The organism is Marivita sp., assembly GCF_051251565.1.
Lineage (GTDB): Bacteria > Pseudomonadota > Alphaproteobacteria > Rhodobacterales > Rhodobacteraceae > Marivita.
In genome coordinates this window covers 169,653-225,170 of the sequence record NZ_JBPOFB010000006.1, presented here as the reverse complement: position 1 = coordinate 225,170, position 55,518 = coordinate 169,653, and the positions used below count along the sequence as shown (strand labels likewise).

Below are 55,518 nucleotides of genomic sequence, written 5' to 3'. Positions count from 1 at the left end.
CAAAGACGTCAAAAAACGAAATATCCTTACCAAGAGGCGCCCCATGTCCTTTCGCATCCAGCCCACTCCGCCCGCACGTCCCAACAGGTGCCAGCTGTTCGGCCCCGGCTCGCGTCCGGCGATCTTTGAAAAAATGGCAAAGTCGGATGCAGACGTCATCAACCTCGATCTGGAGGACAGCGTCGCACCATCCGACAAGGACAGTGCACGCGAGAATATCCTTCAGGCCATTGGCGACATCGACTGGGGCAACAAAACGCTCAGCGTGCGGATCAACGGGCTCGACACACCGTATTGGTACCAGGATGTGGTCGATCTTCTGGAACGCGCGCCAGAGCGGCTCGACCAGATCATGATCCCCAAAGTCGGATGCGCCGGAGATCTCTATGCCGTCGATGCGCTGGTCAGTGCGATCGAAGCGGCCAAGGGCCGGACCAAGCGCATCGCGTTTGAGGTGATCATCGAGTCCGCCGCAGGTATCGCCCATGTCGAAGAGATTGCCGCCGCCTCATCCCGCCTTGAAGCAATGAGCCTCGGCGCCGCCGATTTCGCCGCTTCCATGGGCATGCAGACCACCGGGATCGGCGGGACGCAGGAAAACTACTACATGCTGCAAGACGGCCAAAAACACTGGTCTGATCCGTGGCATTGGGCACAGGCCGCCATTGTCGCCGCCTGCCGCACCCATGGCGTGCTGCCCGTAGATGGCCCGTTCGGCGATTTCTCGGATGACGAAGGCTACCGCGCGCAGGCATTGCGGTCGGCAACCCTTGGGATGGTGGGCAAATGGGCCATTCACCCCAAACAGGTGACACTGGCCAACGAAGTCTTCACCCCGTCCGAGGCCGCCGTGGCAGAAGCCCGCGAAATCCTGGCCGCAATGGACGAGGCCAAGGCCAAAGGCGAAGGGGCCACGGTTTACAAAGGACGCCTTGTGGACATCGCGTCGATCAAACAGGCCGAGGTGATCGTGCGTCAATTAGAGATGATCGCGGCGTCCAACTGACACCTGCGCCATCGGCGCCGACATGACAGAAGGTCCCCGGCAAGGGGCCTTCTTGGGTCAAAGGCCAGACCAGAACTGGATGGCCAGAATTTTATGGTGCGTCCCTAGAATCTTCGTACGAAGATTCTCTGCCCCAGGTTGATAAACCGTAAAGATCAGTCTGGCCAAACCTTGCGCCCATGTGCGCCGGTCTCATCCAACAGCCCCAGACGCTTGGCATCAAAATAATAACCGCGCGCATACCACATCACTGCCTCACTCTCATCTCCCCCTGACACCAGCCATGCCCCGCGCAAATAGCGCACTGCGTATTTCAGGTTGGTTTCCGCATCCAGAAGGTCTTCAGGCGCCCCCCGGAACCCCATCGACCGGGCGGTGGCAGGCAGGATTTGCATCAGGCCATAATAGGGCCCGTTCCGCGCGTCGGGCCGGTGCGTGCTTTCGCGGATCACAACACGCTGCACCAGTGCGACAGGCACATCGTTGCGCGTCGCAGCATCCACGATCTGCCGCCGCAATTCAGGTGTTTCATTTGGATACAGCGAAAGCATCTGCGCCGGGGGCTCAGGCGCGGGCGGCGATGTCACTCCGCACGCAACAGGCACCACCAAAAGCGACAACATAACGAGACAGGCACGGAGTTTTTTCATCCCGCCGATGTGCAACACCTCCCGATTCAAGGCAATTGCCCAAATTCGGGATCAGCGGCCCTTTGCCGAAGCAAAAGACCGCAGGTCCGACAGCCAACTTTCAGGCTGCATAATATTCGTCAAACACCGGGGATGGCTGGCTGTTGCGTTCGGTCACAAGCTTGGGCAGCGGCGTGTAATACGCCCATGCTTCGTTCAAAATGCGCAGCGCTTCTTCGGCGGTGGGGGTCTGCGACGCAGACGCGGGTGTGGATGTCATCGGGCCATTCCAATATTCAATGTCCCTCCCTGCTCAAATACCTAAGAAGATCAATGCGTCAGGACCAGAGTCAAATCCGCAGTCTCGGCATGCGGGATATGCATGTCTTACGCCCGGTCATCCTTGGGCGATCCCATCACCACATAAGACGTGATCGCATTGACCTGCGGCAGAACCCCAAGAACATCGGTGTGAAAATGCTTGTATGCCGCCAGATCCGCGGCTTCGACCCGCAACAGGTATTCCACCGCTCCGGTGATGTTGTGGCATTCCTTCACTTCGGGACTGCGCGAGATCGCCCGCTCAAACGCTTCTTGTGCAGCCTTGGTATGCTGGCTGAGCCCCACAGTGACATAGGCGACGAACCCCACCCCCGTCTTTTCCGGGCTCAGCACCGCACGATAGCCCGCAATCACCCCGGCGCGTTCGAGCGCGCTGACCCTGCGCAAACAGGCCGACGGAGACAGACCGACCCGGTCGGCCAAGGCAAGGTTGCTGATCCGCCCGTCACTCGACAGAACGCGCAATATCTGGTGGTCAATGTGATCAAGGTCGCTCATTTATTGCAAACTTTACCCGCACTCACACCAAATTCGCAACCTTCAAGCCTGACATTCGACACATATTGCACATCATGACACCTGATCTCTTCTTCGCCCTAGCGGGCTTTGCCCTCGTCACCGTGATCACCCCGGGACCGAACAACCTGATGCTGATGACCTCGGGGGCCAATTTTGGCATCCGCCGATCCCTCCCGCATATGCTTGGCGTCGGCCTTGGCTTTCCCATGATGATCGTCCCCGTGGGCCTGGGCGTGATGCAGATCTTCGACCTTTGGCCGCCGTCCTATACGATCCTCAAAGTGCTGTCGGTGCTCTACATGCTCTATCTCGCATGGCGCATCGCCAATGCCGCCCCGCCCGATGGCGCGCCCAAGTCCGGCAGCAAACCCCTGACCTTCCTCCAGGCGGCGGCATTTCAATGGGTCAACCCAAAGGCATGGTCCATGGCGCTAGGCGCAATCACGCTTTACGCCACCGGCCGCGATCTGGCCGCGGTGCTTTGGGTCGCGGGCACCTATGTCGCCATGGGATGTCTCTCAACCACAAGCTGGACGCTTCTGGGCCAACAGCTGCGCCGCCTCCTGAACCGCCCCAACCGCTTGCGCGCGTTCAACTGGGCCATGGCGGCGTTGCTGGTGGCGTCATTGATCCCGGTGATCTGGACCTGAGCCACATCTGATTGCAAATCCCTGCCCGGACGGCCATATAAACCGCCAGCCGCAGGCAACAGGGCGACCGCACGCAATGACAAACTATCTCGATTTTGAAAAACCGCTGGCCGAGATCGAAGGCAAAGCAGAAGAACTGCGCGCGATGGCGCGCAAGAATGACGAGATGGACATCGAAGACGAGGCCCGCGCACTTGACGCCAAGGCCAACGCCCTGCTCAAAGACCTGTATAAAAAGCTGACGCCCTGGCGCAAATGCCAGATCGCCCGTCACCCCGAACGCCCGCATTGCAAAGACTATATCGAGGCGCTGTTCACCGAATATACGCCACTTGCAGGTGACCGAAACTTTGCCGACGACAACGCCGTGATGGGCGGCCTTGCCCGGTTCGACGACCAGCCGGTGATGGTGATCGGCCACGAAAAAGGCCACGACACCGAAAGCCGCCTGCAACGTAATTTCGGCATGGCGCGCCCCGAAGGTTATCGCAAAGCCGTGCGCCTGATGGATATGGCCGACAGGTTCGGCCTGCCGGTGATCACGCTGGTGGACACCCCCGGTGCCTTTCCCGGCAAAGGCGCAGAAGAGCGCGGCCAGTCCGAAGCGATCGCGCGGTCGACCGAAAAATGCCTGCAAATCGGTGTGCCCGTGATCTCGGTCGTGATTGGCGAAGGCGGATCAGGCGGCGCCGTCGCCTTTGCCACTGCCAACCGGCTCGCAATGCTCGAACACTCGGTCTATTCGGTGATTTCGCCCGAAGGCTGCGCGTCGATCCTCTGGAAAGACGCCGAAAAGATGCGCGAAGCCGCCGAAGCCCTGCGCCTTACAGCACAAGACCTGCTTAATCTTGGCGTCGCTGATCAGGTGATCTCGGAACCGCTGGGCGGCGCACATCGCGGCCGCGAACAGACAATCCAATCCGTCGGCAACGCCCTGCGCAGCATGCTCAAAGACCTGTCCGACATGAAGCCGAAAAAACTTGTCGCAGACCGTCGCCGCAAATTCCTTGATATTGGCAGCAAAGGCCTCGCCGCCTGAATGCGCGCGCTGATCCAACGCGTGTCCGAAGCATCCGTCACCGTGGACGGAGAGGTGCTGAGCGAGATAAACGCAGGCCTGCTGATCCTGATCTGCGCCATGCAGGGCGACACCGAGGCGCAAGCCGACAAACTGGCGGCGAAGATTGCCAAGCTACGCATTTTCAAAGACGACGAGGGACGCATGAACCGCTCTCTGCGCGACATCGAGGGCAGCGCGTTGGTGGTGAGCCAGTTCACCCTCGCAGCAGACACATCGCGCGGCAATCGGCCCGGTTTCTCCACCGCAGCATCGCCCGAGGACGGCAATCGTCTCTACGAATACTTCGCTTCTCAGGTGACCGCGCAAGGTATCGCGGTCGCCAAAGGCCGCTTCGGCGCAGATATGAAAGTACGGCTGCTGAATGACGGGCCGGTCACGATCTGGATCGACACCGCGGACTGACCACAATAGGTTTCGCGTTTTTCACCCGCGCTTTTGCATATTTGAAAAAAGAAGAAGCAGCAGGTGGCGCATGCGCCTTAACTCTCAATTAACCTTGACCGAATAGTGATGCCCTTACGGTACAGGCAGGCATGCCGATGACCGTAAAAGGAGAAGCCCCAACCCGAGGTGGACCAAGAGCCTCGCTCGAACAGGGTGACTTGGGTGGGGTGGACCACGTCCCGTCTTCTTCTTTTTTCAAATATGCAAACACACCACACGCCATAATCCCGACGCCGTCTTGCGCGTCACGCCTCCAAAAGCTCGAGCCGCAGGCGAGACACCCTGACAGGGCGGGCGCGCCCGCCCTGTCCTTAGGGTTCGCGCAGCGCCTCTCGGGTTTTGTACAGCGGTTTGAGAAGATATTGCAGAACCGTCTTTTCGCCGGTGTGCAGCTCAACACTGGCCTGCATGCCGGGACGGATTTCGAGATGCCGCTGCCGGTCACTGAGCGAGGTTTTGTCGACCCGCACTGTCACCTTGTAATGCACCGGCGCCTCCGGGCGGCGTTCGTCCTTGAACGTGTCTGCCGAGATCACATCGACCCGCCCCTTGAGCGATCCGTAGATGGTAAAATCATAGGCCGACAGTTTGATCGTGGCTTCCTGACCAGGGCGAATGCGGGCAATGTTTTCCGGCGCGACCTTGGCTTCGACATATAGCTCTTCGCCCAGCGGGATGATCTGAAGGATCTCCTCGCCCGGCCGCACCACGCCGCCGATCGTGGTCACACCCAGCTTGTTGACCACACCATGCATCGGGCTGACCAGAACCGTCCGGTTCAACTGATCCTGCGAGGAGCGCAGGTTTTGCCGCAAGGTCGACAGCTCTTTCAAAGTCTCGGAATATTCCTGCGCGCGCAAAAGCTCGGTCTGGGTGATGATCTCGTCCATTTTGATCTGCGCATCCGCATGCGCCTTGCGCGCGCGGGTCACTTCGATCAGGGCGACAACCTTTTTGTCCAGAAGGTTCTCCATCAACTCCTTTTCCTGCGCCGCTTGGGCCAGCACCCTGCGGGCCCCGTCATGACGGGAATTGAAGTCAAGCTGACGCGCCGCCAGCAACGCCTGTTCCGACGCCGCCATCTCGGGGCTGCGCTGAGCCAGCTCAGTCGGGATGCTGAACTGCACAAGCCCGGCCATCTCGGCCTCAATCCGCAAACGGCGGATTTCCAGCGCGGTGATCTGATCTTCCAGATCATCCACCGAAGACCGGAACTGCGTGCCGTAAAGACGCGCAAGCACATCGCCTTGCATCACCTCATCACCCTCTTTGACCAGCAGCTCGGCCAGAATACCGCCTTCGAGGTTCTGAATGATCTGCGGGCGCGACGTCGAAATGAACTCTCCTTCCGAGCGCACAATCTCGTCGATCCACGCATAGGCGGCCCAGATGATGAACAGCCACACCGCCGCGCCGGACAGCCAGATGATCATCGACGGTCCGCGCAGGCGGCGGCCCAGTTGTGACGACAGATCGGTGGTGCTGACAGCCATGGGTTACGCTCCTTGCCCGGCGCGCAGGTGATCCAACACCTGATCGCGCGGTCCATCCACGACAAGCCGCCCCGACGCCAGAACGCTGGTGCGGTCGGCAAGGGCGAGGATCGGCACACGGTGCGTCGCAACAATCGCCGTGCGGTCGGACAACCAGCTTTCCAGCCGGGAGATCAGCGTCTTTTCAAGCGTCTGATCCAGTGCTGCTGTCGGTTCATCCAACAGGCAGATATCGGGATCCTGCAACCACAGCCGCGCCCATCCGATAGACTGGCGCTGCCCTACGGAAAGACCTTCACCCCCATCGCTGATCGGCAGGTCAAGCCCCATCGGGTGCCCCTTGATGAACGGCCCAAGCCCGGCAAAATCCAGCGCCTCGAACAGGCGGTCGTCATCGCGTTCAAGCATGTTGAGATTGAGGTTGTCGCGCAGCGTTCCGTGGAACAACCGAACGTCCTGTCCCAGATACCCCAGCGACCGGCGAATATCGCGCATGTCGATCTGGTTCATGTCGGTACCATCAATCAGGATCGCCCCGGCGGTGGGGGCGTAAAGACCCGACAACATCTTGAGCAAGGTAGATTTGCCCGACCCGTTGGTGCCCAGTATGGCCAGCGTTTGGCCGGGCTGGATCACGAGGGTCGGGATATCCACCACATTCGGGCTTTCGGCATCGTAGCGAAAACTGACTTCGCGCAGCTCGAACTTGCCACGCAGCTTTTCGCGGCGCAGGTATTTGCGGGTATCGGACCGGTCCTGCGGCAAATCGGCAATGCCATCCAGCGCATCAAGCGCCGCCTTGACGTTGCCCCAACGTGCCATAATGCCGGATAATTGTGTCAGCGGGGCAAGCGTCCGCGAGGTCAGGATACCCACCGCAATGATGGACCCGACAGTGAATTCGCCCGCAAATACCAGATAGGTGCCCGCAATCACCGCCCCGACATAGGTCGCTTGCTGTACGCCTTGGCTCCAGAAGGTCAGGGCAGCGGCAAGGCGGCGTTGTTCGGACGATTTCAGCGCCTGTACCGAGGTCAGTTCTTCCCACTGGCGCGCAAAACGGTCTTCGGCACGCTGTGTCTTGATCGTGTCCAGCTCGGTCACAGCTTCATTCAAAAGACGCGACTGCTTGGTCGAGGCCCCCTGCATTTCGCGGGTGATGCGGATCATCTTCTTTTGCAAAAAGAACCCCGGCAAAACCATCAACACCGCACCAGCCAGAAGCACCCAGACCACGTTGCCCGCGATGGACCACACCATCAGAAGGAACAGCGCGATGAACGGGATGTCCGCCAAAGCGCCCACTGTGCCCGCGGTGAAGAACTCGCGCACGGAACTGAATTCGCGCATCGACGCAAAAAGCTGGGACGGAGACCGCCCCGCCGCATCGGACCGCATGCCAAGCAAACGGTTCAGAAGGGTCTGTTGAACGCCGGTTTCGATCTGTCGACCGGCCCCGTCCAAAAGCGTGGATCGCGCAACCTTGAGGAATGCCTCGAGCATCAGCGCCATCGCGGCCCCGATCGCCAACACCCAAAGCGTGGCAGAAGACTGGTGCGGGATCACGCGGTCATAGACCTGCAATGAAAACAACGCGACGGACAGGGCCAGCACGTTGGCGACAAACGACCCCACCGCGACCTCGCCAAACTGGCGGGTGTAGTTGGAAAAGCTGCCCCAGAACCAATGCGCCTTGTCGCCTGTATCGGCATGCGTGCTGACAAGCGTCTGCACAGGTGCTTCGCCCCGGATCAGAACGCCGCTGTAGAACGGCGCAAATTCCGCAACGTCCACGCGTTCGACCTTGTCCTTGGCGGATTCGTCCCAGATCGTCAGGGTCATCCGGTCCTGCCCCAAGACCAACACCGCCTGCCCGTTGGACATCAATGCAATGGCCGGCCAATGGTCCGGCGTCGGGCGCGGCACATGAAGCCCCTGCACCAACAGACCGGCGGCTTTTGCCCCCGCAATCAGCGCGTCTTCGCCCACCGTGCCATCCGCGTCTTGGTGCAGACCGATGGCTTCGTTGACATCCGCCGCCACCGTGGTCAGCCCCAACCGGCCCGCATAGGTGCGGATCAGTTCGGTGCGGGCGCGCACCCGGTCGGTATAACGCGGGGCGCGTTTGGGTTCATTTGCAGGCTTAACCCCCTGCGGCACCATCCGAAGGACCGCGTCTTTCGCGCGCCCTGTCAGGAGGGTGATGTTACTCACACCACTCAAATCTTTGCTCCATCCGCAAGAACACCCAAACGCTTGGCTGCATCCAGCTCGGCGCGGGCGGCCCGGTATTTCAGGTCGAGTTGTTTTTCCAACGACCGCAAGAAAGTTTCATAAACGCTGACCACATCCATCACCTGACGCGTGCCCGCATCATACTGGCGCTGAAACAGGTCCAGATTGGCCTTGGCCTGCGCGGTCAGCCCTTCGGCCTCGGCGGCTTGCCGTTTGAGCGCGGCAAGATCGCGCTGGTCGGCCTCAATGGCGCGGGCCGAGATATCGCGCGCCTCGGTCACCCTGCGCTCTGCGGTCAGTTTGGTTGCCTCGATCGCCGCAAGCGACGCGCCCGTGCCAATGCCCAGCATGTGTTCGGTGCTGACGCTCAGGCCAAGCCCCTCCCCCCCGTTGCGCAGGCTGCCGCCCGCAGACAGGCCGGGCAGATGGGCCGCACGGGCAATCTTGGCCTGTGCAAGCTGTCGGTCGCGGTCCACCATCGCACGAAGCACGGATAGGGATGTGTCGGAAGGAGTCGACCCCATGCCGCGCAATCCGCGCTGATCCGACAAAGAAACCGCAGACATCGCGTTCAGCTCGGCCATGGCGCGCATGGTCTTTTCACGCGCGGCCGCATCACGGGAACGCAGATCAGCAAGCTTTTGTTGCAGGACATTCAGGTCCGAGAAATCCGACACGCCGCCTTTGACGCGCTCGTTCATAACCCATTCGAAATGGCCCATATCCTTAAGAGCCTGACCATAAAGATCGTTGGCGGATCGGCCTTCTTCGGCCTCAAGATACAGGACCAGCCCGTCATAGACCCGGTCATTGCTGCTTTCGGACAGGGCAACGGCGGCCATCTCGACATCGGCCTTGGCCAGGTCGCGTTCCGCTTGCTTGCGGCCATTGTCGAACAGGACTTGGTTGATCACCAGATCCGCCACCAGATCCCCAAGCGACGTAAGGCTGACGCGCGGCGAAATCGTCGGCCACCAGTTCTTTGAGGCCGCCTCGGCCCGCAATTGCGCCACTTGCAGCTCTGCCTCGGCAACGCGTGCATCCGCCGCCAGAACCCCGGCGGCGACCTGCGCATAGGGAGAGCCAGCCGTCAGAACGCTCTGACGCGCAGCAAGGTCTGCAATGATCGGAGACGCCTCTTGCGTCACAGCCGGTTTGGATTGGGCAACCTGCGTTTCATTTGCACCGACCACATCCGTCGATGAGTGCGGCTGAAGAAACCGCGAAACGGTCCCCTGCCCCATATCCTGCATACATCCCGACAGAGCCGTTATCGCAAGCACCGCCCCTGCCATGGCCCTTTTATTGTGCCTCATGTCGTATGAGCCCCCGCCTCTTTGGCTTTTGTTTTTTGGGGCTCGGGCCGTCACCGCAACGGCCCGAACAAAACTGTCCTCTTTATCAGATTGAAACGTTGTTGATGTCGTCGTCGATCAGGATCGTGGCATCACCCAACTCGTAGACGTTGAAATTCTCACCATCCTCGAACCGCGATCCGGTTCGGGTCGCTCCGGTGATGCGAACGGTTTCGTCCGAGTTGCCCAGAACCTTGACCGTGTTGTCTTCGCCTGTCAGCGCGATGATCTGCGCCTCGGTGATGGTCAGCGTCGCCTCTTCGGTGAACTCGAGGTCGATAACGTCGATCTCGCGCCCCCCTACATTACTTGTAAGGCTCACGTTGCTGCGGCTGACATCCGGGTCGCCCAACACGACATAGGTGCCGGTGCTGTTACCCGCGCTGTCTGTTGCGGTGACCACAAGATGCGAGCCGTCAGGCACCACGTTGCTGAAAGAGAAGTTGGTTTCGTTGCCGCCGTTCAAGTCCTGCTCGTTAAAGCCAACCGCCTGCACACCGCCCGCGCCGACGCGCACGATGGACACGTCATGATCGGAGGCTTCAAGGATAATCCCACGCGGTGCCTGCGATTGATCCCACAAGACCGCTGTCATGTCCGGTGCGTCCGGGGCCACGTTGTCCACCACCATGGTTTCGGTGATCGACTTGGTGTTGCCCGCCTGATCGGTTGCCGCAATCAGGATCGACACGCTTTCGCCATCGGCCATCGGGATGACGGCTGCGGGAACAGCCAGCGACCATGCGCCACTGGCGCTGACCTGGGCTGTCATCTGCTGGCCACCGATGGTGACATTCACGGTTGATCCGCGTTCGACCTGGCCCGTCAGGGTAAAGCCCTGCGAAGATTCCGCCTCGTTCACCACACCGTCGCTGCCGCCGGGCTGGCTTGTCGAGGTGAGCGGCACCACTTCTGTGTCAACCTGGAAGGTCTTGGTTGTGGTCGCCGTGTTACCGGCAAGGTCGGTCGAGCTGATCTGAGCCGTGGTTGTGTACGTGCCATCCGGGATATCCAGCGCCGAGAAGGTCGCGGTCCAGTTGCCAGAGCCATCGACGCTTGCCGTGCGGCTGACGCCTTCGACCACAACAGTCACACTGGCACCGGGTTCGGTTGTGCCGCTCAGCGTCACACCCCGGCCCTGTTCACTATCGTTGACGGTGTTGTCCGCCGTCACTGGATCCGCGCTCACTGCAAAGTTGCGCACAAAGGTGTCGACCATCACAGTGTCGGTCCGCGTCAGCGAGTTGCCTGCCGCATCGACCGTATAGGCTGTGATCTGCGCCTCGTATTCACCGGGGCGAATTTCACCCGCGTTATAGGTCGCGCGCCAGATGCCGACAGTGTCGGTCTGTACGGTTTTGGTCACGCCATCCAGCGTCACCTCAACCATCTGGTTCGGTGTCGATGTCCCTGTCAGGGTCACGCCATCCGACGCTTCGGCGTTGTTGATGATGTCATCGGTCTCAACCGGGGCAGAGCTGATGGTCAGCAGACCCGCATCAGTGTCGAACACCACGTTGCGCGTTTCCACAGCCGTGTTGCCGGCCGGATCGGTTGAGCTTGCCCGCAAGGTCGCGGTTTGCTCGCCCGACGGCAGCTCGGCCGCCATGAAAGTTACGGTCCAGTTGCCATTGGCGTCCACACTGGCCGCGCGCGACACGCCACCCAGCGACACAGACACAGTGGCGCCCGGCTCGGTTGTGCCGGTCACGGTCATGCCCTGCATCGCCTCTTCGGCGTTCACGATACCGTCGGACCCGCCCGCCTGGCTGGTGATGTCAAAGTTGCGGACCCATGTGTCCAGACGCACCTCACCGGAGGCGTTGCTCACGTTGCCCACCTCGTCGGTTGCGGTGGCATTGATGGTCATATTCCGTTCGCCCACCGGAATTTCGGTGGCGATAAAGGTGACCGACCAATTGCCCTGCGCATCCACGGTTGCAGTGCGGGTGTAGCCGTTCATTTCGACCACAACGTTTGATCCAGGATCGGTTGTCCCGGTCACTTCGACCCCATCCGTGCGCTCGTCCGCGTTGATGATACCGTCGGTTTCAATGGTCGTGGTGTTCACGGTCACGCCGGACACGGTGTCAATCTCGATTCCATCATTAACGGTGGTCGAGTTGTTGAAGCTGTCGGTCGCAATCACCTGAATGTCGGCGATGTATTCGCCACGCTCAAATGTCGAGCTGGACAGCGTGACGCTCCAGTTGCCCTGCGCATCCACGTCCGCCACATGGCTCACGCCGCCTGCAATCAGAACAACAGTCGCGCCAGCCTCGGTTGTGCCGGTGACCGTTGCGCCACCGTCAAATTCGATCTCGGTGATGATTTCGCCACTGGCGGTTGTCCCGCTGGTGATGGCCAAGGGCGGAGGCGTTGTGTCGATGATGACATCGGGACCGACCAACGTGGTCTCGCCGTCTTCACCTGTCACGGTCACGTCTGCGATATATGTTCCGTCTGATGGGAAGTCTGGACCGGTAAAGATCACCTCCCATTTGCCGTCTGAACCAGTCGTCGTTGTCTGAGTCTTGTCGCCGACAACCACAACAACGGTGTCGCCTTCGTTGGCGGTCCCGCTGACAAGAACAGACCTGTCTTCGTCGGTCAGACCATCGCCGCCGATCACGAATTCACCGTCATTCACGGTTGGCGCATTTGATCCGCCGGTTTCACCCTCGTTGTCGACAAGGCTGCCGCCACCACCGCCGCCACCGCCATCGCCGTCACCGCCGATAACAGCAGCGCCCGCAGCAACCGCCGCCCCCGCGCCAAGCCATGGCATCATGCCACCGCCCGCCAAAAGCCCGGCAGCCAACATCGACACACCGCCTTCACTGTCGGCGGCAACAAGATCACCTGCTACAACGTCTGCGCGGTCAAAAAAGATCAGGGAATCGTCCGGGCTCCATTTGCCCCATGCAGCCACATCCGCATATTGCGCGAACAGCGCGCCACCATCGCCCTGGGCGAAGGCGACTTCGCTCAACACGCCGTCAGCGCTCAGGAACAGTCGGCTCACGCCACCATCGCCAAAGTAATCTTCAAGGATGATCACCCGCCCATCGGCAAGCGTGATCTGCAAATCATTCCCGGCACGGTCATAGCCCCGCAGGTCCGATGCTTGAAGGTTGAGAGAAATTTCGCGGCCACCTGCGGCGTCGATCAGATAGCCCTGATCTTCCGCACCAACTACACCACGCTCGATCGCACCCGTACGTGTACGGACAACGAAATTAATCGCATTCATAACAACACCGCTCTACCTCAAAGCCGCCCGTTTTCGGGTTCGGCATTTTTTGCTCTGTAACTTTTGATATATCAAAAACACATTCGATAAAAGTATGGAGTTAGACGAAAATTCGTTTTTTACGGGTGCGAGTCAGAGTGTTGCGCGAAAAATACGGTCGCTGCGTGACTAAAATATGTCCACGACCGAGTGCGAAGTGGCAGATTTTTGTGCAGCCAAGCCCATACGAACCGCCCAAGCACCGTCCCGGATTGACACGTCTGGAACACCGCCGCTCCGCACCATGTCAAGAAAGCGCGCGTGTTGGTAAAATGTCGATCCGTTGTGGTCGCCGGCTTCAAGCAGCGTTGGATCAACCGGGATATCCACCGCCATAGGCCCCTTGGGGTGGCGCGGGCTGACAATGACCTGCGGCACGGGCGGCGCGCCAAGATGGGCAGGCCAGAACCGCCCCGGCCCTGGCACGAATACCTCGATCTTGCCATCCGGGCCTACAGCGCTGATCTCTTCCTGATAGCGCGCGCCTTCGGCATACATGCACAGCTCCAGCAACGCCCGCGCGCCATTGGCGAAATCGACAATCACATAGGCGCTGTCCCAGATGTCGGGCACTTCGCCATCATAGGCTTCGTCCAGATGGTTCACCTCTTGCCCGGCGCTGGCAGTCACCCGCACAGGATCAGACCCAAGGATGAGGCGCATGAGGTCAAAGAAATGGCAGCATTTCTCGACCAGCGTGCCGCCGGTGTTGCGATTGAACCGGTTCCAATCCCCAACCTTGTGGAGGAACGGAAAGCGATGTTCGCGGATGGTCAGCATCTTGACCCCGCCAGTGGCGCGCTGCACCTCGTCGGCAAAGGTCTGGATCGGCGGCATATACCGGTATTCCATCGCCACCCAGATCGGCGCGGGATAGCTGGCCGCAATCGCATCGATCCGCGCGATGTCGGCGGGATCAGTATATAACGGCTTTTCCATCAGCAGCGGCAACGGGTTCAGAGCGGCGATCTGTTCAAGCGCATCAACATGGCAGTGGTTCGGGCTAGCCACCAGAAGGCAGTCCAGATCATCCCGCGCGAGCAGATCCGTGATCGACGATTCAAGCGCAGCCTCCGGCACAAGCGCCTTTGCGGCTGCGGCCATAATTGCATCCGGCTCGTAGATCGCCGCAACCCGCGCGCCGTCAAGCAAAGCGATATTGCGCAGGTGTTCTTGCCCCATCATGCCGCATCCTATGATGCCGTAAGTGATGATCTTCATTGTGACCCTTTAGGTAATACGCGACATGGCGCAGTGTTACGTGATCCGCGCGACATAGCGCGGTCTTAAGTGATGCGCGCGACGTAGCGCGCGACGTCTGTGTTGATCCAATTCCACGAGGCCTCGGCAGGCAAGCCCTCTGGTCCGTAGCTGACCCGCGTGGCGCGCATGCAGGGCTGTCCCACCGCCTTCCCGAACGCAGCAGGTGCCCAGCCCGGCACCTTGTCCACATCCAGCCGATCCTCGGCCTTGGTGATCCAAAGCCCAAGTGTCTCCCGGTAATAGAGATACAGCGACTCGCGCAGCGCCACGGCGTCGATGACATCCGTATATGACCCGTCGAGCCATATCTCTTCCAACACCGCAGGCACGCCGTTCAGACGCCGCAAGCGGCGAATCCGGTGCCCCTCGGGTGATGCGCCGGACCGCGGCAACCCCTCGGGTTTGACCAAGCGGTCCACCGACAACAGCTCGGCCGTGGGCAATCCGCCGCCTTCGATCAGTTCGACCCGGAAGAAGGCATAGACCGATTGCGTGTCCTCCTGCGCGCAGATGTAGTTGCCCGACCCCTGCACCCGCTCCAGCAGGCCCAAAGCGGTCAATTCATCCAACGATTTGCGCAATGTGCCCACCGAAATACCAAGCCCCGCCGCCATGTCCCGTTCGGGCGGCAGGCGTTCGCCATCGACCAAACGGCCAGCCTGTATATCCCGGATCAGCAATTCGCTGATCTGGACATATTTCGGCAAGGCATGGGTGTCGCGCATTTCGTGCACCAAGAATTGATACACTATTGATCTACATTTTTGACGGTGCTACGCAAGAGGAAATGATACTCCCGGAGACACCTTATGACCATCGTGCCGATCACCTCCCCCGACCTTGATGCGGCCGAGGTTTCATGGTTCGCGGCGCTGTGTTCAGACGATTACGAATTCCTGGGTGTCCCGGACGGCAAATTGCGGTCCAGCTGGGCGCATTGCTCGGGCATCGTCAAAGAGGCCGAGGCGCAGGGGTTCCGTAACATCCTGTGTCCCTCCTCGTATCAGGTGGGTCAGGACACGCTGTCTTTTGTCGCCGGGTGCGCGCCGATCACCGACAGGATCAACATGCTGGCCGCCGTGCGCTGCGGTGAGATGCAACCGATCATGCTCGCCCGGACCATCGCCACGCTGGATCACATGCTCGAAGGGCGGCTGACGGTGAACATCATCAGCAGCGACTTTCCCGGCGAAAAAGAAGACAGCGCCCTGCGCTACCGCCGGTCGCGCGAAGTGGTTGAAATCCTCAAACAAGCCTGGACGCAGGACAGCATCACTTACAAAGGCGAGGTCTACAATTTTGACGGGCTGACCACCGATCCGGTCATCCCCTACCAAACCGGCGGTCCCTTGCTCTATTTCGGCGGCTATTCCCCGGATGCGCTCGAACTGTGTGGGCAGCATTGCGATGTCTACCTGATGTGGCCCGAACCCAAAGACGCGCTGGCGCAGCGGATGAAAGACGTGAACGCCGTGGCCGAACGCTACAACCGCACGCTGGATTACGGTTTGCGCGTGCATGTCATCGTCCGCGATACCGAGGCCGAGGCCCGCGAATACGCACAGCACATTGTCAGCCAACTTGACGACGAGCAGGGCAAAACCATCCGCGACCGCGCGCTGGACGCCGGATCGCTGGGCGTGTCGCATCAGGCCAAGAACCGCGAATTGGCGGATATGGAGGGCTTTGTCGAACCGCATCTCTGGACAGGTGTGGGCCGTGCCCGGTCGGGCTGTGGCGCGGCATTGGTGGGATCAACAGATCAGGTGTTGTCCGAGCTCGAAGCCTATCAGAAAATGGGCATCCGCGCCTTCATCCTGTCGGGCTATCCACATATGGAGGAATGCCGCCATTTCGGCAGCCGCGTGTTGCCGCAGATGAAAACCTGTTCCCTGCCTGAAGCGTACGGGCGGGTCCCAAAGGGGACACCGCGCACCCCGCTTGGTGCCGGGGTCCGACGCTGATGCACCACCAGTCACCAGAATTTAATGGCACACGTGCAGAATCTTCTACGAAGATTCTGTCAAAAAGCATCAAAGCAACCGAAATCCGGGTCAAATAAGGATCAACATGGATCGCATCACACTTACCGACACCCTCGACCTCAGCCGCCTCGTCTATGGCATGTGGCGCTTGGGTGACGATGCCGACACCAGCGTGGACCACATTCGCAACAAGATCAGCGCGTGCCTTGATCAGGGCATCACGACGATGGATCAGGCGGATATCTATGGCGGCTACGAGGCCGAAGAGATCATGGGTCATGCGCTGACGCCCGAGTTGCGCAACCAGATCGAGATCGTGACCAAATGCGATATCGTGGCCCCCGTGGGTCGCTATGCCGATGCGAAGGTGAAATACTACGACACCAGCCGCGCGCACATCATGGCGTCAGTCGACCATTCGCTGCGGCTGATGAAGATCGACCATATCGATCTGCTGCTGATCCATCGCCCCGATCCGTTGATGGACCACCACGAAACCGGTGCGGCGCTGGACGACATTGTGGCAAGCGGCAAGGTCCGTGCGGTTGGTGTGTCAAACTTTCGGCCCTATGATTGGGAGCTGCTGCAATCCGGGATGACAACAAAACTGGTCACCAACCAGATCGAAATCAGCCTGTTGCACCACGCGCCGTTCACCAATGGCGATATCGCGTTCCACCAGAAAAACGGCCAGCCGCTGATGGCGTGGTCGCCGCTTGGCGGTGGGGCGTTGTTCGACACCAAACTTTCGAGCTTGCACAGCGCGCTGCAAACCATTGCAACGGCACATAATACTGATACGGCCGCTGTTGCCGTGGCATGGCTCTTGGCGCATCCCGCGCGCATCCTACCTGTCCTCGGCACCAACAATCTGGACCGCATCGCCCGCATCGGGGATGCTGCCAATATCCAGATCGACCGGGAGACATGGTTTGACCTTTACACACACGCCCTTGGACATGAAGTGGCCTGAGACACGCGATGAACGCCTTGACCCACAGCTTTGAACCCACGCAGGACAACAGCCGCGATTTCCGAGCAGCGCTTGGCCGCTTTGGCACGGGCGTCACCGTCATCACATGCGCCACCGGCGATGGCCCGCTGGGCATCACCGCCAACAGCTTTGCCAGCGTGTCGCTTGACCCGCCGCTTGTGCTTTGGTCGCCTGCGAAATCATCCTCGCGCTATCCATTCTTCATGGCAGCGGATCACTTTGCCATCCATGTGGTGGGCGCGGAACAGGCCGATCTGTGCACGGCGTTTGCGCGCAATGGCAACCCGTTTGACCAATGCGACTGGGAACTGGGTGACCACGGTGTGCCGCTGCTCAACAATTGCCTGAGCCGCTTTGAATGCACCAAGACTGCGGAACATGACGGCGGCGACCATTCGATCGTGGTGGCGCGGGTTCGTCAGGTCACCACGCGGGACGGAGACCCGCTTTTGTTTTACAGCGGACGTTACGGAGGCTTTACTGAACCGACATAAACCGCCGCGATACCACAACAAGCGGGGCCACCGGCGAGGAGGCCGGTGAGACGGAACAAGGGAGGAGGCCAGTCATGGCCATTTTGCTGGGGTTGCTGGCCCCTTTACAGATGTTCAATGACATTGCCCTGCGGATCGGTCGCGGGTTCGCTGTTGTGTGCATCGGACTGATGGTGTGCGCCATCCTCCTGCAAGTTTTTTGTCGGTACGTTCTGGGCAACGCCCTGCCTTGGCCCGAAGAGGCCGCAATTTTCCTCATGCTCTGGATGACCGCCGCGATTGCGCCCTCGGCCTATCGGCGCGGCGGGTTTGTGGCGCTTGAGATCCTGTCCTCGGCACTGCCGAAACGTGGGGCCGCGTTGCTCGCGCTGGTCCTGCTGCTGATCTCGGGCATGGTCCTGTATATCGGCGCGCAGATGGGTTTGGGCGAAATGACTAGCCTTGCGGGCAAGTTCAAAAGCGCATCGCTGAAATACCCCACGGCGGATGGTTGGGAAAAGATGTCCAACGCGTGGCAGATCGCGTCGCTCGTGACCGGGCTTTGGTTGCTTTTCATCGTCAATATCGAACTGATCCTGCGCAATCTCATCACCCTGGCCGGTGGCGAGACCCGCTTGCGCCCCCCTCTCGATGCAGAACTGAAGGCGGAATAACACAATGCTGGTCTGGTTCCTTCCCCTGTTCCTGCTGTTCCTGATGATCGGATTGCCGGTGTTCTTCGGGATGCTGGCGGCACCCGGCATCCTTTTGTGGCTCAACGGGCAAGAGCGCGATCTGATCCTGCTTTACCGCAACGTCTATAACGGCATGGCAAGCTTTCCGCTGATGGCGATCCCGTTCTTTATGCTTGCGGGCGAATTGATGAATCGCGGCGGCATCACCATGCGGCTGGTGGAATTCAGCCAAGCGATGATGGGCCATTTCCGGGGCGGTCTGGCCCATGTGAACGTGCTGTCCTCCATGCTGTTTGCAGGGCTTTCGGGGTCTGCGGTGGCCGACACATCCGCGCTTGGCTCCATGTTGATCCCGGCGATGGAGAAAGAGGGTTACACCCGCAAATTCGCCGCTGCGATCACCGCCGCCAGCTCGGTGATCGGCCCGATCATCCCACCCTCGGGCATCATGATCATCTATGCCTACGTGATGGGCGAGAGCGTTGCCGCGCTGTTCCTCGCAGGTATCGTGCCGGGCATTCTTGTCGGCGTTGGCCTGATGCTGATGATCCGCTGGCAGGCAGACCGATACGATTTCCCCGTGTCGCGCCAAAAGGCAAGCTGGGGCGAACGGGGCAATGCATCGCTAAAGGCGTTCTTTCCGCTGATGACCCCTGTGATCATCATGGGCGGCATCCTTGGTGGCGTCTTTACCCCAACCGAAGCCGCAGCGGTGGCCGTGGCCTATGCCATTGTCATCGGGATGTTTGTTCTGAAAACGCTCAACCTGTCTGACCTGCCAGACGTGCTGATGCGCGCTGCCATGACATCGGCCACGGTGCTTTTGCTGGTGGGCGCTGCGATGGCGTTCAAGACGGTTGTGTCGCTGTCACACACGCCCGAGATTTTGGCCGAATTCGTGCTGGGTCTGAGCGAGAACCCCTTGATCCTGCTGTTCCTGATCAACCTGCTTTTGTTTGTCGTGGGCATGTTCCTCGACGCCGGTCCCGCGATCATCATCCTTGGGCCAATCCTTGGACCGATCTTTGTCGATCTGGGCGTCGACCCGATCCACTTTGCGATCATCATGTCGGTGAACCTGACCGTGGGCCTTGCCACGCCGCCCATGGGGCTTGTCTTGTTCGTGGCAAGTTCGGTGTCGGGCGAACGGGTCGAGACCATCTCAAAGGCGATCCTGCCGTTCCTTGCCATCGAGATCGTGGTGATTTTCCTCATCACGTTCATCCCCGAAATTTCCATGACCATTCCGCGCCTCACCGGGTTTGCGGACTGACATCTGCGGGTCATCTGATCCGTGTAACCGACCAAAGAAAGCGATAGGGAGAACACCAATGCTCAAAGGTCTTACCACAGCGGCGCTGACAGCCGCTCTGCTCGCGGGTAGCGCGATCACGGCGGCGGCACAGGATTTCACGATCCGCGCCACCGCAAATTCGAACGAGAATGACGAGGATTACGACGGTCTTGTCGTCTTCAAGAACCATGTCGAGAACGCGTCGAACGGGCGTATCGCGGTCGAGTTGTTCATCGGCACGCAGCTGTGTTCGGGTGGTGCGGAATGCTTGCAGGGTATCTCGGATGGCTCTATCGACGTGTTTGTGACCACCTCGGGCGGGGCTGCGGGCATCTTCCCGTATGTTCAGGTGCTCGACCTGCCGTATCTGATGTCGGATGACCGCGTGGCCGAACACGTCCTGTCAGGCGATTTCACCCGCACGATGCGCAATATGGCGCTCGAAGACAGCGGTGATACGATCCGCATCATGACCATTGGCAACACCGGCGGCTGGCGCAACTTTGCCAACACGCAGCGCCGTATCGCGCAGCCGTCCGACCTTGAAGGTCTGAAAATCCGCACCGTGGTTGCCGACCTGCCGCAAGAGCTGGTCAAGGTGCTGGGCGCGGCCCCCACCCCGATCAGCTGGCCAGAGCTGTTCACCTCGCTGCAAACCGGCGTCGTGGACGGGTCCAAGAACGGCATCACCGACATCATGGGCATGAAGTTTCCCGATGCAGGTCTGCAATACCTGACGCTTGACGGGCACGCCTATATGGGCGCGATCTGGGTCATGAACAATGAAAAATTCATGGGCATGCCCGAAGACATGCGCCGCGTTGTGGTCGATGGGTTTGCAGCGCTCCAGCAGGCGACATTCGCGTCGCCCAAGCGCAAGTCGATCGCCGCCTATGAGGAATTCGTCGCCGGTGGCGGGGATCTGTATGTGCCGACTGTCGAAGAAAAAGCTGCCTTCCGCGATGCGGCAGCCCCTGTGTTCGATTGGTTCCAGGAAAATGTCGATGGTGGCCCGGAAATCTATGAGGCGCTGACCAAGGCCGTTGCCGAAGCCGAAGCCGATCTTGCGGCAGAGTACGAGGCCGATCTGAACTGATCCGGTTCAAGAACGCAGACGGGGGCCTCGGAGGAAACTCCGGGGCCTTTTTCATGCGCATTTGCAGCCGGTCGGGGACTGTCCCGCCGGAATGCTCTGCTGCAAGCGGTGACTTGCATATTTTTAAAAAGAAGAAGCGGCGCCGCCCTTATGGGCCTGACGGGTCTCTCAAATCCCCGAGTCAACGGGCGACCTGTACCCTGGGTCTCAGGGCCTGTTCGGAAACCGGTCTCTCATGGTCAGCCTTCCGGCATGTGAGAGGGTGTCAGTTCTGTGGTGTCGCGGCATGGGAGTGACCCTTCCCGCTCGATGCGCATCGTGGGTGGGGTATGGGGGATTGAGGGTTAACGGGTTGGAAATGGGGCGTGCGATGTATGGTTCCCACCACTCGTAGGGTGCGTGATTTCACGCACCATTAACCATTCCATCGTAAATGACCCCATGCCCACCTACATACGCCCCAAAATCCACGGCGCTCTTGTCTTTTTCACTGTCGCATTAGCCGATCGAAGCAGCGATGCGTTGGTCCGCAACATCGAACAACTGCGCCACGCGGTGCGATTGACCAAAGCCGAACGCCCTTTCGAGATTGAGGCTTGGGTCGTGTTGCCAGATCACCTTCATTGCATATGGCGATTGCCGGAAGATGATTGCGACTTTTCAACACGCTGGCGCGTGATCAAATCGCGGTTTTCACGTGCCGTCCCGAAAGGCAGCTTACGTCAAAGCCACGTCGCGCGTGACGAGCGTGGAATTTGGCAAAGGCGGTTTTGGGAACATCACATCAGATGTGACGCGGACTTCAACGTGCATTTACGGTATTGTTGGTTCAATCCGGTGAAACATGGGTTTGTGGGACGTCCAGAAGATTGGGCGTATTCGAGCGTTCATTGGGATGTGAGGTTTGTTGTCGGTGGAGTTGGTGCGTGAAATCACGCACCCTACGTTTGATCTCTGTTGCCGTCGCTGGACGTACCATGAATGCGCTTTTCCAATAGCTCAATAAGCTCAGACAAGCTTTGATGTGCTTCAAGGATTTGATGCTCCAGATAGACCTCCTCGCCGCCTTGGAAACAAATCATGATTTGACGAACACCACCAAACCTACCTTGGCCATAACGCCCGAGCCCATAGCCTCTAGACTTTGAAACGACTTGGTCAGAACGCTTCACGGTGGGCGCGCCTCTCGTTAACACTGCGTGTTTATTGGCTTTGGCAACGTCCAGAACTAGCCCGAAGCCGGTGCAGTTTTCGGCGAGACGGTGCCGAAAGATACTGTCGTTTGCGTTTGCTGGATAACCATCTTCATGCCATCCTAGAAGATCAAACGGATTAATGCCATTCTCGTGTGCTTGTGCAAAAATTTGAGCAGCAAGCGCGTCAACCACAGCAACCGCCAGAAATGCTCTTCGCAGGCACGAGAATTCAGCATCGAACTCGGCGAGTGTTGGCTTTACGATTTCTGCATTAAATTTTTTAGCGTCGGCCATGCCCAAATTTCATCCGTGTTTTCGTGGAGCTACGACGTAGGGTGGGTGAAATCACGCACCAAACACAACGAAAAAACCGCCACACTCCTGCCACTTGCCCCTGCTAGAGCAATCCGCGAAACTCAGCGGAACGGGTAGAGCCAGACCCGGTAGTCGTCCACGAGGGATTGTGCATGGTCTATTTGCTCGCGCGTCATTTTCTTGACCACTTCCTCGACCGAGATGGCGGCGTCGGGGTCGCCTCCGATGGTGCTCAGTTGGTACCAGAGGAACGCGCGGACGAGGTCCGGGGCGGGCAACCCGAGGCCGGTTTCATAGTACCAGCCGATGCCCGATTGCGCGCCGGGGTGGCCTTTCATGGCCGACCGCAGATACCAGTCGAAGGCGCGAACGTAGTCTTGTTCCACCCCGAGCCCCAGCGCGTACATGACGCCGATCAGCTCCTCAGCCTCGGCATTGCCGGACCGCGCGGCGGGCCAAAGCGCTTCGCGGGCCTCTTCAAAGCGGCCTTCTTCCATCAGGTCGCGGGCGTCTTCGATATCGGCAAAGGCCGGCAGAGCGGCAAGGCACAGGGCAAATATCCATCTGGTAAGCGTCATCTTGGTGTGCTCATTGCCTTTTGCCTTGGTGCCCCGGCGACGGTGGCGCAACCGATCACAGCCGAGGATTTCCTGTCTTTCGATGCGGATCAGGCCCGCCTTGGTCAAGTGCTGTTTTACGACAAGATCCTGAGTGGCAACAGGAATATCTCGTGCGGGACATGCCATCACCACGATCTTGGGGGCACGGACGGGTTGTCTTTGGGCATCGGCGAGGGCGGTGTTGGCTTGGGGCCGGAGCGCACGGCGGGTGACGGGACCGATGCGATCCGCAAACGCATCCCGCGCAATGCGCCTGCGCTGTGGAATTTGGGGCACCGCGATGTGCGGGTGCTGTTCCATGACGGGCGGCTGGAACCGTCAGAGATCTATGGCAACGGCTTTGACAGCCCGGCCGAGGAATGGCTGCCACAAGGGTTGAACTCGTTGATTGCCGCGCAGTCCCTGTTCCCGATGACGGCGCAGTTCGAGATGGCCGGGAATGTCGGCGAAAACGAGGTGATCGGCGCGGTGACGGACCGGATTGATCTGGGCTGGCCGATCTTGGCCAAAAGGGTGCGGACGATCCCTGAATACGGGCAGATGTTCGTGGCGGCCTTTGATCATATCGACCGGCCCGAGGATGTGACGATTGTCGAGATCGGCAACGCTTTGGCCGCGTTCATTGGCACCGAATGGGCGAATTTCGACAGCCCATATGATGCATTTCTGACGCATGGCACGCCCCTGCCCGAGGATGCGGAACGCGGGCGGCAGTTGTTCTTTGGCGCGGCAAATTGTGCACAATGCCACAATGGACCGCTGTTCACCGATCAGGACTTTCACGCCATGGCCCTTCCCCCTTTTGGCCCTGGACGCACCCGTCAGTGGGATCCCATCCCGCGCGATGTGGGGCGCATGGGGGCGACGGATGATCTGGAAGACGCCTACCGCTTTCGCACACCGTCCTTGCGCAACATCGCGCTGACAGCGCCATATGGGCATAACGGGGCGTACGCCAATCTGCGAGACATGGTGCGCCACATGGCCGATCCGATCACCGCGCGCGCGGAGTGGCATGCAGAGCTTGCGGCGCTGCCCGATGTGCCCTGGTTGGAGGAGATCGACTTTGTCATCCAATCCGACCAGCTTGAGATGGATCGACAGGCGGCCATGTTGGATGTGCGTCCCGTGGCGCTGAGCGACGCGGAGGTGGATGATATCGTTGCATTTCTGCACAGCCTGACGGGGGACACCGCGCGGCACCGGCCCTTGGGTCGCCCCGATCATGTGCCAAGCGGATTGCCGGTGGATTAGGGCCGGGACATTGCCGCGATGTACGTTGCACATCGGGTCACGGGTGGTCGCCCATTACGACGCCTTGAGGAATTCCCGGATCACCGGCTGCTTGGCGGGCTTTTTGATCAGGCTTTTCAGAAGCTTCTCCAGCTTCGGTTCGCTGACTCGTTTTGCGGCACCCTTGGCACTGAACCAACGGCGTTTGCGTTGATCGCGTTCTTTCCAGTTGCGTTTGAGCTGTTCGACGACCATCGGGTACACATCAACTTCGCATTTCAGGAATGATCCATCCGCGAGCTTTTTGCGGTAGGTGTAGGTGCCAATCACTTCTTCACCGATATAGCCAACAGCGCCCGCCTCTTCGAGGGCTTCGATTTCGGCAGCGGCCCAAGGTTTGTGGCCATCCATTGTCCAGCCTTTCGGCATGATCCAGCGCTTGGTTTCGCGCGACGTGACCATCAGAACCTGAAAGGTTCCATCTTTTTTCCAGCGCATTGGCAACGCTGCAATCTGTTTCCCGATTTCTGCCATGACCGCGCACACAATTTGTTGTTATTTTACTGCCTCATCCCACAAGATACATAAAAACAGTCTCATATGCAAATTAACGTAATGTGACCGCCCCGCGATTAAAGCCCTGATATCTGTTTCAAATGGCCCAGAACCTCGTCCACGCCCTGATCATGGCGCACGGCGGCAAAGACAAAGGGCCGTCCGTCGCGCATTTTCGTGGCGTCGCGGTCCATCACGTCAAGCGATGCGCCAACATGCGGGGCAAGGTCGGTTTTGTTGATCACAAGGATGTCTGACCGGGTCAGCGCGGGGCCACCTTTGCGGGGGATTTCTTCGCCTGCGGCCACGTCGATCACGTAAAGTGTCACGTCCGCCAGTTCCGGGCTGAACGTGGCCGACAGGTTGTCGCCACCGGACTCGATCAGCACCACTTCGACATCGGGGTGGCGTTTGACCATCTCGGCCACTGCCGCGAGATTGATGGATGCGTCTTCGCGGATGGCGGTGTGCGGGCAACCGCCGGTTTCCACGCCAATAACCCGGTCTTGTGGCAGGATCTGCATGCGCATCAGCGCTTCGGCGTCTTCCTGCGTGTAGATATCATTTGTGATCACACCGATCGAGTGGGTTTTCGTCAGCCGTTTCGCCAGCGCGGCTGTGAGCGAGGTTTTCCCCGCCCCGACCGGGCCGCCGATGCCGACACGAAGGGGTCCGTTGCGGGTGGTCATGTTCGGAAAATCCTTGGGCTGAGCGTTTCGTGGCGCATCGCTGCAATATCGGCAGCAAAGCTTTGGCTGGTCAGATCGTCAAGCGTTTGTGTTTCGCTCTGATGCGCGATCTTGGAACAGAGCGGCGCAAGGGCGGCAACGATGCGCTGCGCCTCGGTCTGGCCCAGCGCCATGAGGCGCTGGCAGGCGGCAACCACGGCGCTGACCCACGCGTGCAGGTACATTTGCACGGACATTGTCAGGGGCAGGTCGAGATGTTTGATCCCGACGCCCAGCGCCACAGGATAGGTAAGGTCTGTGATGTCGATCCCCCAGTTCGTGCGCAATTGGTCGCAAAAGGCAGCGCCTTGCGCGTCGATCTCAAGCAGGCGTTCGCGGCTGGGACAAAACGCGCGGGCGGTTTCGTCTACGTCCTGTGGATCGGTGCCGCTTGCTGCCGCGCGGATCAAAAGCGCATCGCTTAGGCCATTGCCGTCGCGCAGCATGTCAGACAGCCAGTCCTCAACAGTCGCCGGTGTCAGCGCCTTGTCGGCAATCGCCTGTTCCAGCCCGCTGGAATAGGCAAAGGCCCCGATGGGAAACCCCGGCGACAGCCATTGCGCCAGCGTCAGGATCGGATCAGTGGGCGTGGGAATGGGTCCGTCCATGACCGTAGGCGCCTCCTTCCGGGGTAAAGGGTTCGACCCGTTCGGTGACCGTTGCACCCAGCTTGCCCAGCATGTCGCGGATCACGTGATCGGGTTGGATCAGCAGGCGGGCGTCTTCGACCTGACACGGCGTGTGGCGATTGCCGATATGCCACGCAAGGCGCACAAGGTTGTCGCCGCTGATTTCAAGCAACGGTTCAGGGGCTGCGGTGACTTCGATTTCGCGCCCATCCTCAAGGATAAGCGCACCCCCGTGATTGAGGGATGTGGTCTGTTCCAGATCGAGCAGGAATTCCATGCCCCCGTCGGTGGTCAGCACACGGCGGCGCAGGAACCGCGCCTCGTAGCTGAGCGAGATCGTGTCGGCAGGCGTGCCGTGGGTATGGGCGTGGTAGGTTGAGGCAGTGAGCATGGTTCACCTTCAGTTCAGCGATAGGACGCGGCAAAGCGGCGTTAAAACAAGAAATACCGTTGTGCCATCGGCAACACCTCTGCCGGTTCGCAGACCAGCAATTCACCATCGGCGCGCACCTCGTAGGTTTCGGGATTCACCTCGACCTTGGGGGTTGCGGTGTTCAGCTTGAGATCGGATTTACCGATCCCGCGCGTGTGCTGAACGGCCAGGGTTTTCTTGGCCAGTCCCAGTTTGTCGCCAATGCTGTCGGCCTGTGCGGCCTCGGACACGAACACCACCGCCGAGTGTTCGACACTGCGCCCATATGCCCCCCACATCGGCCGGGTGTAGACCGGCTGCGGTGTCGGGATCGACGCATTGGGATCGCCCATCTGGGCACAGACGATGGTGCCACCGAGCAGGACCATCTCGGGTTTGACGCCAAAAAACGCCGGGTGCCAAAGCACGAGATCAGCGCGTTTGCCTTCTTCAATGCTGCCGATATGGCGGCTGATGCCGTGGGCAATCGCCGGGTTGATCGTGTACTTGGCGATATAGCGGCGCACGCGCATGTTGTCGTTTTCGCCGGTTTCCTCGGGAAGACGCCCGCGCTGTTTGCGCATCTTGTCGGCGGTTTGCCAGGTGCGGATGATCACCTCGCCCACCCGGCCCATTGCCTGACTGTCGGATGCGATGATCGAAAATGCGCCCATGTCGTGCAGGATATCCTCGGCGGCGATCGTCTCGCGGCGGATGCGCGACTCGGCAAAGGCGATGTCTTCGGGGATGGATTTGTCGAGGTGGTGACAGACCATCAGCATGTCCAAATGCTCTTCCAGCGTGTTCACGGTAAAGGGGCGCGTCGGGTTGGTGGAACTTGGCAGGACATGTTCCTCGCCGCAGATCTTGATGATGTCCGGCGCGTGCCCGCCGCCTGCGCCTTCGGTGTGGAAGGCGTGGATGGTGCGGCCCTTCATGGCCCCCACGGTGTGTTCGACAAAACCGGATTCATTCAGAGTGTCCGTGTGGATCATCACCTGCACGTCCATCGCATCGGCCACGGTCAGGCAACAATCGATGGCGGCGGGGGTGGTGCCCCAATCCTCGTGCAGCTTCAGCGCGCAGGCCCCTGCTTTGACCTGCTCCTCGATTGCGGCAGGCAGCGACGCGTTGCCCTTTCCGGCAAAGGCCAGGTTCATCGGAAAGGCGTCAGCGGCTTGCAACATACGGCCAATATGCCAAGGGCCGGGCGTGCAGGTGGTGGCCAAAGTGCCATGTGCGGGACCGGTGCCGCCGCCCAGCATTGTGGTCAGGCCAGAATGCAGCGCGTCGTCGATCTGCTGTGGGCAGATAAAGTGGATATGGCTGTCAAAGCCACCGGCGGTCAGGATGCGCCCCTCACCCGCAATCGCCTCGGTCCCCGGTCCGACAATGATGTTCACACCCGGCTGGGTGTCGGGGTTGCCCGCCTTGCCGATCTTGTGAATGCGCCCGTCGCGCAGGCCCACATCGGCCTTGTAGATGCCGGTATAATCCACGATCAGCGCGTTGGTGATGACCGTGTCCACAGCCCCTTCGGCGCGGGTGGCCTGCGATTGACCCATGCCATCGCGGATCACCTTGCCGCCCCCGAACTTGACCTCTTCGCCGTAGACAAGCGCGTTCGCGCCGGTACCGCCGCTGGTTGCAGCGCCCACGGCTTCGGCGGTGAGATCGCGTTCAACCTCGATGATCAGGTCCGTGTCAGCCAGACGCAGCCTGTCGCCCACGGTAGGGCCAAACATGGCAGCATAATCGGCGCGTTTGATCGAAACTGGCATATCAGCCCCTTTTCAGTCCACGTTTCTTTAGGCGTTTGTGATTGGCGCGCGTCGCCTGACGGATCGGTTTGATGGCGAGCGCAGTCACCGCGTCCGGCGATTGGCCCGCGATGGCCGCCCGCGATGCATCGGTCGTGCCTTTGACGAAGGCAAAGATCTTTTCATTCAACATACGTTTGTTTTCTGTCTTGGGTACGGACCAGACACCCGCCGCCCCCATCATGCGCATGGCGATGACGCTTTGGGCTTCGGCCAGAACAAACCCAAGCTGGAGCGCATTGGTCCAGTAATCCAACGGCGTCGCGATGCGGGGCATCACAAATCTCCCATGATTTGCTGGTTGAACCCGACAATGCGCCGATCCCCGCCCACCGGGATCAGCTGCACTTCGCGGCGCTGGCCCGGTTCAAACCGCACTGCCGTTCCGGGCGCGATATCAAGACGATGCCCACCTGCGGCAGCCCTGTCAAAGTCCAACGCCGGGTTGGTTTCGGCAAAATGGTAATGGCTGCCCACCTGCACGGGACGGTCGCCCGTATTGGCGACCATAAGCGTGATCGCAGGCCGGTCCGGGTTGAGCGTCAGCGTCCCTTCGGCCGGAAACAGCTCTCCGGGGATCATTTGCGCCACCGGTTCCGCGTCACCGCAAGACCCGCCGCCACAGCGACAAGCGCAAGCGCGCTGACCAATGTAAGCCAGTGCGCGCCATCATGGGGGTGCACATGCGCGCCCGGATGGGCAAGTGCGGGGCCAGCAGTCAGGATCAGGGCGAGAGCTGCATATTTCATCTTTGGTCTCCGGTTGGTGTCGTATTTCGATGTTAGCGAATGGGATTGTGAACAGTGACAAGCTTTGTGCCGTCGGGAAAAGTCGCCTCGACCTGCACGTCGTGGATCATCTCGGGCACGCCTTCCATACATTGCTCGCGGGTGATGACCTGTGCACCGGCCTGCATCATATCGGCGACCGACCGCCCGTCGCGCGCGCCTTCGACCACCGCATCGGTGATCAGCGCCACGGCCTCAGGATGGTTCAGTTTCACACCGCGTTCGAGCCGCTTGCGCGCCACGATGGCGGCCATGGCAACCAGCAGTTTGTCTTTTTCACGAGGGGTCAGGTTCATAGGTCAAAGTCTCCAGGAGCGCGGCAGCGCGTCACCGCTCAGCCGATCAAGAACAGGGATCAGGGTCCGGCGTAGCTCGAACCCGTCCGGGGCCAGCGCGCGCAGAACAAGAACGCCGTCCCGCACAAGCGATACCCCCGCACTGGGGGGCAGCACCTTGCGGATGGGATCAAGATGCGCCTCAGCCTCGGGGGCGGCGAACACCACCAGCGCCATGGCACGCGCGCCATTGCCCAAGGCGGGTTTGTCCAGCGTGGCAGTGATGTTGCCATTCAGCGTGCTGGCGTCGCGGAAGACCATGTCGCCGTCCCGTTCAATCGTCAGGCTGTCGGCAAAGCGCGCCTGTGTCACGACCTCGCCCATGGCCAAGCGGCCAAAAAGCACCGGCTCTACGATCAGCACCCGCGCATCGGCGGCCATCTTGACCGACAGGGATCGACGCAGCGCGCCATTCTGGAACAGGATGGTTTCCTGCGGCAGCCAATCAACCCGAGCGCCGCGCTCTGCTGTCACAAGGTTGCGCACCCGTGCGATGGTGTCGTCGGCGGTGCGGTACACCCGTTCCGCCGCTTGCGTGGTCAGCCGCAACCGCGCGCCGATCTGGGCGGTGGCCGCAATGGACAGCGTGTCGCCCCCGGTTAGTCCGCCCGAAGTGTTGAGTATCACGCCCTCAACAGCATCGCGGGCGGGCGTCATCAGGATCTTGGCCGACCCAGTCTGGTGCAGATCAGCCAAGGCCGACACGCCGTTGTCCCGCGCCTTGGCGACGACAGTCAGCTTGCCATGTGCCCGCGGCGGCAAGGTGGTGAGAGGGGTCAGGTGAGTCATTGTGCCAAACGCTAACAACCCGCCGGGAGCGACTTCCAACGCATTTCGCAGAGCCGCGTCAAATCTGCTGCTTTGACAGGCAAAATCCCGGGCCTTCCGCCCTTGCAGCACAATAATTACGCAGCAAATCCAGAATGGCCAAATTTTAAAGCAATTTGAAAACCGCGATATCAGGCAGGTTTTTCACATTCGGGAAGCTGCCGCAGCAGCAGGTCGCGGGAGGGGCGCATGGCGTCGGGCAAGTCCTGCAATACCTCGTCCAGCACCTCGGCGCTTAACGCGGCCACCTCGCAGGAATAGTCTGCAAAGGTGCCATTGGGATTGTCGACTTGCCAATCATGAAAATCCTGCGCCTCGAACGCCACAGCCGCCCCGGTGCCGACAATGGGCACCGCAACCAAAGCCCGCTGCAACCGGGCCTTGGCCTTGGTGCGCGCCACTGCTTTGGCCAGTTCTTTGCGATGTTTGACTGCCGCCGCCGTTGCGCCAGCGGTCACGCTGGCCACCTGCGCCGACAGGGTCAGTGCCTGTATCCCCAGCGCCAGAGCGCTGACCGCCAAGACCGCGCACAGCCAGAGCAGCATCACCGTGGACCGCAACGCGCGAAGCAGCCGACGCACGCGGTTACCGAAGGCTTTGCAACAGGGATTGTGACGGCGTCCCTGTCGCGGGCAGACCCCGGCTGGCCTGATACGCGCGGATTGCCGCCTCGGTGTTGGACCCGATCACACCATCCGCCCCTTGCGTATCAAAGCCGCGCGCGGTGAGGCGTTGTTGCAGGGTCACCCGGTCCGCCTTGGTCAAGCCATTTGCATCGGGTGGAAAGCTGGCGCGCAAAGGCCCGGCACCACCGATCCGGTCAGCCAGATGCCCGACGCCAATCGCATAAGCATCCGAGTTGTTGTAGCGCTTGATCACGCGGAAATTGCTGGTGGTGCTAAACCTTGGCCCCCCGGGTTGCGGTTCAAGCGACCCTTGGGACGACTCGCCCCCCCATTCCAGACCCCGCGTCCAGCCATTGCGTTGCAGGTAGGCTGCGGCAGAGGCCAACGCATCGCTCGGGTCATCGGACCAGATATCGCGTCGCCCATCGCCGGTGAAATCCACCGCGAATTCAAGATAAGATGTCGGAATGAACTGGGTGTGCCCCATCGCCCCAGCCCAGCTTCCGGTCATGCGCGATGCCGGGATATCGCCATTCTGAAGGATGCGCAGCGCAGCAATCAACTGTTGTTCAAAGAACCGCCCGCGCCGTCCGTCAAACGCCAGCGTCGACGTGGCCGAAACAACAGGCACGTCGCCGCGCCGTTCGCCGTAAAAGCTCTCTAACCCCCAGATTGCTGTGATGATCTTGGCATCAACACCATAGCGATCCTCAAGCGCGTCCAGCGTTCCACGATGCCGGGCATAGGCTGCGCGGCCCTTTTGCACCCGTTCGTCAGAGGCCGCGATTGCCAGATAATCTTCGAGGCTACGGCTGAATTCGGTCTGGTTGCGATCCCGTGTGACCACTCCGGGCAGATACCCGGTGCCCCGAAAGGCCGCCGCCAGCGTGTTCTGGGAAATCCCTTGGGACGCCGCCCGCCCCCGAAACGCCGCGACCCATGCATCATACGCGCTGTTGGGCACGGGCCGCAGATCAGCGGGCAAGCCGGTGGGGGTGTTTGTGCTCACGCTGCCGGGGACGGCGCGCGAACAGGCTGCAAGGCCAAGGCTCATTAGCCCCAACCCAAAGAAACGTCGGTTTATCTGCATCGGTCCGCTCACCTCTGGATGCTTTTTTCGACAGTGTGCGGGCAAGTTGCGCGTTTCACAATGGTTCAGAAAAACTTCGACGGATATGCGCGGATTTGTGCAAACCGGTCAAAAGCGGTGCAGCTGCGCACCTCTACAAGCGGGAACGCTTTTCTTTTGGTCAAAAGCCCGCCAGTCTTGGTCTACCGACATCAGGAGGAACCGATGGACGCCAGTTTTTCGCGCCGCAAACTGTTGACCCCCGCAGAATTGCGCAGCCTGACGGAACGCTCTGACCTGCGCGGCGCGCTACAAATGGCCAGCCATGTCGGGGCCATCGTGATCGCCGCATATCTGCATGCGCAGGCAATGGGCACCGGATGGGTCTGGGTCACAGGTTTTGCTTTGGGTGTGCTTTTGAACTTTCTCTACGCGGCACAGCATGAACTCAGCCATGCCACCGTCTTCAAGACCCGCGCCCTGAACGAAGTGTTTGGCCGCATCATCGGGTTTGGTCAGATCTTTCCGCGTGATTACGACCAGATCATGCATTTCGCCCATCACCAGCACACGCAGGATTGGGAACGCGACGGCGAATTGGTGCGCGAGCCCTATACGCTGACAACTTACCTGCTTTGGCTGTCGGGTATCACCTATTGGCGCAACCGGGTATTTGGCGTGGTGCGACGCGCCCGTGGTGTGATCGTGGAGCCTTTTATCCGCCCTGAGGAAGAAGCAAAGGTGATCCGCGAGAGCCGCCTGCATCTTGCCGGGTATGCGCTGATCGCGCTGGTGTCACTGATCACCGGAAGCTGGGTCGCGCTGACCTTCTGGATCGTGCCGATGGTCCTGACCAAGCCAGTGCACCAATTGCAGAACACCATCGAACATCTGGGCCTGAGCCACGAAAGCGACATTCTTGAAAACACCCGCTCCACCCGGACCAACGCAGTCTTTCGCTGGCTGTGCTGGCAGATGCCCTACCACACCGCGCATCACACCTTTCCGGCCGTGCCGTTCTGGAAACTGCGAGACCTGAACGCCAAGATCGAGGACACGGCAGGCGAGGTGCACCGCATGGGCTGGATCGAGTTCCAGATCGAGGTGATCCGCAAACTGATGGCCAAGGACGAAAGCCAATACCCGATGAATGAGGTCTGGATCGTGCCCACCTCGGGCGGTCGCACCCGCCGGGTGCCTGCCGAGTGAGGCGGCTTCAGGTCTATACCTCGCTTTGGGCGATGCAGCCGCATGATCAGACCGGGGTGAAACTGCCCTATGATCAGATTTGCGAGATGGTGGCCGAAGCGGGCTTTGACGGTATGGCGATTGATCTGGGTGCGTCAGATGTGGCCGTGGCCCATGCAGTCCGCCCGCATATGGTGGCCAACGATCTGACACCGCTGATCGTGGCTTTCCCGAAAACGATAGAGAGCCTCGAAGACACGCTGCACATGGCGGCCGATTTCGGCGCACCTTTTGTGGACGTGATCGGTCAGGTGATGCCGATTGCCCTCGACGATATGGTTCCGGTGATTGAAACATGGATGGCGATGTCTGACCGGATTGGCGTGCCGATCCAGTTCGAGACTCACCGAAATTGCATCACCAATGATCTGTTTACCACGCTGCAACTTCTTGACCGGATTCCCGAGATGCGGATCTGTGCAGACCTGTCGCATTACGTGGTGGACCGCGAATTCTGGTATCCGATGTCAGACCCCGACCTTGGCCTGATCAGCCGGGTGTTGCAGCGCTCCGACAGCTTTCAGGGCCGGGTGGCGAGCCGCCAGCAAATCCAGCTGCAACTGGATTTCCCGCAGCACCAGAAATGGGTGAACCTGTTCAAAGGCTGGTGGCGCGAAGGCATGGCGGATTGGCGCAGCCGAAACGCGTCGGGCGACTGCATCTTCACCTGCGAACTTGGGCCACCGGAATACGCGATGACCGACGCACAGGGGCGCGAGATGTCGAACCGCTGGCATGAGGCGCAGGTGATTCAAGGTTGGGTCCGCGAGATCTGGGAAGAGCTTGGCGGCGACAACTGATCCGGTTTGACACGGGTGTGTTTCGTGCCACACTGCGTGCCAATCTTGTGCACAGGACCACCCCCGCCCATGACCACCCCCTGCATCATTTGCGTTGCCATCACCGGGTCTGTTCCGACCAAAGCCGACAACCCTGCCGTGCCGACAACCGTCGCGGAACAGATCGAAAGCACACACGCCGCGTTCGAGGCCGGGGCAAGCATCCTGCATGCTCATGTGCGCAACGATGACGAAACCCCGAGCTCTGACCCGGACCGTTTCGCGCGTCTGAAAGAGGGCGTTGAGAAACACTGCCCCGGCATGATCATTCAATTCTCCACCGGCGGCCGCTCGGGCGCGGGCAAGACACGCGGCGGCATGCTGCCCCTGCGGCCCGATATGGCGTCGCTGTCGGTGGGATCGAACAACTTTCCCACCCGCGTCTACGAAAATCCGCCGGATTTGGTCGCGTGGCTGGCGTCGGAAATGATCACCTACGCCGTCAAACCCGAGATCGAAGCCTTTGACCTGTCGCACATCTTTCGCGCTGCCGCGATGTTCAAGGCGGGTGAAATTGCGGCCACCCCTTATGTGCAGTTTGTCATGGGTGTGAAAAACGCCATGCCCGCCGACAAAGAGGTGTTCGATTTCTACATCCACACCGTCAAACGCCTGTTTGGTGCACAAACCCCGTGGTGCGCTGCCGGGATCGGGCCGAACCAGATCGTGCTGAACGATTGGGCCATTGCGGCCGGTGGTCATGCCCGTACAGGGCTAGAGGACAATATCCGTCTGGATCGCAGCACTTTGGCCCCATCCAACGCAGCATTGGTCAAACGGGCCGTAGAGCTGTGCGACCGCCACAACCGCCCTGTCGCCACATGGCAAGAGGCGCGCGCAGTTTTGGGACTGCGCGACATCGCAGCTTAATCTCCAGACGTCTCTGGTTCAAAAATATCCCTAGGGAGTTCGCCATAGGCGGACGGGGCAGCGCCCCCAGCTTCCGTTAACGGAAACAGGGGGGCGGTGGCGCATCATGTACCTGCCAAAAAGAAACCCCCGCATCCTGTGATGCGGGGGTTTCTGTTTTACATCTGATCGAAACGATCAATCGTCGCCGGACTTGAGCGCTGCGCCAAGGATATCGCCAAGCGATGCGCCAGAGTCGGAAGACCCGTACTGCTGAACCGCTTCTTTCTCTTCCGCGATTTCCAGTGCCTTGATCGACAGACCCAGACGACGGGTCTTGCTGTCCACGTTGGTCACGCGGACATCGACCTTGTCACCGACATTGAAACGCTCTGGGCGCTGGTCGCCACGGTCACGCGACAGATCGGAGCGGCGGATGAAGGACTTCATGCCTTCGAATTCCACTTCGATTCCACCTTCTTCGATGGCTGTCACTTGAACCGTGATCACGGAACCACGCTTGGTGCCGCCGACGGCTTCAGCGAACTTGTCGCCACCCAGTGCCTTGACGGACAGCGAGATACGCTCTTTCTCGACATCCACTTCGGTGACAACGGCCTGAACCATGTCGCCTTTGCGGTAGTTCTGGATCGCATCCTCGCCACGTTCGTCCCATGACAGGTCGGACAGGTGAACCATGCCGTCGATGTCGCCATCGAGGCCAACAAACAGACCGAATTCGGTGATGTTCTTGACTTCGCCTTCGACCTCGGTGCCCTCGGGATGTGTTTCTGCAAACACTTCCCACGGGTTACGCATGGTCTGCTTGAGACCCAGGGAAACGCGGCGCTTGGCGCCGTCGATTTCCAGAACCATGACTTCGACTTCCTGCGAGGTCGACACGATCTTGCCCGGGTGCACGTTCTTCTTGGTCCAGGACATTTCAGACACGTGAACAAGACCTTCAACGCCCGGCTCCAGCTCAACAAATGCGCCGTAATCGGTGATGTTGGTCACGCGACCCATATGCACGGATTCAAGCGGATACTTGGCAGCAACCAGATCCCACGGATCTTCCTGAAGCTGCTTCATACCAAGGCTGATGCGGTGGGTTTCTTTGTTGATCTTGATGACCTGAACCTTGACCGTCTCGCCGATGGCAAGAATTTCCGACGGGTGGTTCACACGGCGCCATGCCATATCGGTCACGTGCAGAAGGCCGTCTACGCCGCCAAGGTCCACAAACGCACCGTATTCGGTGATGTTCTTGACCACACCATCGACTGCCTGACCTTCGGTGAGGTTGCCAATGACTTCGGCGCGCTGTTCGGCGCGGGATTCTTCGAGGATCGCACGGCGCGACACAACGATGTTGCCCCGGCGACGGTCCATCTTGAGAATCTGGAACGGCTGCTTGAGACCCATGAGCGGGCCTGCGTCGCGCACGGGGCGCACATCGACCTGCGAACCCGGAAGGAACGCAACCGCGCCGCCAAGGTCAACAGTGAAGCCGCCTTTGACACGACCGAAGATCGCACCCTCAACGCGGGCGTCGTCTGCATAAGCTTTTTCAAGACGATCCCATGCTTCTTCACGGCGTGCCATCTCGCGCGAGATAACCGCTTCGCCGCGTGCGTTCTCTGCGGAGCGCAGGAACACCTCGACTTCGTCGCCGACAGAAATGTCGGGCGCTTCGCCGGGGTTTGCAAATTCTTTAAGATCAACGCGGCCTTCCATCTTGTAGCCGACGTCGATGATGGCTTGGCCCGCTTCAATTGCGATGACCTTGCCCTTTACAACGGACCCTTCGTCCGGTGTGTCCATTTCGAGGCTTTCGTTCAAAAGCGCTTCGAATTCTTCCATAGATGCGTTCATAGCCATGTGGCGTCTGTTTCCTTTACGTATCATTTTACTGGCCGTGCGGTTGTCTCCGCCGGTCTGGGGTTGATGCCCGCACTTGTGGCGAACGGAATTGGTCAAGGCGTCCACAAAACAAACAGGGCCGGTGGTTGCCGACCCCTGCTCGATCACTTGTCTTGCGGCATTGATGCCTTCTAACGACGCGCGGGCCATAGCAGAGCGTGCGCATCAGCGCAAGACCGGGACGCATCCGGACTTGGTTTTGGCACAGATCAGCACAGGATCTGCTGGTTTTGATCGATTAAAGCGCGCGGCGTGCTGCCACAACCGCAATTGCCGCCGCAACCGCCGCGTCGATGTCCAGCGACGAGGTGTCGATCGTCACCGCATCGTCAGCAGGGCGCAAAGGCGCATCAGCGCGGTTTGTGTCGCGGTCATCGCGGGCTTTGACATCGGCCAGCACCGTGTCGAACTCCGTCTCAAAGCCACGGTCCCTCAGCTCGGCCAGACGCCGCTGCGCGCGGACTTCGGGGCTGGCGGTGACAAACAGCTTTGCCTCGGCCTGCGGGCAGATCACCGTGCCAATGTCGCGCCCGTCAAGAACCGCGCCCCCTGCGCGCCGGGCAAAGGCGCGCTGAAAATCGAGCAAGGCCGCCCGCACATCTGGGATCACCGCCACTTTGGACGCCGCCTGCGCCACATCGGCACTTCGCAAATCCGGGGACTCAAGGTCTTGGGCCACCAGCGTTTGCGCGGCTTTTGTCGGGTCTTCACCCAGCAACATCCGCACACCAACCGCCCGGTAGAGCAAACCTGTATCCAGATGCGCCAAACCGAAATGTGCGGCGACCGCCTTGCTGATCGTGCCTTTGCCGGCCGCGGCAGGGCCGTCGATGGCGACTGTAAAGGGCGCGGTCATACGGGCTTCCGAAAGGTCATGTAATGCGGCATCCGGCCTTCTCGCAGCGCCTTCATTTCGTAGCGGGTGGAGTACCAATCCTCCCACGGATGGCGCCAATCGCCCGGCCCTTCGGCCAGCCATTCAAACCCGGCTTTCGGAACTTCGATCAGGGTTTGGCGCACATAATCGGGAATATCCGTTGCCACGCGAAACTCCGCACCCGGTGCCAACACGTCATAGAGGGGCTGCAAATGCTCTTGGGTCACAAAGCGCCGCCGGTGGTGGCGTTTCTTGGGCCACGGGTCGGGATAAAGCAGGAACGCCTTTTCAACCGACCCATCAGGCAGCACATCGAACATGTTGCGGGCATCGCCGGGAAACACGCGCAGGTTGGTCACACCCGCTTCGCGGATTTTGCCCAAGAGCATCGCCACACCGTTGATAAACGGCTCGCAACCGATGATCCCGACATCCGGGTACGTGCGTGCCTGATGGACAAGGTGTTCCCCCCCGCCAAACCCGATTTCGAGCCAGAGCGGTTTGCCGTCAAACACCGCGTTGGGGTCAAGCGGCGTGCGGTCAGGGTTGTCTTCCCAGGACACAGGTCCGGGGCTCAGCGCGTCAAGGTCGCTTTCCAGATAGTCCTTTTGGTTCGGTCGCAGGGTCTTGCCCTTGAACCGGCCATAGAAATTGCGCCACGGCGCGCCCGATGGGTGTTTGGTGTCTGTCATGGGGCGCGGTTTAGCGAGTGCGCCGGTCTCTCGCAACGCAGGTCTGTCGTTTTTGCCGAGATCACGGATCAATCAGGATCGACCCCAGCACCTCAAGCCGGTCACCGGCATAGCGCACGACCAGCACTTCGCCAGATCGTGTGGTCTGTCCGGTCAGCGCACGAATGTTGACCTGATGCGTGATGATGAAAGGCCGGTCCGCGCGGTTCGCCAACAGTGTCAGCGCCTCTTGCGTCTGGCTGTCGCGGGTCGAGACATCCTGAAAGAACGAATTGAACGCGGGCACGTCTTGCACCGGGGCAAGCGCCAAAAGACTGGCCGTGTCGCGGCACCGGCACCATTGGCTTGTCAGAACCACGTCAAAGCTGTGACCCCGATCCCGAAAAGCCGCACCGATGCGGGTGGCCTGATCGCGGCCCCGCTGATCGAGATTGCGCTGCGTGCTGCAATCGCCAATGGTCAGGGTTGCCGGATCGCCTGTTCCCGGCGCCAATGCGTGGCGCATGATGGCGAACGCTCCGGGCGTGTCCAGCGCGTCCCAGTCATTGGCCAGCGCGGCGCCCGGCCAAAGCAGAATGAGGAAAATCAACCTTTTGAACATCTGTCCGCCTTTTCCCATGTGTTATCAAGGGACATAGGCCTGTGTCGCAAAAGGGAAGGCAGGCCGGGCGCAATCGCCCGACCAGGTTGGTTTCAGACAGACGCCCGCAGAGCGTCCACCAGATCGGTGCGTTCCCAGCTGAACCCGCCATCCGCTTCGGGCGCACGACCGAAATGGCCGTAGGCCGCAGTGCGTTCGTAGATCGGCTTGTTCAGTTCCAGATGGGTGCGAATGCCGCGCGGAGTGAGATCCATCACCTTGGGGATCGCCGCCTCAATCGCGGCAGCCTCAACTTCGCCCGTACCATGGGTGTCGGCATAGATCGACAGCGGCTTGGACACGCCAATCGCATAGCTGAGCTGGATTGTGCAGCGGTCTGCCATGCCCGCCGCAACGACGTTCTTGGCAAGATAACGCGCCGCATAAGCCGCAGAGCGATCCACTTTGGTCGGGTCTTTGCCCGAGAAGGCACCGCCGCCATGCGGGGCAGCACCCCCATAGGTGTCAACGATGATCTTGCGCCCGGTCAGACCCGCATCGCCGTCCGGCCCACCGATGACAAACGTGCCAGTGGGGTTGACCCACCATTCCGTCGCATCGGTAATCCAGCCCTCGGGCAGCACTTCGAGGATATACGGCTCAACAATCGCGCGGATGTCGGCAGAGCTTTGGCTTGCATCGGCGTGCTGGGTCGACAGCACGATGGAACTGACGCCCATCGGTTTGCCGTTCTCATACCGCACCGAGATTTGCGATTTCGCATCCGGGCGCAGCAAGGGCTCCTGACCAGATTTGCGCACCTCTGCCAAGCGACGCAGGATCGCATGGCTGTACTGAATCGGCGCGGGCATGAGCGCGTCAGTCTCGTTGGTGGCATAGCCGAACATGATGCCCTGATCGCCTGCCCCTTCGTCCTTATCGCTGCTGGCGTTCACGCCCTGAGCGATATGGGCCGATTGCTGGTGCAACAGGTTGGTGATCTCGCAGGTGGCGTGGTGAAACTCGTCCTGCTCGTAGCCGATATCCTTGATACAGGCGCGAGCGATGTCGGGGATGCGCTCCATGTAGGTTTCAAGGCGGGTCTGATCCGACAGTCCCACCTCTCCACCGATCACCACACGATTGGTTGTGGCAAAGGTTTCGCAGGCGACGCGCGCTTCGGGTTCTTCTGAAAGAAAGGCGTCAAGGATCGCGTCCGAGATACGGTCACAGACCTTATCCGGATGGCCCTCGGACACGGATTCCGAGGTGAAGATATAATTCTGTCGGGACATGAGTGCTCCATTGGAATCTGCCGTCACGTCAGGAAGCCGTTGTAACGGGAATGAGGTTTCCGGTTACGCGCGTGACGCAGTCGGGTCAATGCGATTGCGTCGCTCTGCGCCGATCAGAGTCAGAAAAGCCACAAATACCGCGAGCAAAGCCAGCCAATCGCCCGTGCGGCTATACAGGGTGGGTCTCTGCGGCGCGGGCACCGGCACATCAAGAAACCCGGCACGGCCCAACGGCAGGGCATCGACGATACGACCAGCCGGATCAATCACAGCCGAAATCCCGGTATTGGCCACCCGGATCAGCGGCAGACCTTGTTCGATGGCGCGCAGACGGGCTTGTGCGAAATGCTGTTGCGGCCCGGCGTTGGTGCCAAACCACGCATCATTGGTGATCTGAAGCAACACGTCCGGGCGCATGGGTGCGCCGTTCACGTCCTGGGGAAACACCGCCTCATAGCAGATCAGCGGCAAGGCCTGACCGAACACACCCAGATCAATCAGCGCAGGCCCCGGCCCCGGCGAATACCCGGCATCGGCTCGCGCGGCGAGGCCAAGGATGTTGAACCGCGCAAACAGCGAGGCTGCTGGCATGTATTCGCCAAACGGCACAAGGTGGTGCTTGTCATACAGATCAGACAGTTGGCCCGTTTGGTCCAACGTGACGAGCGAATTGTAATACCGCCCCTGTTCTTCGCGCTGAATGCCCAACACCACCGGGGTACCTGCGGCGGCATCTGCGATCACCTCGAACGCGGGGCCTGCCATGTCGAGCAGGTTGGGAACGGCGGTTTCCGGCCAGACAATCAGATCGGGTTTGGGCAGTTGCGCGGTAAAATCCACCTGACGGTTGAAAAAGATCGGGATGAAATCGCGGTCCCATTTTTGATGCTGCGGCGCGTTGGGCTGGATCAGGCGCACAATGGGTCGGTCGGTCAGATCTTGCGCTTTGGGCGTCAGGCCCAGACCGACGCCCCATATCAGCGCCAGTGCGATCCCACCCCCAGCAAGCTTGGGCACGGACCGCTGTGCCAACCCATTGCCCAGCAGAGCAGCGAGCCCTGTGGTGGCAAGGGTCAGGCCATGTGGCCCAATCACCGCATGCCAGTACACCACTGGTGTCGGTGCCCAGACGTAGCCGACAAGACCCCACGGGAAGCCTGTGAAAATATAGGCGCGGGCCAGCTCAATCGCGGCCCAGCTAACGGCAATCGCATAGGCGTGGGGGCTGATACGTCGCCCAATCCAGAACGCCATCGCCCACAAAAGAGACAGCCCCCCGGCGAGACCCGCCAAGGCAAACGGTGCCATCCAGCCCGTTGCGACGGCATCCACCTGAAACGGTTCGAGGATCCAGTGCATGGACAGGGCGAAATAGCCCACTCCAAACAACCAGCCTGTCCACCCTGCGGATTTCGCTGTCCCATCCCACCGGGTCAGGACGAACAAAGCGACCAAGGCGGGAACGGCGATCCACCACAGATCAAAAGCGGCCTGCCCCAGCGCGAAACCCGCGCCAAGGCACAAGGCCCCAAACCGGCGGATCAGCCACATGCGATCAGACAGAGGTCGCGGTGGCGGGTTCAGCAGCCTCGCGCGGTCTTGGGGGGTCCGTTTTGGTAGTCGCACTTAGACGGACGCGCATCCGCTTGATCCGGCGTGGATCGGCATCAATCACTTCGAATTCCGGGCCTTCGGGATGTGGAACCACTTCGCCCCGTGCAGGGACATGACCAGCCAGCATGAACACCAACCCGCCCAGCGTGTCGATCTCTTCGCCATCAATATCGTCGTGATCAGTGAGGTTCAGCCCGATCTCAGCTTCGAATTCTTCCAGCGGTGTGCGGGCAAACGCCATGTAAACCCCCGGCTTTTCGCGCGAGAAATTGTGACCTTCTTCGAGGTCGTGTTCATCTTCGATCTCACCGATAACCTGTTCAATCAAGTCCTCGATGGTCACCAGACCGTCAACGCCACCATATTCGTCAATGACAAGCGCCATGTGCCGGCGTTCCGTCTGCATCTTGGCCAATAGCACACCGATGGGCATGGAGGGCGGCACGAACAACAAAGGCCGCAGCATCTGTTTCAGATCAAAATCGCTGCTTTTGCCATTGAACCCATGCTTGAGCGCCAAGTCCTTGAGGTGTGCCATTCCGACAGGCGTATCCAGCGTGCCGGAATAAACCGGCAACCGGGTCAGGCCGCTTTCGCGGAACACGGTGACCAATTCTGCCTTGGTGATGCTGTCAGGGACCGACACGATGTCCGCACGCGGCACCGCCACGTCTTCGACCCGCATGCGACGCAGGTTCATCATGCCATGGATGGGGGCGATTGAGCGGGACATATCCGGCGCAGGCGCATGCCGCGCGGCGTTTTTCGTCCCGCCAAACAAGTTACGCAAACGTGTCAAAAATCCACGGTTTGGTTCATTTTCAGTCATCTCACGCGCGCTATGCGCCGCGTTAGACGAGTCGTCGTTATCGCCCATTTTTTCCAGTTCCGGTGGAGGCCTTTTGGCCCGTACTATTCCCTATATGGGTCCGCAATACCCATTTTGCCAAGTATCCCGGTCTCTAACCCTTCCATCAGCGTGGCATCCCGGCCACGAATGTGATCATAGCCCAAAAGATGTAACACCCCGTGAACGATCAAATGCGTCACATGATCAGTCAGCGGTTTGCCGCCTGTTTCGGCCTCATGCAGGCAGGTGTCATAGGCGATGGCAATGTCGCCAAGGCTTTCTCTCATCATCGGATCAGGTGGCGGCGGAGCGATCGGCGTGCCGCCGTCCTGTTCTGCGGCAAGATCCGAGGCGGGCCAGCTGAGCACGTTTGTCGGTGTCGGCTTTTCGCGGAATTCAGCATTGAGGTCAGCAATGCGCGCATCATCGCAGGCAAGCAGTGCGACCTCGTACCCCTGAGCAGGAAAGCCCAGATATTCCAATGCGGTAACTGCTGCGCGTTCGGCCAGTGCCTCAAGCCCCACCGCTTCCCAGCGGGGATCTTCGATCACAATGTCAATCAGTGCAGTCACGAATATGCCTTTTTGGAAGCCAGCCCCCACGCCCTCAGAAGGCCATGGAACACGAAAAAGATCAGGGCTTTTCCGCGTCTTTTTCGTAGGCTTCGATGATCGCCGCAACCAGCGGATGGCGCACCACGTCTTTGGACGTGAAATAATTAAAGCTGATCCGGGGGATGGTTTTCAACAGACGCTCCGCGTCCGACAGCCCCGAGGCCACACCGCGCGGCAAGTCGATTTGAGTGCGGTCGCCGGTGATCACCATGCGCGATCCTTCGCCGAGACGGGTCAGAAACATCTTCATCTGCATCGAGGTGGCGTTCTGCGCCTCGTCCAGAACTACGAATGCATTGCTGAGCGTGCGGCCACGCATGAAGGCCAGCGGCGCAATCTCGATCACCTTTTCTTCCATCATTTTGGCAAGCTGTTTGCCGGGCAAAAAATCGTTCAGCGCATCATAGAGCGGCTGCATGTAGGGATCGACCTTGTCTTTCATATCGCCGGGCAGGTAGCCAAGCTTTTCGCCCGCTTCGACCGCGGGGCGGCTGAGGATGATCTTGTCGACTTGTCCGGTGATGAACATGTTCACGCCCACCGCCACTGCAATATAGGTCTTGCCGGTGCCCGCAGGGCCAATGCCAAAAGCCAGTTCGTTGTCAAACAATGCTCGCACATACGCCTTTTGGGCATCGGTGCGGGGTTCGACCAGTTTCTTGCGCGTTTTGATTTCGACCGGACCGCCTTCGAACATCTCCATCTGGTCGTCCGGTGTCACCTCTGGCGGAGATACGCGAAATTCGCGGTCAATATCGCCCGGGCTGACGGTGCGCCCCTGTTCAAGGCGCTGATACAGCGACATGAGAACATCGCGCGCTTCGGCCTGGGCATCGGGTTGCCCGTGGATGGCAAGCTGATTGCCACGCCGCAGGATTTGCACACCAAGGCGGGTTTCGATCTCGGTCAGGTTGCGGTCATATTCGCCGCAAAGATCGATGAGCAAACGGTTGTCTGGGAATTCGATGAGCGCTTCTGACAAGGTGACTGTGGTCACGCGGTTCTCCGGTGCAAGGGTGTCAAGAACAGGGTGTCAAGTTCCGTCACGCAGCGCAACCGGCGATCCTTTGCGTCACAACGCATCCCCGATCAAAGATGTGGAACCGCCTTTGAAATCACCAATCGCCGTGCTGCTTTCGTTGTAGTTTCCAGAACAGACCGGCTTTCCGCGCGGATCAAGGCGTGGCGAAAGATACCCTTCGACACCATCATCAATGATCCAGTGATCACATCCGTTCGGATCAATCCAGATACCGGCCTGAAGTTCGCTGAGCGGCTTTTTGTCAAAACCCCGGTCAAAGCTTTTGTCGGCGCTGGCGCTTTCGCACCCGGCAAGCGCGACGCACGCGCACATAACAATGGCGGCACGGCCCATGTATATCCCCCTCAGCGCAGGCATAGAATTTCCACCCGGCGGTTCTTGGCCATACCTGATGCCGAAGCGTTGCTGGCGATGGGGCGGCTTTCGCCGAATCCCCGCACCGAATAGATGCGCGCACCGGCTTGTTGGGCGACCTGCGCCACGGCACGGGCGCGGCGTTCGCTCAGCGACATGTTGTAGGGCTCGGATGCGCGGCTGTCCGTGTGGCCTTCGATGACGAAGCCATTTGACGGATTGGAAGCAAAGAAGTTGCGCAGTCCGTTGACGCCGCCAGCCGTGATCGCGGCGCTGCCGGTAGAGAACATCTGATCGGTTGGCACAATCGCACATCGGCTGACCTGATGGCACACCGGCGTTCCGTTGCGGCGCAGATGCGGGCTCATGAAGCCCTCAACACCATCGTCCATGACCCAGTGTTCACAGCCGTCCGGATCAATCCAGATGCCTGGGATATACAGTTCACCTTGCTGTGCCGACGCAAGATGCGGCACGGCGAGTGCGATACTCAGTACCAATGCGGACAACCGCCCAATCATTCCCGCATCTCCTGTCGTATAGCTGTGCGAAATGTGCACCTGATTCATGCCTATACTACCAAACAAAGCAGTTCAGGAAAGAGGCAACCGCTACATATCGCGGTTATCCCCAAGATTATGCGTTATTCAGCCAGCACGCCTTCTAGGGAATTGCGCCCCGATCCAACAATCCGAACGCGGCGCAGATCACCCGGCTGAAGGCCCTCCGCCTTGACATGGACCGCATGCAGGTGATCGGATTTGCCCACCATCTGGCCCGGATCGCGGCCCGGCTTTTCGAACAGAACACCAACCTCTTTGCCGATCATCGCGTCCTGAAGTGCCTTTTGCTGTTTGGCAATCAGCGCTTGCAACCGCTGCAGACGCTCATCTTTGACCTCCTCGGGCAGCTGATCGCGCTCTGCTGCGGGGGTGCCGGGACGGGTGGAGTATTTAAAGCTGTAGGCATAGCCATAGTTCGACGCACGGACGATATCCAAGGTTGCTTGGAAATCTTCCTCCGTCTCTTCGGGGAAGCCCACGATAAAATCACCAGACAGCAGCAAATCGGGCCTGACAGCGCGCAGTTTGTCGATAATCGCCAGATAGCTTTCCGCCGTATGCTGACGATTCATCCGCTTGAGGATGCGGTCAGAGCCGGACTGCACCGGCAAGTGCAGGTAGGGCATCAGCTTGGGACAGGTGCCATGCGCCTCGATCAGCTCATCGGTCATGTCGTTGGGGTGGCTGGTGGTAAAGCGAATGCGCTGTAGCCCGTCGATATCGTTCAGCGCCCAGATCAGCCGGGCAAGCGACCAATCACCGCCCTCGCCTGCGCCATGATACGCGTTGACGTTCTGGCCCAAGAGAGTGATGTCGCGCACGCCACGCGCGACCAGATCGCGCGCCTCGGTCAGAACGCGGTCGGCAGGACGGCTGACTTCGGTCCCGCGCGTATAGGGAACGACGCAGAACGCGCAGAACTTGTCGCAGCCTTCCTGCACAGTAAGAAACGCCGTTGGACCACGCTTGGATTTGGGGCGGTTCTTGAGAACCTCGAACTTGTCCTCTTCGGGAAAATCGGTGTCGAGCGCCTTTTCTCCGTTGCGCGTCTTGGCCTCAAGCTCGGGCAGGCGGTGATAGCTTTGGGGACCAACGACCAGATCAACCATTGGCTGACGGCGCATGATTTCTTGGCCCTCGGCCTGCGCCACGCACCCGGCCACACCAATCTTGAGATCAGGCTTTGCCGCCTTCAACCCCTTGTAGCGCCCAAGTTCGGAATAGATCTTTTCCGCCGCTTTTTCACGGATATGACAAGTGTTGAGCAGGATCATATCGGCGTCATCGGGGGTCAGCGTTTCGACATAGCCCTGACCGCCCAACGCTTCGGCCATGCGTTCGCTGTCATAGACATTCATCTGACAGCCATAGGTCTTGATATAGAGCTTCTTCGGTTCGGACATGGGCCTATCCTCCGCGGCAAGGTTCAGGGCGTGGCGATACCGCATGTCACCCCCATCTTGCAATGCACGGTTTTTTCATTGAGTCTGGGGATAAACCCGTAAGAGGTTCGATTATGCGGTATACAGGCCTGAACGATTTCATCACGCGCAGCCCGGCCAGTTTGGCCAAGGGGCCCATTGCGCTTGTCTTTGCCGAAGACGATGTCGAGATCGACACGACCTTGCGGCACAATCTTCAACTTGGATTCACATCGGTGATCGTCTTCATGATGCCCGATTTTGACATTGCGCCGGATATCGAAGACCGCGTGATCCGCGTCGATGCCAATATCGTGCGGGACGGCAACCGCGAAGACATCGTCAATATGATCACCGCCAAGGCCCTCGGCGTGTGGATCTATGTCTGCTACAACGCCGAATACCTGTTCTTTCCCTTCTGCGAGACACGCACCATCGGGGAATTTCTGGCCTTTCACACCGAAGAACGACGCGATGCTATGCTGTGTTACGCAATCGACCTGTATGCAGGCGATCTGAATGCCAATGCCAATGCGGTCAGCATCGAGGATGCCTATATCGACCGATCCGGATATTATGCGTTGGGCCGCCCCGACCCCGAGACGAACCACCCGAAGGAACGGCAACTGGATTTCTTTGGCGGGTTGCGTTGGCGCTACGAAGAACATGTGCCGCCAGAACGGCGCAAGATTGACCGGATCGCCCTGTTCTGTGCCAAACCGGGGCTGGAGCTTCGCCCGGATCACACGTTCAATGATGAAGAATACAACACTTATGCTTGCCCGTGGCACAACAACATGACAGCAGCGGTGGTCACGTTCCGCACCGCAAAGGCGCTCAAACGCAATCCGGGATCGGCGTTTGAAATCAGCACGTTCCGCTGGCACAACTCGGTTCCGTTCGAATGGCATTCCCGCCAATTGCTGGATCTGGGCCTGATGGAATCCGGTCAGTGGTTCTGACGCTTTGTTAAAAGTCGGGTGCAGTTGGGTTCCCCCTGCGCCCGCCAAACCGCCGGTTACAGGTATTCGCCTTGCGGCATACCAAGCACGTGGAACCCGCCATCGACACGGATGATTTCGCCCGTGGTGAAGGCCCCGGCATCAGAGGCCAGATAGACCGCTGTGCCACCGACCGCCTCAAGCGTCGCGTTAGAGCGCAAGGGCGCGTTCTGGTCAGTGTGTTTATACGTCTTGCGCGCCCCCCCGATCGCGGCACCGGCCAGCGTTTTCATCGGTCCGGGGCTGATCGCGTTCACGCGGATACCTTCGGGGCCCAGATCATTGGCCAGATAGCGCACAGACGCCTCAAGCGCGGCCTTGGCCACACCCATCACGTTGTAGCTGGGTGTTACACGGGTCGACCCCATATAGGTCAGCGTCAGCAGAGTGCCGCCGTTTTCCACCATCAGCGGATGCGCGCGGCGTGCCACATCGATAAAGCTGTAGGCCGAGATATCGAGCGAGTTCTTGAAATTGGCACGGCTTGTATTGAGTATGCGCCCCTGCAATTCCGATTTGTCCGAAAACGCAATTGCATGGACCACGAAATCAATCGTCGGCCAGCGCGCGCCCAATTTGTCGAACGCTTCATCAAGCGACGCGTCATCGGTCACGTCCACATCGACCATGAAATCCGACCCGACACTTGCGGCCAAGGGTTCAAGCCGTTTGCCAAAGGCCTCACCTTGGTAGGTAAAGGCAAGCTCGGCCCCGGCTTCGGCCATCGCCTTGGCAATGCCCCACGCGATGGAGCGTTCGTTGGCGACGCCCATGATCAGGCCACGTTTGCCCTGCATTTGTCCTGACATATTCACCCTGTGTATTTCGACAAAAGCATTGAGCCGTTGGTGCCGCCAAACCCGAATGAATTGGTCATGACTGTATCCAGCCCGGCGTTTTCCACCAGCTTGGTTGCGATTTCTTCGGGCTTGAGCGCGGGATCGAGCGTGTCGACGTTGATCGACGGGATGATGAAATCGTCGCGCAGCGCGAGCAGGCAATAGATCGCCTCTTGTGCGCCGGTGGCCCCTTGGCTGTGACCCGTCATCGATTTGGTCGAGCTGACAGGCGGTGTGCTGCCTTCGCCGAACACGCGGCGGACCGCTTCGATCTCGCCAACATCGCCGACCGGGGTCGAAGTGCCATGCGCATTGATATAGCTGACCTTGCGCCCTTCCGGCAGCGTCCGCAGCGCACCGCGCATCGCGCGTTCGCCACCTTCGCCCGAGGGCGCAACCATATCGGCGCCATCGGATGTGGCGGAAAAGCCGGTGACTTCGGCATAGATCGTGGCCCCGCGCGCCAATGCGCGGTCCAGCGATTCAAGAACAACGATCGCACCGCCGCCGGAAATCACGAACCCGTCGCGGCCCGCATCAAAGGCACGCGAAGCTTTCTCGGGTGTGTCGTTGTACTTGGACGACATCGCGCCCATGGCGTCGAAGAGGCAGGACAATGTCCAGTCCAGCTCTTCACCGCCGCCTGCGAACATCACGTCCTGCGTTCCAAGCGCCACCTGCTGCGCCGCCATGCCGATGCAATGCAGCGACGTGGAACATGCAGAGGTGATCGAGAAGTTCATGCCCTTGATCTGGTAGGCGGTCGCAAGATTCGCGCTTACTGTCGAGGACATGGTCTTGGGCACGGCAAACGGACCGATCCGTTTGGTGGCACCTGTGCTCAGCACGGACTGATGCGCCACCAGCATAGCACTGGTGGACGGGCCACCGGACCCGGCAATCAGGCCGGTCATCGGGTTCACCACATCTTCCGGCGTCAGGCCAGCATCGGCAATCGCCTGGCCCATCGCAATATGGGCATAAGCGGCACCGGGACCCATAAAGCGCAGTGTGCGCTTGTCCACATGTTGGGACACGTCCAGGTCAATCGCCCCGGCCACCTGCGACCGGAACCCATGTTCCGCCATATCGGCATTTGCGGTGATCCCAGAGCGGCCTGCCTTCAGGCTCGCGGCCACTTCGTCGGTATTGTTCCCAATGGATGAAACAATCCCCAATCCTGTCACGACAACACGGCGCATCACGGCTCCTTACAATTGTTGCAGGCGTGTGTAGGGGAAGGTGGGGGGTAGGAGCAAGCAGAATGGAACGGCGGTGCCCTTGGCGGGTTTCCGTTCATATATTGTGCATCCCGACTATGATCGGACACGGCGGCAATTGTTTTTTGGCAAACACCTGAAACGCAGGCTGTCTTGCGGTGCGCGCTCTTGTGCCCGTTGGATGAAATCAGGACACAGGGCCAAGATTCGCAATTACGACTTCGGGGACCGACATGACAGACCAGCCGCGCCTTCAAGACCGTCCAGACTGGCTATATCTGCTGCGGGACTACTACGAGCTTTACCGCCGCCTCTCGGCGGGGGGCAGCGCCAAAATCCGCAGCCACCAAAAAACCGTCCGCGAAGGAATAAGCCGTGTTATCAAATCGAACGCGGTCGTGACGGAACACACCGCGGTGTCAAAACCCGTGACCGCGCATTGGCGGCGCGCGTTGGACAATGGGCGGATGGAACGCCATGCGCCCTTTATCCGGGCGATCGAAAGCGTGCAGCACCATTTCGTCTGGCAATACGGCTATGAAAAAGTGCCGCGCGGCCTGGAACGGAAATACGCCTATGCCGAACTGGTTGGTCCCACCGGCCCTGTGATCACCGACGAGGTGATCCTTGGACTGGTGTTGTTTGCCCCAGGCTGCACCTATCCGGCGCATGCGCATGACGGGATTTCGGAAAGCTATATCTGCCTGTCGGGTGCGGTGTCAGAGAATGACCAAGGCGTTTATGCACCCGGATCGTTGATCTTCAATCCACCCGAACAGCGCCACCGCATCACGGTTGCAGAGCAAAACCCTGCACTGTTGTGTTATGCGTGGACAGGCATGCGCGAAAAGTTGGCGAACCAGAAAATGGTGTTTTCACGTGCGCCAAAGAAATAGCGCGCGGGCCAGTCAAAAGGCTTAGCTTTCCGACAGGGCCACTTTCATGTCCTTGACCTGATAGATCACGTCACCGTCCGCTTCGACGATGCCGTCAGCGACACCCATCGTCAGGCGGCGGGTCTGGATGGCCTTGGTAAAATCGACCTTGTAGGTCAGCTTCTTGCGATCCGGGCGCACCATGCCGGTCAGCTTCACTTCTCCCACGCCAAGCGCATAGCCCCGCCCCTGCCAGCCGCGCCAGCCAAGGTTGAAGCCCGTCAACTGCCACAGGCCATCAAGGCCAAGACAGCCAGGCATGATCGGGTTTCCCGGAAAGTGGCAGTTAAAGAACCACAGGTCGGGAGTGATGTCGAACTCGGCCACCACATGGCCTTTTCCGTGTACCCCACCATCGCCGGAAATATCAGTGATCCGGTCCATCATCAGCATTGGCGGTTCGGGAAGCTGTGCGTTGCCCGGGCCAAACAGCTCTCCGCGGGCGCATTTCAAAAGGTCGTCGCGGTCAAAGCTGCGTGGATATTCGGTCATATTGGACAAGGCTCCCGGAAGGATTGGCGAAATCCCAACCCCTCTATCACCCTGCACGTTCACCCTGCAAGCCCACCCGCCCAGGACACCTGAGACAAGATGTTGCAAGAAATTTATTTGAACTGCGAGTGGTTCGCACACTATATAAGTTTGAGAGCAGGAGCATATTTGGCATGTTGTCACCAACAATCGAACGCGGAACCGAATGGCTATCCAAGGGCGGTGTGCGTCCGACGCGGCAACGCGTTGCCCTTGCGTCGCTTTTAGTTGGGGACGGCAAGAACCGTCATGTGACTGCGGAAAGCCTGTTCGCCGCCGTTCAAGACATTGGCGAACAAGTGTCGCTTGCCACTGTCTACAACACGCTGCGCGCCTTTTGCGACGCTGGCCTCATGCAGGAAGTGACGGTTGATGGTGCGCGCAGCTATTTCGACACGAACACCCATGATCACCCGCATTTTTATTGGGAAGACGAAGGCCGTTTGACCGATGCGCCTGCGGACGAGCTTGAAATTGCACGCCTTCCCCGACCGCCCGAAGGCGCCGAGATTTCCAGTGTCAATGTCGTGATCAAACTGCGCCGGACCTGACCGATCCGTGCGTCACAGCGCCGAACAGTCAAACACCGTAATATCGAATTCCAGGAACAACGGCTTGCGCGCCTGGTAATCCCTTACCCGGTCGCATCGGTTGAGCAGGTCATCGTAAAAGGTACGAATAAAGCTCGACCTGCTGTCCTGTCTGAGAAAACTGAAATTATTGGCGATGAAGATATCGAAATCTTCGGCCACCCACCCGTCAAGCACCCATTCATCCGGCTGGATCGGCCACGCGTGCGGCTGCACCGGGAAATCCTCGTTTCGGGTTTCATCGGCTTCGAGGCCTGACATGGCGAAAGGGGTATTGACCCAGTAGATCGCATTCTCGGCGTCATCGGTCAGGATACGCTCTTGCGCGATTTCAGGCATCTCGATGTTGTATTTTGCGCCCAAGCGGTCGAGGCGGTCAATTTCCATCTGCTGTGCAGCTTGGGTCTGCGGCACAGGCAAGGCAAGCCCGGTTTGCACTTTGGCACCGGGATAGGTGTCTGCAAGATAGGCCGCCAGTTCAACGGCAATGGGTGTGGCGCGCGCCTGCTGCACCACATTGGCAGTCCCTGCCCCCATGATCCCAAACCCGGCCACGGCCGCAGCGACGATGATCGCCCGCGGCACCCCCACATAGGCGCGGACCATGTCCATCAGAACCAGCGCCGCCAGAAGCAGCATGATGTAAAGGTTCGGCAGGAAGAGATGTTCCGGCTGACGGGTGCCCACAACCAGCGAAATGGTAACGATCGACACAAGATTGGTGACCCAGATCGCCAGCAACGCGTCGCGCTTATCCAACTGGCACGTCTTGGCCAAAAGCCAGACCGGGACAATCGCCGCCAGTGCAAACAATACCGGGTTGAGACCCGTTACGGCATCGCCGAAAATCCCGAAAGTCACAGGCAGGCCAATGCCAAACGGATCATCTTCGCGCACCGACATCACGGCCTGAATTTTCTGAAAGGCCAAAAACCCTTCGATATCCAGCAATATCCCGACATTCATAATCGGCCACAGGATCAGCAAAACCAAAACGGATCGGGAAAAGGATTTTATCGCGGTTCCAAATCCTTCGCGGCGGGCCAGGATAACGATCATGCCAATCGCCAGTGGTGCCAAAACCAGCAGGGCGGATTGCTTGAATCCAAAAGCCAGGGCAACGGTCACCCCGATGATCAAATCCCAACGGCGGATATGAACGGCATCAATCCGCATGAGAAACGCCCAGACAACAGCAACACACGCCACCGCAAGCCCGGTGTCGCCTTTGGCAATATGCGCCATGAACACGGCCAGCGGAAACAGCGCGGCAAAGCTGCCCACGGCCAAGGCATATCCGTTTGTCAGCCCAACACGGCGCGCAAAGGAAAAGAACAACGGCGCGCTTATCGCGCCAATCACGGCTGTGACATACCGCGCCGTGACGTAAAACGGGGTTGGATCGTCGAAATAGACCTGCCGAAATTCCTCTACGCCCGACCACATATCCGTCAACAAACCAATCACAAACAAACCAGCAAAAGCCACGCCATTCACATAATTGAAAAACGGTGGGTAAAAATGCTGCGTTGGGATCAATTGCCCGGTCAGAAACCGCGCGGAATCGTTGACGCGTTCGTCGCCATTGAAGAACCCGAAATCGGCCCCGGCTGCGCGAAAAAACACGGCCACCGCGAACAAGCCCAAGCAAATCACAAAATTTGCCGCTTTTTTGTCGGAATTAACCATTAGCGTTTAGGTGTCCCTAGATGAGCAGTTGCCAAAACCCGTGATGAGTGATCGTAAAATAGCAGTCGCGCTGCACAAAAAGCAGTTTACCCTGAATTTTCAACATTTTTCGCTGTTTTGTTGCGAAACGTGGGTACAATGACGGCCATGTCAAAGATCGTTTCCCAGCCTTCACAAACAAACGCGTTGGATCTTTTTGTTGATCTGGACGGGACGCTTATTGCCGGGGATATCGCGGAAGAATCACTTGCCCATGTGGCGCGGGATCAAAAAGCCTTGCTTGCCGCCATTCGTGCCTATTTTTCCGGTGGGCTGGCCGGGATCAAACGCGCACTTGCGATCTCTGCCGCCCCGGATGTCACAACGCTGCCCTACAGGGCAGAAGTGCTCGATTATATCCGCACAGCCCGTACTGAGGGACGGCGCGTTATTCTTGCCACGGCCGCCGATATCACCGTCGCGCGCGCGGTCGCCGACCATCTGGGCCTGTTTGACGATGTGATCGGCACCGAACCGGGGCGCAACCTCAAGGGAGAGGCCAAGCTCAAGGCGATTGAGGCGATAGCCCAAGGCCCGTTTGAATATCTTGGGGACAGCACTGCGGATATCCCCATATGGAAAGCCGCACAAAAATCCGGCTTCGTCGCACCCAGCGGTGGGGCCCGTCGGCACATGGCGTCAGAGCCGGGTTCCGTGTCCCTGCATGTTGAAAAAGACGTGTCTACCTTGGGTGCGTTGATGAAGGCGATGCGCCCGCATCAATGGGCCAAGAACGTTCTTGTGTTCGTACCGGTGCTGTTTGCGCATGAATATGTCTATCTTGAGGTCATGCTGGCCGGGCTGATGGCCTTTGTCTGTTTCAGCCTTTGCGCATCGGGCGTTTACCTGATCAACGACATGGCCGACATTCAGGCTGACCGCAAACATGCCACGAAGCACAAGCGCCCGTTTGCGGCAGGCCAACTGTCGATCAGGCTTGGCATCGTCGCGGCCAGTGCGTTGCTTGGTGGGGCAATCCTGATTTCGTTCCTCTTTGTAAACGTCCTGTTCGGGCTGGTGCTGACCGGCTACGCGATCCTGACCACGGCCTATACGTTCTGCCTCAAACGGTTTTCTACGATTGATGTTGTGGCACTGTCATTGCTCTACACTGTGCGGATTCTGGCAGGGTCGGCGGCAACGCTGCTCATGCCAAGTCCTTGGTTGCTGAGCTATTCGCTCTTTTTCTTCCTAAGCCTCGCCTACATGAAACGCTATATTGAGCTTGACGGGTTGAACCCAACGAAAGAAGATGAACGCTTGCCGTCGCGCAATTATTACGCGTCCGAGCTTCAACTAGTCATGACCTTCGGGATCGCCAACGGGGCATTGTCGATCCTGACACTGGCGCAATACGTGAACTCGACCTCCGTCAATGTCGCCTACGCCACGCCCTATATGCTTTGGCTGATCGTACCGATCATGATGTTCTGGACCTATCGCAGTTGGACTTGGGCGAGCCGGGGTAAAATCGGCGATGACCCCGTGGTTTTCGCGCTGAAAGACCAGATCAGCCGTATCTGCGTTGTGACCATCCTGCTTATCATCATCACCGCGCGCATCCTGCCAATTCATTGGGGCGTCTCATGACCTGGGGTGCGTTTGCTCTCATATTTGCAAGCGTGTCTCTGTCAGCCCTCGGTCAAACCGCGTTCAAAGTTGGTGTTAGCAACGTTGTGACACCCGCGGCGGCAAACGTTTGGATCAAGACGCTTGGCATGGTGTTTTCGCCCATGGTGATGCTGGGTCTGGCGCTTTATGGCGTGGGCACCGTGTTCTGGCTTTTTGCGCTGCGCCAGCTTGATCTGTCACTTGCCTATCCGTTTGTGGCCATGAGCTTTGTCATGGTGGCCGGGTCAGGGATGCTGTTTCTGGGCGAACCGGTGCAAACCAGCCGCTTGATCGGGCTTGGA

59 protein-coding genes and 1 riboswitch (1 of these 60 cut by a window edge) are annotated in these 55,518 nt (G+C 59.6%); of the genes, 20 read left to right on the top strand and 39 right to left on the bottom strand.

The features are described 5' to 3' along the window. Positions 1-43 precede the first annotated feature (43 nt). Positions 44-1,006 carry an L-malyl-CoA/beta-methylmalyl-CoA lyase gene (locus tag ACSHXH_RS10965; protein WP_435671832.1) on the top strand — a complete coding sequence of 321 codons (963 nt, stop codon included), beginning with the start codon at positions 44-46 and terminating at the stop codon, positions 1,004-1,006. A 155-nt stretch (positions 1,007-1,161) separates the two neighbouring features. Here ACSHXH_RS10965 and ACSHXH_RS10960 read toward each other — a convergent pair whose 3' ends face one another. The 3 genes from ACSHXH_RS10960 to ACSHXH_RS10950 form a co-directional block, all read right to left on the bottom strand. Then, a complete protein-coding gene (locus ACSHXH_RS10960; RefSeq protein ID WP_435671831.1) occupies positions 1,162-1,656 on the bottom strand; it encodes a transglycosylase SLT domain-containing protein in 495 nt (164 codons plus the stop codon). A gap of 100 nt (positions 1,657-1,756) precedes the next feature. Continuing rightward, the gene (locus tag ACSHXH_RS10955) at positions 1,757-1,915 is read right to left on the bottom strand and encodes a hypothetical protein (RefSeq protein WP_435671830.1); all 159 of its coding nucleotides are present in this window, start codon (positions 1,913-1,915) and stop codon (positions 1,757-1,759) included. A 107-nt stretch (positions 1,916-2,022) separates the two neighbouring features. Continuing rightward, positions 2,023-2,475 carry an Lrp/AsnC family transcriptional regulator gene (locus ACSHXH_RS10950; protein WP_435671829.1) on the bottom strand — a complete coding sequence of 151 codons (453 nt, stop codon included), beginning with the start codon at positions 2,473-2,475 and terminating at the stop codon, positions 2,023-2,025. A 74-nt stretch (positions 2,476-2,549) separates the two neighbouring features. Between ACSHXH_RS10950 and ACSHXH_RS10945 the strand changes: the two genes are divergently transcribed. From ACSHXH_RS10945 to dtd, 3 genes are all read left to right on the top strand, one after another. Next, positions 2,550-3,146, top strand: a complete 597-nt coding sequence (locus ACSHXH_RS10945) for a LysE family translocator (RefSeq protein WP_435671828.1) — start codon at positions 2,550-2,552, stop codon at positions 3,144-3,146. Between the two features lie 76 nt (positions 3,147-3,222). After that, entirely contained in the window at positions 3,223-4,185 is a 963-nt protein-coding gene (locus tag ACSHXH_RS10940; RefSeq protein ID WP_435671827.1) for an acetyl-CoA carboxylase carboxyltransferase subunit alpha, read from the top strand. Then, positions 4,186-4,629, top strand: a complete 444-nt coding sequence (gene dtd, locus ACSHXH_RS10935; protein WP_435671826.1) for a D-aminoacyl-tRNA deacylase — start codon at positions 4,186-4,188, stop codon at positions 4,627-4,629. It begins immediately after the preceding gene. 353 nt (positions 4,630-4,982) lie between these two features. Here dtd and ACSHXH_RS10930 read toward each other — a convergent pair whose 3' ends face one another. The 6 genes from ACSHXH_RS10930 to ACSHXH_RS10905 all read right to left on the bottom strand — a co-directional run bounded on the left by ACSHXH_RS10930 (position 4,983) and on the right by ACSHXH_RS10905 (position 15,034). Further along, a complete protein-coding gene (locus tag ACSHXH_RS10930) occupies positions 4,983-6,164 on the bottom strand; it encodes an HlyD family efflux transporter periplasmic adaptor subunit (protein WP_435671825.1) in 1,182 nt (393 codons plus the stop codon). Between the two features lie 3 nt (positions 6,165-6,167). Next, positions 6,168-8,327, bottom strand: a complete 2,160-nt coding sequence (locus ACSHXH_RS10925) for a type I secretion system permease/ATPase (protein ID WP_435671846.1) — start codon at positions 8,325-8,327, stop codon at positions 6,168-6,170. Positions 8,328-8,383: 56 nt separating this feature from the next. Then, positions 8,384-9,643: a TolC family protein gene (locus tag ACSHXH_RS10920; RefSeq protein WP_435671824.1), complete on the bottom strand. Its 1,260-nt coding sequence runs from the start codon at positions 9,641-9,643 to the stop codon at positions 8,384-8,386. 157 nt (positions 9,644-9,800) lie between these two features. Beyond that, positions 9,801-13,007 (bottom strand): Ig-like domain-containing protein, encoded by a 3,207-nt coding sequence (locus ACSHXH_RS10915; RefSeq protein ID WP_435671823.1) that lies wholly within the window; start codon positions 13,005-13,007, stop codon positions 9,801-9,803. A 168-nt stretch (positions 13,008-13,175) separates the two neighbouring features. Continuing rightward, positions 13,176-14,267, bottom strand: coding sequence for a Gfo/Idh/MocA family protein (locus ACSHXH_RS10910; RefSeq protein ID WP_435671822.1), 1,092 nt, complete (start codon positions 14,265-14,267; stop codon positions 13,176-13,178). Between the two features lie 65 nt (positions 14,268-14,332). Continuing rightward, positions 14,333-15,034 (bottom strand): GntR family transcriptional regulator, encoded by a 702-nt coding sequence (locus ACSHXH_RS10905; RefSeq protein WP_435671821.1) that lies wholly within the window; start codon positions 15,032-15,034, stop codon positions 14,333-14,335. Between the two features lie 84 nt (positions 15,035-15,118). On the opposite strand from ACSHXH_RS10905, the gene ACSHXH_RS10900 reads away from it, so the two are divergent. The 7 genes from ACSHXH_RS10900 (at position 15,119) to ACSHXH_RS10870 (ending at position 21,776) form a co-directional block, all read left to right on the top strand. Next, the gene (locus ACSHXH_RS10900) at positions 15,119-16,273 is read left to right on the top strand and encodes an LLM class flavin-dependent oxidoreductase (RefSeq protein WP_435671820.1); all 1,155 of its coding nucleotides are present in this window, start codon (positions 15,119-15,121) and stop codon (positions 16,271-16,273) included. Between the two features lie 106 nt (positions 16,274-16,379). After that, positions 16,380-17,267, top strand: a complete 888-nt coding sequence (locus ACSHXH_RS10895; RefSeq protein ID WP_435671819.1) for an aldo/keto reductase — start codon at positions 16,380-16,382, stop codon at positions 17,265-17,267. A gap of 8 nt (positions 17,268-17,275) precedes the next feature. Then, positions 17,276-17,782, top strand: a complete 507-nt coding sequence (locus tag ACSHXH_RS10890) for a flavin reductase family protein (RefSeq protein ID WP_435671818.1) — start codon at positions 17,276-17,278, stop codon at positions 17,780-17,782. 74 nt (positions 17,783-17,856) lie between these two features. Further along, positions 17,857-18,435: a TRAP transporter small permease gene (locus ACSHXH_RS10885; RefSeq protein ID WP_435671817.1), complete on the top strand. Its 579-nt coding sequence runs from the start codon at positions 17,857-17,859 to the stop codon at positions 18,433-18,435. Positions 18,436-18,439: 4 nt separating this feature from the next. Then, entirely contained in the window at positions 18,440-19,729 is a 1,290-nt protein-coding gene (locus tag ACSHXH_RS10880; protein ID WP_435671816.1) for a TRAP transporter large permease, read from the top strand. A 58-nt stretch (positions 19,730-19,787) separates the two neighbouring features. Then, positions 19,788-20,846, top strand: a complete 1,059-nt coding sequence (locus ACSHXH_RS10875) for a TRAP transporter substrate-binding protein (protein ID WP_435671815.1) — start codon at positions 19,788-19,790, stop codon at positions 20,844-20,846. 441 nt (positions 20,847-21,287) lie between these two features. Beyond that, a complete protein-coding gene (locus ACSHXH_RS10870; RefSeq protein WP_435671814.1) occupies positions 21,288-21,776 on the top strand; it encodes an REP-associated tyrosine transposase in 489 nt (162 codons plus the stop codon). An 11-nt stretch (positions 21,777-21,787) separates the two neighbouring features. On the opposite strand, the gene ACSHXH_RS10865 is transcribed toward ACSHXH_RS10870, so the two are convergent. Both ACSHXH_RS10865 and ACSHXH_RS10860 read right to left on the bottom strand, forming a co-directional pair. After that, a complete protein-coding gene (locus ACSHXH_RS10865; RefSeq protein WP_435671813.1) occupies positions 21,788-22,336 on the bottom strand; it encodes a hypothetical protein in 549 nt (182 codons plus the stop codon). Between the two features lie 122 nt (positions 22,337-22,458). Beyond that, positions 22,459-22,935, bottom strand: a complete 477-nt coding sequence (locus tag ACSHXH_RS10860) for a tetratricopeptide repeat protein (protein ID WP_435671812.1) — start codon at positions 22,933-22,935, stop codon at positions 22,459-22,461. A gap of 6 nt (positions 22,936-22,941) precedes the next feature. Between ACSHXH_RS10860 and ACSHXH_RS10855 the strand changes: the two genes are divergently transcribed. Beyond that, positions 22,942-24,231, top strand: coding sequence for a cytochrome-c peroxidase (locus ACSHXH_RS10855; RefSeq protein ID WP_435671811.1), 1,290 nt, complete (start codon positions 22,942-22,944; stop codon positions 24,229-24,231). A gap of 54 nt (positions 24,232-24,285) precedes the next feature. Here ACSHXH_RS10855 and ACSHXH_RS10850 read toward each other — a convergent pair whose 3' ends face one another. The 12 genes from ACSHXH_RS10850 to ACSHXH_RS10795 form a co-directional block, all read right to left on the bottom strand. After that, complete coding sequence (locus ACSHXH_RS10850; RefSeq protein ID WP_435671810.1) at positions 24,286-24,708, bottom strand: NUDIX hydrolase; 423 nt, start codon at positions 24,706-24,708, stop codon at positions 24,286-24,288. A gap of 134 nt (positions 24,709-24,842) precedes the next feature. Beyond that, positions 24,843-25,454: an urease accessory protein UreG gene (ureG, locus tag ACSHXH_RS10845; protein ID WP_435671809.1), complete on the bottom strand. Its 612-nt coding sequence runs from the start codon at positions 25,452-25,454 to the stop codon at positions 24,843-24,845. Then, complete coding sequence (locus ACSHXH_RS10840; protein WP_435671808.1) at positions 25,451-26,101, bottom strand: urease accessory protein UreF; 651 nt, start codon at positions 26,099-26,101, stop codon at positions 25,451-25,453. Before ACSHXH_RS10840 ends, ureG begins: the two co-directional genes overlap by 4 nt. Further along, positions 26,073-26,513 carry an urease accessory protein UreE gene (locus ACSHXH_RS10835; RefSeq protein WP_435671807.1) on the bottom strand — a complete coding sequence of 147 codons (441 nt, stop codon included), beginning with the start codon at positions 26,511-26,513 and terminating at the stop codon, positions 26,073-26,075. Before ACSHXH_RS10835 ends, ACSHXH_RS10840 begins: the two co-directional genes overlap by 29 nt. Before the next feature lie 41 nt (positions 26,514-26,554). Beyond that, positions 26,555-28,315, bottom strand: a complete 1,761-nt coding sequence (ureC, locus tag ACSHXH_RS10830) for an urease subunit alpha (protein ID WP_435671806.1) — start codon at positions 28,313-28,315, stop codon at positions 26,555-26,557. A gap of 1 nt (position 28,316) precedes the next feature. Next, on the bottom strand, positions 28,317-28,631 hold the full coding sequence (locus ACSHXH_RS10825) for an antifreeze protein (protein WP_435671805.1): 315 nt from the start codon (positions 28,629-28,631) through the stop codon (positions 28,317-28,319). Beyond that, complete coding sequence (locus ACSHXH_RS10820) at positions 28,631-28,936, bottom strand: urease subunit beta (protein ID WP_435671804.1); 306 nt, start codon at positions 28,934-28,936, stop codon at positions 28,631-28,633. Before ACSHXH_RS10820 ends, ACSHXH_RS10825 begins: the two co-directional genes overlap by 1 nt. Then, positions 28,933-29,103 (bottom strand): hypothetical protein, encoded by a 171-nt coding sequence (locus ACSHXH_RS10815; protein ID WP_435671803.1) that lies wholly within the window; start codon positions 29,101-29,103, stop codon positions 28,933-28,935. The genes ACSHXH_RS10820 and ACSHXH_RS10815 overlap by 4 nt, the downstream gene beginning before the upstream one ends. Before the next feature lie 32 nt (positions 29,104-29,135). Continuing rightward, positions 29,136-29,438, bottom strand: a complete 303-nt coding sequence (locus tag ACSHXH_RS10810) for an urease subunit gamma (protein WP_435671802.1) — start codon at positions 29,436-29,438, stop codon at positions 29,136-29,138. A gap of 3 nt (positions 29,439-29,441) precedes the next feature. Next, a complete protein-coding gene (locus ACSHXH_RS10805; RefSeq protein WP_435671801.1) occupies positions 29,442-30,266 on the bottom strand; it encodes an urease accessory protein UreD in 825 nt (274 codons plus the stop codon). Between the two features lie 170 nt (positions 30,267-30,436). Next, on the bottom strand, positions 30,437-30,886 hold the full coding sequence (locus ACSHXH_RS10800; protein ID WP_435671800.1) for a hypothetical protein: 450 nt from the start codon (positions 30,884-30,886) through the stop codon (positions 30,437-30,439). Positions 30,887-30,890: 4 nt separating this feature from the next. Beyond that, positions 30,891-32,021: a lytic murein transglycosylase gene (locus tag ACSHXH_RS10795; RefSeq protein WP_435671799.1), complete on the bottom strand. Its 1,131-nt coding sequence runs from the start codon at positions 32,019-32,021 to the stop codon at positions 30,891-30,893. 60 nt (positions 32,022-32,081) lie between these two features. Between ACSHXH_RS10795 and ACSHXH_RS10790 the strand changes: the two genes are divergently transcribed. From ACSHXH_RS10790 to ACSHXH_RS10780, 3 genes are all read left to right on the top strand, one after another. Next, positions 32,082-33,209, top strand: coding sequence for a fatty acid desaturase (locus ACSHXH_RS10790; RefSeq protein WP_435671798.1), 1,128 nt, complete (start codon positions 32,082-32,084; stop codon positions 33,207-33,209). Next, positions 33,206-34,048, top strand: coding sequence for a sugar phosphate isomerase/epimerase family protein (locus ACSHXH_RS10785; protein ID WP_435671797.1), 843 nt, complete (start codon positions 33,206-33,208; stop codon positions 34,046-34,048). The genes ACSHXH_RS10790 and ACSHXH_RS10785 overlap by 4 nt, the downstream gene beginning before the upstream one ends. 69 nt (positions 34,049-34,117) lie before the next feature. Next, positions 34,118-34,957, top strand: a complete 840-nt coding sequence (locus ACSHXH_RS10780) for a 3-keto-5-aminohexanoate cleavage protein (RefSeq protein ID WP_435671796.1) — start codon at positions 34,118-34,120, stop codon at positions 34,955-34,957. Between the two features lie 177 nt (positions 34,958-35,134). Here the strand turns inward: ACSHXH_RS10780 and rpsA are convergent, their stop codons facing one another. From rpsA to miaB, 12 genes are all read right to left on the bottom strand, one after another. After that, positions 35,135-36,844, bottom strand: a complete 1,710-nt coding sequence (gene rpsA / locus ACSHXH_RS10775) for a 30S ribosomal protein S1 (protein ID WP_435671795.1) — start codon at positions 36,842-36,844, stop codon at positions 35,135-35,137. Positions 36,845-37,097: 253 nt separating this feature from the next. Next, the gene (locus ACSHXH_RS10770) at positions 37,098-37,715 is read right to left on the bottom strand and encodes a (d)CMP kinase (protein ID WP_435671794.1); all 618 of its coding nucleotides are present in this window, start codon (positions 37,713-37,715) and stop codon (positions 37,098-37,100) included. Then, on the bottom strand, positions 37,712-38,428 hold the full coding sequence (gene trmB, locus ACSHXH_RS10765) for a tRNA (guanine(46)-N(7))-methyltransferase TrmB (protein WP_435671793.1): 717 nt from the start codon (positions 38,426-38,428) through the stop codon (positions 37,712-37,714). Before trmB ends, ACSHXH_RS10770 begins: the two co-directional genes overlap by 4 nt. Positions 38,429-38,489: 61 nt before the next feature. Then, the gene (locus ACSHXH_RS10760) at positions 38,490-39,029 is read right to left on the bottom strand and encodes a histidine phosphatase family protein (protein WP_435671792.1); all 540 of its coding nucleotides are present in this window, start codon (positions 39,027-39,029) and stop codon (positions 38,490-38,492) included. 92 nt (positions 39,030-39,121) lie between these two features. Continuing rightward, a complete protein-coding gene (metK, locus tag ACSHXH_RS10755; RefSeq protein ID WP_435671791.1) occupies positions 39,122-40,303 on the bottom strand; it encodes a methionine adenosyltransferase in 1,182 nt (393 codons plus the stop codon). A 3-nt stretch (positions 40,304-40,306) separates the two neighbouring features. Further along, a riboswitch (SAM-SAH riboswitch) is annotated at positions 40,307-40,354 on the bottom strand. A gap of 12 nt (positions 40,355-40,366) precedes the next feature. Then, positions 40,367-41,854, bottom strand: a complete 1,488-nt coding sequence (gene lnt / locus ACSHXH_RS10750; protein WP_435671790.1) for an apolipoprotein N-acyltransferase — start codon at positions 41,852-41,854, stop codon at positions 40,367-40,369. A gap of 4 nt (positions 41,855-41,858) precedes the next feature. Then, positions 41,859-42,794, bottom strand: a complete 936-nt coding sequence (locus tag ACSHXH_RS10745) for a hemolysin family protein (RefSeq protein WP_435671789.1) — start codon at positions 42,792-42,794, stop codon at positions 41,859-41,861. Between the two features lie 35 nt (positions 42,795-42,829). Continuing rightward, the gene (gene ybeY / locus ACSHXH_RS10740) at positions 42,830-43,339 is read right to left on the bottom strand and encodes an rRNA maturation RNase YbeY (RefSeq protein WP_435671788.1); all 510 of its coding nucleotides are present in this window, start codon (positions 43,337-43,339) and stop codon (positions 42,830-42,832) included. A gap of 61 nt (positions 43,340-43,400) precedes the next feature. After that, complete coding sequence (locus tag ACSHXH_RS10735; protein WP_435671787.1) at positions 43,401-44,378, bottom strand: PhoH family protein; 978 nt, start codon at positions 44,376-44,378, stop codon at positions 43,401-43,403. Positions 44,379-44,453: 75 nt separating this feature from the next. Beyond that, entirely contained in the window at positions 44,454-44,756 is a 303-nt protein-coding gene (locus ACSHXH_RS10730; RefSeq protein WP_435671786.1) for a hypothetical protein, read from the bottom strand. Between the two features lie 11 nt (positions 44,757-44,767). Beyond that, positions 44,768-45,298: an OmpA family protein gene (locus ACSHXH_RS10725; protein ID WP_435671785.1), complete on the bottom strand. Its 531-nt coding sequence runs from the start codon at positions 45,296-45,298 to the stop codon at positions 44,768-44,770. Positions 45,299-45,420: 122 nt separating this feature from the next. Then, positions 45,421-46,743, bottom strand: coding sequence for a tRNA (N6-isopentenyl adenosine(37)-C2)-methylthiotransferase MiaB (miaB, locus tag ACSHXH_RS10720; protein WP_435671784.1), 1,323 nt, complete (start codon positions 46,741-46,743; stop codon positions 45,421-45,423). Between the two features lie 113 nt (positions 46,744-46,856). On the opposite strand from miaB, the gene ACSHXH_RS10715 reads away from it, so the two are divergent. Then, positions 46,857-47,723, top strand: a complete 867-nt coding sequence (locus ACSHXH_RS10715) for a hypothetical protein (protein WP_435671783.1) — start codon at positions 46,857-46,859, stop codon at positions 47,721-47,723. A 56-nt stretch (positions 47,724-47,779) separates the two neighbouring features. On the opposite strand, the gene ACSHXH_RS10710 is transcribed toward ACSHXH_RS10715, so the two are convergent. Beyond that, positions 47,780-48,571 (bottom strand): enoyl-ACP reductase FabI, encoded by a 792-nt coding sequence (locus ACSHXH_RS10710; protein ID WP_435671782.1) that lies wholly within the window; start codon positions 48,569-48,571, stop codon positions 47,780-47,782. A gap of 2 nt (positions 48,572-48,573) precedes the next feature. Then, the gene (locus tag ACSHXH_RS10705; protein WP_435671781.1) at positions 48,574-49,803 is read right to left on the bottom strand and encodes a beta-ketoacyl synthase N-terminal-like domain-containing protein; all 1,230 of its coding nucleotides are present in this window, start codon (positions 49,801-49,803) and stop codon (positions 48,574-48,576) included. Between the two features lie 251 nt (positions 49,804-50,054). On the opposite strand from ACSHXH_RS10705, the gene ACSHXH_RS10700 reads away from it, so the two are divergent. After that, on the top strand, positions 50,055-50,717 hold the full coding sequence (locus ACSHXH_RS10700) for a dimethylsulfonioproprionate lyase family protein (protein WP_435671780.1): 663 nt from the start codon (positions 50,055-50,057) through the stop codon (positions 50,715-50,717). A gap of 21 nt (positions 50,718-50,738) precedes the next feature. Here ACSHXH_RS10700 and fabA read toward each other — a convergent pair whose 3' ends face one another. Continuing rightward, positions 50,739-51,248: a bifunctional 3-hydroxydecanoyl-ACP dehydratase/trans-2-decenoyl-ACP isomerase gene (gene fabA, locus ACSHXH_RS10695; protein ID WP_435671779.1), complete on the bottom strand. Its 510-nt coding sequence runs from the start codon at positions 51,246-51,248 to the stop codon at positions 50,739-50,741. Positions 51,249-51,421: 173 nt separating this feature from the next. Between fabA and irrA the strand changes: the two genes are divergently transcribed. Continuing rightward, positions 51,422-51,838: an iron response transcriptional regulator IrrA gene (gene irrA / locus ACSHXH_RS10690; protein WP_435671778.1), complete on the top strand. Its 417-nt coding sequence runs from the start codon at positions 51,422-51,424 to the stop codon at positions 51,836-51,838. A gap of 12 nt (positions 51,839-51,850) precedes the next feature. On the opposite strand, the gene ACSHXH_RS10685 is transcribed toward irrA, so the two are convergent. Then, the gene (locus tag ACSHXH_RS10685; RefSeq protein WP_435671777.1) at positions 51,851-53,566 is read right to left on the bottom strand and encodes a hypothetical protein; all 1,716 of its coding nucleotides are present in this window, start codon (positions 53,564-53,566) and stop codon (positions 51,851-51,853) included. Positions 53,567-53,713: 147 nt separating this feature from the next. Between ACSHXH_RS10685 and ACSHXH_RS10680 the strand changes: the two genes are divergently transcribed. Together ACSHXH_RS10680 and ACSHXH_RS10675 are read left to right on the top strand one after the other, a co-directional pair. Next, entirely contained in the window at positions 53,714-55,195 is a 1,482-nt protein-coding gene (locus tag ACSHXH_RS10680) for a UbiA family prenyltransferase (protein WP_435671776.1), read from the top strand. 32 nt (positions 55,196-55,227) lie between these two features. Beyond that, positions 55,228-55,518, top strand: partial view of an EamA family transporter gene (locus ACSHXH_RS10675; protein ID WP_435671775.1) — the 5' portion only. Its footprint extends 42 nt past the window's final position; only the first 291 of its 333 coding nucleotides appear in the window; its start codon is at positions 55,228-55,230; the stop codon falls past the right edge of the window.

Coding starts and splice junctions, on each gene's coding strand:
- ACSHXH_RS10965 (WP_435671832.1), top strand. CDS start 44: ATGTCCTTTCGCATCCAGCCCACTCCGCCCGCACGTCCCAACAGGTGC.
- ACSHXH_RS10960 (WP_435671831.1), bottom strand. CDS start 1,656: ATGAAAAAACTCCGTGCCTGTCTCGTTATGTTGTCGCTTTTGGTGGTG.
- ACSHXH_RS10955 (WP_435671830.1), bottom strand. CDS start 1,915: ATGACATCCACACCCGCGTCTGCGTCGCAGACCCCCACCGCCGAAGAA.
- ACSHXH_RS10950 (WP_435671829.1), bottom strand. CDS start 2,475: ATGAGCGACCTTGATCACATTGACCACCAGATATTGCGCGTTCTGTCG.
- ACSHXH_RS10945 (WP_435671828.1), top strand. CDS start 2,550: ATGACACCTGATCTCTTCTTCGCCCTAGCGGGCTTTGCCCTCGTCACC.
- ACSHXH_RS10940 (WP_435671827.1), top strand. CDS start 3,223: ATGACAAACTATCTCGATTTTGAAAAACCGCTGGCCGAGATCGAAGGC.
- dtd (WP_435671826.1), top strand. CDS start 4,186: ATGCGCGCGCTGATCCAACGCGTGTCCGAAGCATCCGTCACCGTGGAC.
- ACSHXH_RS10930 (WP_435671825.1), bottom strand. CDS start 6,164: ATGGCTGTCAGCACCACCGATCTGTCGTCACAACTGGGCCGCCGCCTG.
- ACSHXH_RS10925 (WP_435671846.1), bottom strand. CDS start 8,327: ATGGTGCCGCAGGGGGTTAAGCCTGCAAATGAACCCAAACGCGCCCCG.
- ACSHXH_RS10920 (WP_435671824.1), bottom strand. CDS start 9,643: ATGGGGCAGGGGACCGTTTCGCGGTTTCTTCAGCCGCACTCATCGACG.
- ACSHXH_RS10915 (WP_435671823.1), bottom strand. CDS start 13,007: ATGAATGCGATTAATTTCGTTGTCCGTACACGTACGGGTGCGATCGAG.
- ACSHXH_RS10910 (WP_435671822.1), bottom strand. CDS start 14,267: ATGAAGATCATCACTTACGGCATCATAGGATGCGGCATGATGGGGCAA.
- ACSHXH_RS10905 (WP_435671821.1), bottom strand. CDS start 15,034: ATGCGCGACACCCATGCCTTGCCGAAATATGTCCAGATCAGCGAATTG.
- ACSHXH_RS10900 (WP_435671820.1), top strand. CDS start 15,119: ATGACCATCGTGCCGATCACCTCCCCCGACCTTGATGCGGCCGAGGTT.
- ACSHXH_RS10895 (WP_435671819.1), top strand. CDS start 16,380: ATGGATCGCATCACACTTACCGACACCCTCGACCTCAGCCGCCTCGTC.
- ACSHXH_RS10890 (WP_435671818.1), top strand. CDS start 17,276: ATGAACGCCTTGACCCACAGCTTTGAACCCACGCAGGACAACAGCCGC.
- ACSHXH_RS10885 (WP_435671817.1), top strand. CDS start 17,857: ATGGCCATTTTGCTGGGGTTGCTGGCCCCTTTACAGATGTTCAATGAC.
- ACSHXH_RS10880 (WP_435671816.1), top strand. CDS start 18,440: ATGCTGGTCTGGTTCCTTCCCCTGTTCCTGCTGTTCCTGATGATCGGA.
- ACSHXH_RS10875 (WP_435671815.1), top strand. CDS start 19,788: ATGCTCAAAGGTCTTACCACAGCGGCGCTGACAGCCGCTCTGCTCGCG.
- ACSHXH_RS10870 (WP_435671814.1), top strand. CDS start 21,288: ATGCCCACCTACATACGCCCCAAAATCCACGGCGCTCTTGTCTTTTTC.
- ACSHXH_RS10865 (WP_435671813.1), bottom strand. CDS start 22,336: ATGGCCGACGCTAAAAAATTTAATGCAGAAATCGTAAAGCCAACACTC.
- ACSHXH_RS10860 (WP_435671812.1), bottom strand. CDS start 22,935: ATGACGCTTACCAGATGGATATTTGCCCTGTGCCTTGCCGCTCTGCCG.
- ACSHXH_RS10850 (WP_435671810.1), bottom strand. CDS start 24,708: ATGCGCTGGAAAAAAGATGGAACCTTTCAGGTTCTGATGGTCACGTCG.
- ureG (WP_435671809.1), bottom strand. CDS start 25,454: ATGACCACCCGCAACGGACCCCTTCGTGTCGGCATCGGCGGCCCGGTC.
- ACSHXH_RS10840 (WP_435671808.1), bottom strand. CDS start 26,101: ATGGACGGACCCATTCCCACGCCCACTGATCCGATCCTGACGCTGGCG.
- ACSHXH_RS10835 (WP_435671807.1), bottom strand. CDS start 26,513: ATGCTCACTGCCTCAACCTACCACGCCCATACCCACGGCACGCCTGCC.
- ureC (WP_435671806.1), bottom strand. CDS start 28,315: ATGCCAGTTTCGATCAAACGCGCCGATTATGCTGCCATGTTTGGCCCT.
- ACSHXH_RS10825 (WP_435671805.1), bottom strand. CDS start 28,631: ATGCCCCGCATCGCGACGCCGTTGGATTACTGGACCAATGCGCTCCAG.
- ACSHXH_RS10820 (WP_435671804.1), bottom strand. CDS start 28,936: ATGATCCCCGGAGAGCTGTTTCCGGCCGAAGGGACGCTGACGCTCAAC.
- ACSHXH_RS10815 (WP_435671803.1), bottom strand. CDS start 29,103: ATGAAATATGCAGCTCTCGCCCTGATCCTGACTGCTGGCCCCGCACTT.
- ACSHXH_RS10810 (WP_435671802.1), bottom strand. CDS start 29,438: ATGAACCTGACCCCTCGTGAAAAAGACAAACTGCTGGTTGCCATGGCC.
- ACSHXH_RS10805 (WP_435671801.1), bottom strand. CDS start 30,266: ATGACTCACCTGACCCCTCTCACCACCTTGCCGCCGCGGGCACATGGC.
- ACSHXH_RS10795 (WP_435671799.1), bottom strand. CDS start 32,021: ATGCAGATAAACCGACGTTTCTTTGGGTTGGGGCTAATGAGCCTTGGC.
- ACSHXH_RS10790 (WP_435671798.1), top strand. CDS start 32,082: ATGGTTCAGAAAAACTTCGACGGATATGCGCGGATTTGTGCAAACCGG.
- ACSHXH_RS10780 (WP_435671796.1), top strand. CDS start 34,118: ATGACCACCCCCTGCATCATTTGCGTTGCCATCACCGGGTCTGTTCCG.
- rpsA (WP_435671795.1), bottom strand. CDS start 36,844: ATGATACGTAAAGGAAACAGACGCCACATGGCTATGAACGCATCTATG.
- ACSHXH_RS10770 (WP_435671794.1), bottom strand. CDS start 37,715: ATGACCGCGCCCTTTACAGTCGCCATCGACGGCCCTGCCGCGGCCGGC.
- trmB (WP_435671793.1), bottom strand. CDS start 38,428: ATGACAGACACCAAACACCCATCGGGCGCGCCGTGGCGCAATTTCTAT.
- ACSHXH_RS10760 (WP_435671792.1), bottom strand. CDS start 39,029: ATGTTCAAAAGGTTGATTTTCCTCATTCTGCTTTGGCCGGGCGCCGCG.
- metK (WP_435671791.1), bottom strand. CDS start 40,303: ATGTCCCGACAGAATTATATCTTCACCTCGGAATCCGTGTCCGAGGGC.
- lnt (WP_435671790.1), bottom strand. CDS start 41,854: ATGTGGCTGATCCGCCGGTTTGGGGCCTTGTGCCTTGGCGCGGGTTTC.
- ACSHXH_RS10745 (WP_435671789.1), bottom strand. CDS start 42,794: ATGGGCGATAACGACGACTCGTCTAACGCGGCGCATAGCGCGCGTGAG.
- ACSHXH_RS10730 (WP_435671786.1), bottom strand. CDS start 44,756: ATGGGCCGTGCCGCCATTGTTATGTGCGCGTGCGTCGCGCTTGCCGGG.
- ACSHXH_RS10725 (WP_435671785.1), bottom strand. CDS start 45,298: ATGATTGGGCGGTTGTCCGCATTGGTACTGAGTATCGCACTCGCCGTG.
- miaB (WP_435671784.1), bottom strand. CDS start 46,743: ATGTCCGAACCGAAGAAGCTCTATATCAAGACCTATGGCTGTCAGATG.
- ACSHXH_RS10715 (WP_435671783.1), top strand. CDS start 46,857: ATGCGGTATACAGGCCTGAACGATTTCATCACGCGCAGCCCGGCCAGT.
- ACSHXH_RS10710 (WP_435671782.1), bottom strand. CDS start 48,571: ATGTCAGGACAAATGCAGGGCAAACGTGGCCTGATCATGGGCGTCGCC.
- ACSHXH_RS10705 (WP_435671781.1), bottom strand. CDS start 49,803: ATGCGCCGTGTTGTCGTGACAGGATTGGGGATTGTTTCATCCATTGGG.
- ACSHXH_RS10700 (WP_435671780.1), top strand. CDS start 50,055: ATGACAGACCAGCCGCGCCTTCAAGACCGTCCAGACTGGCTATATCTG.
- fabA (WP_435671779.1), bottom strand. CDS start 51,248: ATGACCGAATATCCACGCAGCTTTGACCGCGACGACCTTTTGAAATGC.
- irrA (WP_435671778.1), top strand. CDS start 51,422: ATGTTGTCACCAACAATCGAACGCGGAACCGAATGGCTATCCAAGGGC.
- ACSHXH_RS10685 (WP_435671777.1), bottom strand. CDS start 53,566: ATGGTTAATTCCGACAAAAAAGCGGCAAATTTTGTGATTTGCTTGGGC.
- ACSHXH_RS10680 (WP_435671776.1), top strand. CDS start 53,714: ATGTCAAAGATCGTTTCCCAGCCTTCACAAACAAACGCGTTGGATCTT.